General features: G+C 69.2%; 44 protein-coding genes. 24 read left to right on the top strand and 20 right to left on the bottom strand.

Translation table 11 applies throughout. From position 1 onward, the window contains the following. From aceK to bioB, 9 genes are all read left to right on the top strand, one after another. On the top strand, window positions 1-930 hold a 930-nt coding region (gene aceK / locus U4Z31_RS31295; protein WP_321812371.1), incomplete at its 5' end, for a bifunctional isocitrate dehydrogenase kinase/phosphatase. 62 nt (window positions 931-992) lie between these two features. Then, window positions 993-1760 carry a carbonate dehydratase gene (can, locus tag U4Z31_RS31290; RefSeq protein ID WP_321812370.1) on the top strand — a complete coding sequence of 256 codons (768 nt, stop codon included), beginning with the start codon at window positions 993-995 and terminating at the stop codon, window positions 1758-1760. A 243-nt stretch (window positions 1761-2003) separates the two neighbouring features. Then, window positions 2004-2681: an SDR family oxidoreductase gene (locus U4Z31_RS31285; protein ID WP_044846181.1), complete on the top strand. Its 678-nt coding sequence runs from the start codon at window positions 2004-2006 to the stop codon at window positions 2679-2681. A 39-nt stretch (window positions 2682-2720) separates the two neighbouring features. Further along, window positions 2721-3158, top strand: coding sequence for a YchJ family protein (locus U4Z31_RS31280; RefSeq protein ID WP_321812369.1), 438 nt, complete (start codon window positions 2721-2723; stop codon window positions 3156-3158). Between the two features lie 107 nt (window positions 3159-3265). Beyond that, a complete protein-coding gene (locus tag U4Z31_RS31275; protein ID WP_321812368.1) occupies window positions 3266-4525 on the top strand; it encodes a dienelactone hydrolase family protein in 1260 nt (419 codons plus the stop codon). Window positions 4526-5046: 521 nt separating this feature from the next. Continuing rightward, window positions 5047-6390, top strand: a complete 1344-nt coding sequence (gene bioA / locus U4Z31_RS31270) for an adenosylmethionine--8-amino-7-oxononanoate transaminase (RefSeq protein WP_321800624.1) — start codon at window positions 5047-5049, stop codon at window positions 6388-6390. Then, a complete protein-coding gene (bioF, locus tag U4Z31_RS31265) occupies window positions 6390-7601 on the top strand; it encodes an 8-amino-7-oxononanoate synthase (RefSeq protein WP_321812367.1) in 1212 nt (403 codons plus the stop codon). The genes bioA and bioF overlap by 1 nt, the downstream gene beginning before the upstream one ends. Beyond that, window positions 7598-8317, top strand: a complete 720-nt coding sequence (gene bioD / locus U4Z31_RS31260; protein WP_044846176.1) for a dethiobiotin synthase — start codon at window positions 7598-7600, stop codon at window positions 8315-8317. The genes bioF and bioD overlap by 4 nt, the downstream gene beginning before the upstream one ends. 36 nt (window positions 8318-8353) lie before the next feature. Then, window positions 8354-9373, top strand: coding sequence for a biotin synthase BioB (bioB, locus tag U4Z31_RS31255; protein WP_044846175.1), 1020 nt, complete (start codon window positions 8354-8356; stop codon window positions 9371-9373). A gap of 187 nt (window positions 9374-9560) precedes the next feature. Here bioB and U4Z31_RS31250 read toward each other — a convergent pair whose 3' ends face one another. Together U4Z31_RS31250 and U4Z31_RS31245 are read right to left on the bottom strand one after the other, a co-directional pair. Next, window positions 9561-10286 carry a copper homeostasis protein CutC gene (locus U4Z31_RS31250; protein WP_321812366.1) on the bottom strand — a complete coding sequence of 242 codons (726 nt, stop codon included), beginning with the start codon at window positions 10284-10286 and terminating at the stop codon, window positions 9561-9563. A gap of 77 nt (window positions 10287-10363) precedes the next feature. Further along, window positions 10364-11650: an EAL domain-containing protein gene (locus U4Z31_RS31245; RefSeq protein ID WP_044846173.1), complete on the bottom strand. Its 1287-nt coding sequence runs from the start codon at window positions 11648-11650 to the stop codon at window positions 10364-10366. Between the two features lie 291 nt (window positions 11651-11941). Between U4Z31_RS31245 and U4Z31_RS31240 the strand changes: the two genes are divergently transcribed. Beyond that, the gene (locus U4Z31_RS31240; protein ID WP_321812365.1) at window positions 11942-13609 is read left to right on the top strand and encodes a Na+/H+ antiporter; all 1668 of its coding nucleotides are present in this window, start codon (window positions 11942-11944) and stop codon (window positions 13607-13609) included. A gap of 88 nt (window positions 13610-13697) precedes the next feature. On the opposite strand, the gene U4Z31_RS31235 is transcribed toward U4Z31_RS31240, so the two are convergent. Together U4Z31_RS31235 and U4Z31_RS31230 are read right to left on the bottom strand one after the other, a co-directional pair. Next, window positions 13698-17270: an indolepyruvate ferredoxin oxidoreductase family protein gene (locus U4Z31_RS31235; protein ID WP_321812364.1), complete on the bottom strand. Its 3573-nt coding sequence runs from the start codon at window positions 17268-17270 to the stop codon at window positions 13698-13700. 2178 nt (window positions 17271-19448) lie between these two features. Continuing rightward, entirely contained in the window at window positions 19449-20006 is a 558-nt protein-coding gene (locus U4Z31_RS31230) for a sugar O-acetyltransferase (protein WP_321812373.1), read from the bottom strand. A gap of 464 nt (window positions 20007-20470) precedes the next feature. Here U4Z31_RS31230 and U4Z31_RS31225 point away from each other — a divergent pair, with 464 nt between their 5' ends. After that, window positions 20471-21085 (top strand): glutathione S-transferase family protein, encoded by a 615-nt coding sequence (locus U4Z31_RS31225; protein WP_044846169.1) that lies wholly within the window; start codon window positions 20471-20473, stop codon window positions 21083-21085. Between the two features lie 74 nt (window positions 21086-21159). On the opposite strand, the gene U4Z31_RS31220 is transcribed toward U4Z31_RS31225, so the two are convergent. Both U4Z31_RS31220 and U4Z31_RS31215 read right to left on the bottom strand, forming a co-directional pair. Continuing rightward, window positions 21160-22128: an ion channel gene (locus U4Z31_RS31220; RefSeq protein WP_321812363.1), complete on the bottom strand. Its 969-nt coding sequence runs from the start codon at window positions 22126-22128 to the stop codon at window positions 21160-21162. Window positions 22129-22334: 206 nt separating this feature from the next. Beyond that, window positions 22335-23354 (bottom strand): sulfate ABC transporter substrate-binding protein, encoded by a 1020-nt coding sequence (locus U4Z31_RS31215; protein WP_044846167.1) that lies wholly within the window; start codon window positions 23352-23354, stop codon window positions 22335-22337. Window positions 23355-23806: 452 nt separating this feature from the next. Here U4Z31_RS31215 and dapA point away from each other — a divergent pair, with 452 nt between their 5' ends. After that, complete coding sequence (dapA, locus tag U4Z31_RS31210) at window positions 23807-24700, top strand: 4-hydroxy-tetrahydrodipicolinate synthase (protein WP_321812362.1); 894 nt, start codon at window positions 23807-23809, stop codon at window positions 24698-24700. A 21-nt stretch (window positions 24701-24721) separates the two neighbouring features. Here the strand turns inward: dapA and U4Z31_RS31205 are convergent, their stop codons facing one another. The 3 genes from U4Z31_RS31205 to U4Z31_RS31195 form a co-directional block, all read right to left on the bottom strand. After that, window positions 24722-25102: a type II toxin-antitoxin system VapC family toxin gene (locus U4Z31_RS31205; protein ID WP_044846165.1), complete on the bottom strand. Its 381-nt coding sequence runs from the start codon at window positions 25100-25102 to the stop codon at window positions 24722-24724. Then, complete coding sequence (locus tag U4Z31_RS31200; protein WP_044846164.1) at window positions 25102-25329, bottom strand: type II toxin-antitoxin system Phd/YefM family antitoxin; 228 nt, start codon at window positions 25327-25329, stop codon at window positions 25102-25104. The genes U4Z31_RS31205 and U4Z31_RS31200 overlap by 1 nt, the downstream gene beginning before the upstream one ends. A gap of 96 nt (window positions 25330-25425) precedes the next feature. Beyond that, a complete protein-coding gene (locus U4Z31_RS31195) occupies window positions 25426-26472 on the bottom strand; it encodes a LysR substrate-binding domain-containing protein (RefSeq protein ID WP_321812361.1) in 1047 nt (348 codons plus the stop codon). A 107-nt stretch (window positions 26473-26579) separates the two neighbouring features. Between U4Z31_RS31195 and U4Z31_RS31190 the strand changes: the two genes are divergently transcribed. Further along, the gene (locus tag U4Z31_RS31190) at window positions 26580-27854 is read left to right on the top strand and encodes an MFS transporter (RefSeq protein ID WP_321812360.1); all 1275 of its coding nucleotides are present in this window, start codon (window positions 26580-26582) and stop codon (window positions 27852-27854) included. Window positions 27855-27909: 55 nt separating this feature from the next. On the opposite strand, the gene U4Z31_RS31185 is transcribed toward U4Z31_RS31190, so the two are convergent. Both U4Z31_RS31185 and U4Z31_RS31180 read right to left on the bottom strand, forming a co-directional pair. Then, entirely contained in the window at window positions 27910-30111 is a 2202-nt protein-coding gene (locus tag U4Z31_RS31185; RefSeq protein WP_321812359.1) for a TonB-dependent siderophore receptor, read from the bottom strand. A 305-nt stretch (window positions 30112-30416) separates the two neighbouring features. After that, window positions 30417-31055 carry a glutathione S-transferase family protein gene (locus U4Z31_RS31180; RefSeq protein WP_124571777.1) on the bottom strand — a complete coding sequence of 213 codons (639 nt, stop codon included), beginning with the start codon at window positions 31053-31055 and terminating at the stop codon, window positions 30417-30419. A gap of 111 nt (window positions 31056-31166) precedes the next feature. On the opposite strand from U4Z31_RS31180, the gene U4Z31_RS31175 reads away from it, so the two are divergent. Next, the gene (locus U4Z31_RS31175) at window positions 31167-32087 is read left to right on the top strand and encodes a LysR substrate-binding domain-containing protein (RefSeq protein WP_124486603.1); all 921 of its coding nucleotides are present in this window, start codon (window positions 31167-31169) and stop codon (window positions 32085-32087) included. Between the two features lie 15 nt (window positions 32088-32102). Here the strand turns inward: U4Z31_RS31175 and U4Z31_RS31170 are convergent, their stop codons facing one another. From U4Z31_RS31170 to U4Z31_RS31160, 3 genes are read right to left on the bottom strand one after another with little or no spacing between them, the layout of a single operon-like run. After that, a complete protein-coding gene (locus U4Z31_RS31170; protein ID WP_321812358.1) occupies window positions 32103-34328 on the bottom strand; it encodes a xanthine dehydrogenase family protein molybdopterin-binding subunit in 2226 nt (741 codons plus the stop codon). Further along, window positions 34325-35326 (bottom strand): FAD binding domain-containing protein, encoded by a 1002-nt coding sequence (locus tag U4Z31_RS31165; protein ID WP_124486605.1) that lies wholly within the window; start codon window positions 35324-35326, stop codon window positions 34325-34327. Before U4Z31_RS31165 ends, U4Z31_RS31170 begins: the two co-directional genes overlap by 4 nt. Before the next feature lie 17 nt (window positions 35327-35343). Further along, complete coding sequence (locus U4Z31_RS31160) at window positions 35344-36099, bottom strand: (2Fe-2S)-binding protein (RefSeq protein ID WP_321812357.1); 756 nt, start codon at window positions 36097-36099, stop codon at window positions 35344-35346. Between the two features lie 559 nt (window positions 36100-36658). Here U4Z31_RS31160 and U4Z31_RS31155 point away from each other — a divergent pair. Together U4Z31_RS31155 and U4Z31_RS31150 are read left to right on the top strand one after the other, a co-directional pair. Continuing rightward, window positions 36659-36943, top strand: a complete 285-nt coding sequence (locus U4Z31_RS31155) for a hypothetical protein (protein WP_321800580.1) — start codon at window positions 36659-36661, stop codon at window positions 36941-36943. Window positions 36944-37000: 57 nt separating this feature from the next. Then, window positions 37001-39121, top strand: a complete 2121-nt coding sequence (locus U4Z31_RS31150) for a phosphocholine-specific phospholipase C (RefSeq protein ID WP_321812356.1) — start codon at window positions 37001-37003, stop codon at window positions 39119-39121. Window positions 39122-39175: 54 nt separating this feature from the next. Here the strand turns inward: U4Z31_RS31150 and U4Z31_RS31145 are convergent, their stop codons facing one another. Then, window positions 39176-39799, bottom strand: coding sequence for an alpha/beta hydrolase (locus tag U4Z31_RS31145; protein WP_321812355.1), 624 nt, complete (start codon window positions 39797-39799; stop codon window positions 39176-39178). 257 nt (window positions 39800-40056) lie between these two features. On the opposite strand from U4Z31_RS31145, the gene U4Z31_RS31140 reads away from it, so the two are divergent. The 5 genes from U4Z31_RS31140 to U4Z31_RS31120 are packed head-to-tail and all read left to right on the top strand — an operon-like array spanning window position 40057 to window position 43135. After that, window positions 40057-40494 carry a VOC family protein gene (locus U4Z31_RS31140; RefSeq protein WP_044846155.1) on the top strand — a complete coding sequence of 146 codons (438 nt, stop codon included), beginning with the start codon at window positions 40057-40059 and terminating at the stop codon, window positions 40492-40494. A 4-nt stretch (window positions 40495-40498) separates the two neighbouring features. Then, window positions 40499-41440, top strand: coding sequence for a 2-hydroxyacid dehydrogenase (locus tag U4Z31_RS31135; protein WP_124666486.1), 942 nt, complete (start codon window positions 40499-40501; stop codon window positions 41438-41440). A 29-nt stretch (window positions 41441-41469) separates the two neighbouring features. Continuing rightward, window positions 41470-42402 (top strand): hydroxymethylglutaryl-CoA lyase, encoded by a 933-nt coding sequence (locus U4Z31_RS31130; RefSeq protein ID WP_321812354.1) that lies wholly within the window; start codon window positions 41470-41472, stop codon window positions 42400-42402. Between the two features lie 23 nt (window positions 42403-42425). Next, window positions 42426-42932 (top strand): YbaK/EbsC family protein, encoded by a 507-nt coding sequence (locus U4Z31_RS31125; RefSeq protein WP_044846152.1) that lies wholly within the window; start codon window positions 42426-42428, stop codon window positions 42930-42932. Continuing rightward, complete coding sequence (locus U4Z31_RS31120) at window positions 42929-43135, top strand: DUF1289 domain-containing protein (protein ID WP_044846151.1); 207 nt, start codon at window positions 42929-42931, stop codon at window positions 43133-43135. Before U4Z31_RS31125 ends, U4Z31_RS31120 begins: the two co-directional genes overlap by 4 nt. Window positions 43136-43352: 217 nt before the next feature. Here U4Z31_RS31120 and U4Z31_RS31115 read toward each other — a convergent pair whose 3' ends face one another. Next, window positions 43353-44255 (bottom strand): DMT family transporter, encoded by a 903-nt coding sequence (locus tag U4Z31_RS31115; protein ID WP_321812353.1) that lies wholly within the window; start codon window positions 44253-44255, stop codon window positions 43353-43355. 113 nt (window positions 44256-44368) lie between these two features. Here U4Z31_RS31115 and U4Z31_RS31110 point away from each other — a divergent pair, with 113 nt between their 5' ends. Then, on the top strand, window positions 44369-44860 hold the full coding sequence (locus U4Z31_RS31110) for an Lrp/AsnC family transcriptional regulator (RefSeq protein WP_321812352.1): 492 nt from the start codon (window positions 44369-44371) through the stop codon (window positions 44858-44860). A 57-nt stretch (window positions 44861-44917) separates the two neighbouring features. Here the strand turns inward: U4Z31_RS31110 and U4Z31_RS31105 are convergent, their stop codons facing one another. Next, a complete protein-coding gene (locus U4Z31_RS31105; protein ID WP_321812351.1) occupies window positions 44918-45814 on the bottom strand; it encodes an alpha/beta hydrolase in 897 nt (298 codons plus the stop codon). Window positions 45815-46093: 279 nt separating this feature from the next. Here U4Z31_RS31105 and U4Z31_RS31100 point away from each other — a divergent pair, with 279 nt between their 5' ends. Next, on the top strand, window positions 46094-47053 hold the full coding sequence (locus tag U4Z31_RS31100; protein ID WP_044846149.1) for an NAD(P)H-dependent flavin oxidoreductase: 960 nt from the start codon (window positions 46094-46096) through the stop codon (window positions 47051-47053). 112 nt (window positions 47054-47165) lie between these two features. Here the strand turns inward: U4Z31_RS31100 and U4Z31_RS31095 are convergent, their stop codons facing one another. The 3 genes from U4Z31_RS31095 to U4Z31_RS31085 all read right to left on the bottom strand — a co-directional run bounded on the left by U4Z31_RS31095 (window position 47166) and on the right by U4Z31_RS31085 (window position 50224). Further along, window positions 47166-48128, bottom strand: a complete 963-nt coding sequence (locus U4Z31_RS31095; protein WP_044846148.1) for a LysR family transcriptional regulator — start codon at window positions 48126-48128, stop codon at window positions 47166-47168. Window positions 48129-48302: 174 nt separating this feature from the next. Beyond that, the gene (locus U4Z31_RS31090; protein WP_321812350.1) at window positions 48303-49379 is read right to left on the bottom strand and encodes a porin; all 1077 of its coding nucleotides are present in this window, start codon (window positions 49377-49379) and stop codon (window positions 48303-48305) included. Between the two features lie 347 nt (window positions 49380-49726). Beyond that, window positions 49727-50224: a peptide-binding protein gene (locus U4Z31_RS31085; protein ID WP_321812372.1), complete on the bottom strand. Its 498-nt coding sequence runs from the start codon at window positions 50222-50224 to the stop codon at window positions 49727-49729. Between the two features lie 358 nt (window positions 50225-50582). Between U4Z31_RS31085 and U4Z31_RS31080 the strand changes: the two genes are divergently transcribed. Beyond that, window positions 50583-51626 carry a bile acid:sodium symporter family protein gene (locus U4Z31_RS31080; protein WP_044846146.1) on the top strand — a complete coding sequence of 348 codons (1044 nt, stop codon included), beginning with the start codon at window positions 50583-50585 and terminating at the stop codon, window positions 51624-51626. The last annotated feature ends 65 nt before the right edge of the window (window positions 51627-51691 follow it).

The following is a 51691-nucleotide window of genomic DNA, read 5'->3' as shown; positions in this document are numbered from 1 at the left end:
AAGCCGGTGCTCGCCGGGATGGGCAAGAACCTGTTCTACCGCGACCTGCTGCACCATCTGTCGCATTCGAGCGACCGCTTCATCATCGCGCCCGGGATCAAGGGCCTCGTGATGCTCGTGTTCACGCTGCCGTCGTTCCCCTACGTGTTCAAGATCATCAAGGATCAGTTCCCGCCGCCGAAGGAAACGACGCGCGCGCAGATCATGGAGAAGTACCAGCTCGTGAAGCGCCACGACCGTCTCGGGCGGATGGCCGATACGCTCGAGTATTCGAGCGTCGCGCTGCCGCTGTCGCGGCTCGACCATGCGCTCGTGCGCGAGCTGGAAAAGGAAGTGCCGTCGCTGCTCGAATACGAGGACGACAACCTCGTGATCAAGCACCTGTACATCGAGCGCCGCATGACGCCGCTCAACCTGTACCTGCAGAACGGCACCGACGCGGACGTCGAGCACGGCGTGAAGGAGTACGGCAACGCGGTGAAGGAGTTGATGAAGGCCAACATCTTCCCCGGCGACATGCTTTACAAGAACTTCGGCGTCACGCGCCACGGCCGCGTCGTGTTCTACGACTACGACGAGATCGAGTACCTGACCGACTGCAACGTGCGGCGCGTGCCGCCGCCGCGCAACGAGGAAGACGAGCTGTCCGGCGAACCGTGGTATACCGTCGGCCCGCACGACATCTTTCCGGAAACCTACGGACCGTTCCTGCTCGGCGACCCGCGCGTGCGGACGGTCTTCATGAAGCATCACGCGGACTTTTTCGAACCCGCGCTCTGGCAGGCCAGCAAGGACAAGCTGCTGCAGGGCGAGTTGCCCGATTTTTACCCGTACGACGTGTCGCTGCGCTTCAGCGTGCGCTACCCCGAGCGCTTCGACGCGACGCCGGACGCCGGCGACGACGCAAGCGACGCGCAGCGCGCCGCCTGACGCACCGCCCGATCGAACCAAACCCGTTATCGACCTGACTTCCGCCAACGGAATCCACACCGATGAATACCCAAGACAATCCGCTTTCACACCTGTTCGACAACAACGACGCCTGGGTCAAGCGCCAGCTCGCCGACGATCCCGATTTCTTCGCGCGTCTCGCCGACCAGCAGGCGCCGGAATATCTGTGGATCGGCTGCTCGGATTCGCGCGTGCCCGCGAACCAGATCATCGGCCTGCCGCCGGGCGAAGTGTTCGTGCACCGTAACATCGCGAACGTCGTCGTGCACAGCGACCTGAACTGCCTGTCGGTGATCCAGTTCGCGGTCGACATCCTGCGCGTGAAGCACATCATGGTCGTCGGCCACTACGGCTGCTCTGGCGTGAACGCGGCGCTGCACAACCGCCGCGTCGGCCTCGCGGACAACTGGCTGCATCACGTGCAGGACGTGCGCGAACGCCACGCCGCACTGCTCGACGAATGGCCGGTCGGCGAAGCGCGCTATCGCCGCCTGATCGAGCTGAACTCGATCGAGCAGGTCGTCAACGTATGCCGCACGACGATCGTCAACGACGCATGGGCGCGCGGCCAGTCGCTCACCGTGCACGGGCTCGTGTACGGCGTGCACGACGGGCGGATGCGCAACCTCGGGATGGCCGTGTCGAGGTTCGACGCGCTGGATGCAACCTACAAGCGCTGCGTCGCGGCGCTGACCGCGCGCGGCCAGCACGCGCCCGACAACGACATGGTCGCGGCGGACGCCGCGCGGCTCGACGACGTCGCGCAGGCGGTCGCCGACACGCTGAAGCCGTGCGACGACGCGAAGTAACCGACTCGAAGTAGCCGACGCGCGCGGCCACGCGGGCGCGGCACGCCAGCGCCCCGCCGCGCGCCATCCGGCTGAAGGCGCATCATGATCGCGGGGCCGCGCCCCCTGCATCCCGTCGCCCGACGGGTGCGCCGTGCGCACACGCCAGCCGGCGCAACGGCGGTCATGCGGCCGCGACGGCCGTCGAACTGATCTGACACCGACACTGCCGCGACGGCGGTGCAATGCAAAGGAGCGGCGAACATGAAAACCGTACTGATCGTCGGCGCATCGCGCGGCCTCGGACGCGAATTCGTCCGGCAATACCGGCGCGACGGCTGGAACGTGATCGCGACCGCGCGCGACGACGCATCGCTCGCCGCGCTGCGCGAACGCGGCGCGCACGCGCATGCGCTCGACATCGCGCAGCCCGAACAGATCGCGGCGCTCGGCTGGAAGCTCGACGGCGAACGGCTCGACGCGGCGGTGCTCGTGTCGGGCGTGTACGGGCCGCGCACCGAAGGGGTCGAAACGATCGGCGCCGAGGATTTCGACACGGTGATGCATACGAACGTGCGCGGGCCGATGCAACTGCTGCCGATCCTGCTGCCGCTCGTCGAGGACGCACGCGGGGTGCTGGCGGTGGTTTCGAGCCGGATGGGCAGCATCGCCGAGGCGACCGGCACGACCGGCTGGCTGTACCGCGCGAGCAAGGCCGCGCTGAACGACGTGCTGCGCATCGCATCGCTGCAGACGCGCCACGCCGCCTGCATCTCCCTCCATCCCGGCTGGGTGCGCACCGACATGGGCGGCGCGCAGGCCGCGATCGATCCGGAGACCAGCGTGACCGGCATGCGCCGCGTGATCGCGGAAGCCGGCGCGGACGTGTCGCAGGCCAACGGCCGTTTCTTCCAGTACGACGGCGTCGAGCTCAGCTGGTGAGCCGGCATGACAACCCGGCGTCGTTAATTCCCGAATCGCATGATTTTGAACCGACCTGACGCGTGCCCGTGCGGCGGCGCGTCCCCCGTCCCTGCCGGCAAAGCCCCGGCGCCACGCTATGCGGCCTGTTGCGGCCGCTTCATCGACGGCGGCGAAGCCGCGTCGACCGCGCTCGAATTGATGCGTTCGCGGTACAGCGCGTACGTGCTCGGCGCGACCGACTACCTGCGCGCGACCTGGGACGCGCGCACCTGCCCGGCCGATCTCGATGCGGACCCGAATGCGCCCGACGCGCCTCGCTGGCTCGGCCTCGCCGTCAAACGCCATGCCCGGCTCGACGAACGGCACGCGGAGGTCGAATTCGTGGCCCGCTACAAGGTCGGCGGCCGGGCGTACCGGCTCCACGAGACGAGTCGTTTCACCCGCGACGAGCACGGTTTCTGGCGCTATGTCGACGGCGAAGTAAGTGAACGCTGACAAATAGTTGCCATGTCAGACGCCGGGTAATTCCCGCATTGCACAACCTGAATTTGTCGGGCTAGGATGGCCGTCAGATTGGTCATGTTGCATGGCAGGGCTTACGAATGGCGTTCAGCAAGGTATTGGTGGGATGGATGGCGGCCTGCGCGCTGTCGGCCGCTCAGGCCGGTACGGCGCCGAGCGCCCCTGCGGGCGCGGCCACGGCCAGCGGCTCGCTCGCCCATGCCGAGCGCTTCGATTACGGCGATTCGGGCCTCCCGCAGGTCGCCGCGAACCTCAACGAACAAATCGTCAGCATTCCGGCCGATGCTTCGGGCGCCGTGATGCTCGAGGCCACGCTGTTCAAGCCGAACGGCCCCGGCCCGTTCCCGCTCGTCGTCTTCAACCACGGCAAGAACACCGGCGATCTTCACCAGCAGCCGCGCAGCCGGCCGCTCGCGTTCGCGCGTGAATTCGTGCGCCGCGGCTATGCGGTCATCGCGCCGAACCGCCAGGGCTTCGCCGGGTCGGGCGGCGCGTACCAGCAGGAAGGCTGCAACGTCGGCAAGAACGGCCTCGTGCAGGCCGCCGACGTCGACGCGACGGTCCGCTACATGTCGCGTCAGTCGTACATCGATGCGTCGCGCATCGTCGTCGCGGGCACGTCGCACGGCGGCCTCGTGTCGGTCGCATACGGCACCGAGGCGGCGCCCGGCGTGCGCGGCATCATCAACTTCTCCGGCGGGCTGCGCCAGGACCTCTGCGACGGCTGGCAGCGCAATCTCGTCGACGCGTTCGACCAGTACGGCGCGCATACGGCCGTGCGGTCGCTGTGGCTGTACGGCGACAACGATTCGGTGTGGACGCCCGCGCTCGTCGCGCAGATGCACGACGCCTACGTGTCGCACGGCACGCAGGCGCAGTTCATCGATTTCGGCCGCTACAAGGACGACGCGCACCGGCTGATCGTCGATCGCGACGGCGTGCCCGTGTGGTGGCCGGCCGTGCATGCGTTCCTCGCGGAACTGAACCTGCCGACCTCGGTGCGCTATGCGGTCGCGAACCCGCACGAGCCGAATGCGACCGGCTATGCGTCGATCGACGCGGTCGAGGCGGTGCCGTTCCTCGACGCAGCCGGCCGCGAAGGCTATCGCCGTTTCCTGAGCCAGCATCCGAGCCGTGCGTTCGCGGTGTCGGCTGAAGGCGCGTGGTCGTGGGCCGAAGGCGGCGACGATCCGATGGCGCTCGCGCTCGACAACTGCTCGAAGCAGGGCGCGGGCGCATGCAAGCTGTATGCGGTCAACGACCGCGTCGTGTGGAACGCGAACGCGACGCAGACGGCCGACAACGGCGACGCCGACGCGCGCGCATTGGCTTCGCGCTGACGCGCGTCGGGATCGCGTTCTCTCCGCGTCCCTTTTCCCCCTTCCGTTTCGTGAGCGCGCGGTCCGCGATGGCGTTCACACGCCCGTTCTCGCGCTCTTGTGAGTCAGCGGGCGAGCACCCCGCCCGTAATCCTTTTCCCGCCTCTTCCGAACGCCAGCGGCACCTGATTCGACGCGCCAGTCGCCAGTCGCCAGTCACCCCGCGCGCATTGCGTCACACTCCGCGCCCCTTTTCCCTTCCCGCCCCGATTTTTCACCCCTCGCGCGCCCGCCTGCCCGACGATTTTTTCTGTCGGGGGGTGTCACTCGAACGTCGTCATCTGCGGTCATTTTGGGGCATCTGGCGCGTACCGTCCCGAGCACCCCGGATCTGCGCCGAACTCCCGCCCGGCAAGGCTTTGCGGTGTTTGTAACCGGTAGTGCAACGCGCGGCGGAACACGCTAATCTCAGCGCGTTTTCCGTCTGTCGCCGCGCGGTGTCCCGTTCGATACCCGCCGCCGTTTTACTCCCCGGAGTCGCCTTGAGTACGCCAGCCACCGATGACTGGGTCGCGCGCAGCCTGCGCGCGGTCTGGCATCCCTGCACCCAGATGAAGCACCACGAGCGCCTGCCGCTCATTCCCGTCGCGCGCGGCGCGGGCCTGTGGCTGTACGACCGCGACGGCCGCCGTTACTTCGACGCGATCAGCTCGTGGTGGGTGAACCTGTTCGGCCACGCGAATCCGGACATCAACGCGGCGCTGAAGGACCAGCTCGACACGCTCGAGCACGCGATGCTCGCCGGCTGCACGCACGAGCCGGCGATCGAGCTCGCCGAGCGGCTGCACGCGCTCACCGCGCGCACGCTCGGCCATGCGTTCTTCGCGTCGGACGGCGCGTCGGCGGTCGAGATCGCGCTGAAGATGAGCTTCCACGCGTGGCGCAACCGCGGCCGCGCGGACAAGCGCGAGTTCGTGTGCGTCGCGAACAGCTATCACGGCGAGACCATCGGCGCGCTCGGCGTGACCGACGTCGCGCTGTTCAAGGACGCGTACGACCCGCTGATCCGCAACGCGCACGTGGTCGCGTCGCCCGACGCGCGCGGCGCGCTGCCGGGCGAGACGGCCGCCGACGTCGCGGGCCGCGCGCTCGACGACGTGCGGCGCCTGTTCGCCGAACGCGCCGACCGGATCGCCGCGCTGATCGTCGAGCCGCTCGTGCAATGCGCGGCCGGCATGGCGATGCACGATCCGTCGTACGTGCGCGGGCTGCGCGCGCTGTGCGACGAATTCGGCGTGCACCTGATCGCCGACGAGATCGCGGTCGGCTGCGGCCGCACCGGCACCTTCTTCGCGTGCGAGCAGGCCGGCGTGTGGCCCGATTTCCTGTGCCTGTCGAAAGGCATCAGCGGCGGCTACCTGCCGCTGTCGCTCGTGCTCACGCGCGACGACGTGTTCGCGGCGTTCTACGACGACGACACCACGCGCGGCTTCCTGCATTCGCATTCGTACACCGGCAACCCGCTCGCGTGCCGCGCGGCCGTCGCGACGCTCGACCTGTTCGCGCGCGACGACGTGCTCGCCGGCAACGCGCGCAAGTCGGCCGCGATGCGCGCCGCGCTCGCGCCGCTCGGCGCGCACCCGCAGGTGCGTCACCTGCGCGAGCGCGGCACGCTGTTCGCGTTCGACGTCGCGCTCGACGGCGACGCGGCACGCGGCTTCTCGCGGCGCTTCTTCGAACGCGCGCTCGAGCGCGAACTGCTGCTGCGCCCGATCGGCACGACCGTGTACCTGATGCCGCCGTACGTGATGAGCGACGACGACATCGCGTGGCTCGCGCAACGCACGCGCGATACGCTCGACGCGACACTCGCGGAGGCGGCGTGATGAAACAGCCGTCACCGAAAACGACCGCGCCGCTGCTCGACACGCTGCAGCGCGGCCTCGCCGAACTCGATGCGCAGGGCCTGCGCCGCGTGCGCCGCACCGCCGACACCGCGTGCGACGCGCACATGCGCGTCGACGGCCGCGACATCGTCGGCTTCGCGAGCAACGACTATCTCGGCCTCGCCGCACATCCGGCGCTCGTCGCCGCGTTCGCGGAAGGCGCGCGGCGCTACGGCTCCGGGAGCGGCGGCTCGCATCTGCTCGGCGGCCATTCGCGCGCGCACGCGACGCTCGAGGACGAACTCGCCGGCTTCGCGGGCGGCTTCTCCGATGCGCCGCGCGCGCTGTACTTCAGCACCGGCTACATGGCGAACCTCGCCGCGATGACGGCCCTCACCGGCAAACACGCGACGATCTTCTCCGACGCGCTGAACCACGCGTCGCTGATCGACGGGATCCGGCTGTCGCGCGCGAACGTGCAGGTCTATCCGCATGCGGACATGGTGGCGCTCGCCGCGCTGCTCGATGCGTCGGAGGCCGAAACGAAGCTGATCGTCAGCGACACCGTGTTCAGCATGGACGGCGACCTCGCGCCGCTCGCCGAACTCGTCGCGCTGGCCGAACGCCACGGCGCGTGGCTCGTCGTCGACGACGCGCACGGCTTCGGCGTGCTGGGCCCGCAGGGCCGCGGCGCGCTCGCGGCCGCCGCGCTGCGCTCGCCGAACCTCGTGTACGTCGGCACGCTCGGCAAGGCCGCCGGCGTCGCGGGCGCGTTCGTCATCGCGCACGAGACCGTGATCGAATGGATGATCCAGCGCGCGCGCAGCTACATCTTCACGACGGCGGCGCCGCCCGCGGTCGCGCATGCGGTATCGGCAAGCCTGAAGGTGATCGCCGGCGACGAAGGCGATGCGCGACGCGCGCACCTCGCCGCGCTGATCGAGCGCACGCGCGCGCTGCTGCGCATGACACGCTGGCAGCCGGTCGACTCGCACACGGCCGTGCAGCCGCTCGTGATCGGCAGCAACGACGCGACGCTCGCGGCGATGCGCTCGCTCGACGCGCATGGCCTGTGGGTGCCCGCGATCCGGCCGCCGACGGTGCCCGCCGGCACGTCGCGCCTGCGCATCTCGCTGTCGGCCGCGCATTCGTTCGACGATCTCGCGCGGCTGGAAACCGCACTCATCGAAGCCAGCGAGCAAACCGCATGAACGCACCGCTTTCCCTCTTCGTCACCGGCACCGACACCGAGATCGGCAAGACCTTCGTGTCGGCCGCGATGCTGCACGGCTTCGCACGTCACGGCCTGCGCGCGGCCGCGCTGAAGCCCGTGGCCGCCGGTGCGGTTGAACGCGACGGCGTCTGGCGCAACGAGGACGCCGACCAGCTCGACGCGGCCGCGAACGTCGTGCTGCCGCCCGAGCTGCGCACGCCGTTCCTGCTGAAGGCGCCGGCCGCCCCGCACATCGTCGCCGCGCAGGAAGGCGTGACGATCGACCTCGACACGATCGTCGCGAGCCACCGCGAGGCGCTCACGCGCGCGGACGTCGTCGTCGTCGAAGGCGTCGGCGGCTTCCGCGTGCCGCTGAACGACACGCAGGACACGGCCGATCTCGCGGTCGCGCTCGGCCTGCCGGTCGTGCTCGTGGTCGGCATGCGGCTCGGCTGCATCAGCCACGCGCTGCTGACGGCCGACGCGATTCGCCAGCGCGGCCTCACGCTCGCCGGCTGGGTCGCGAACCACGTCGACCCGGCGATGTCGTACGCCGACGAGAACGTCGCGACGATCCGCGACTGGCTCGCGCGCGAACATCGCGCGCCGCTGCTTGGCCGCATCGCGCACTTGGCGCCGGCCGCCCCCGAATCCGCCGCGGCGATGCTCGACATCGCCGCGCTCGTCGACACGCTGCGCCGCGCGCAGCATTGACGCCCCGATCCCCGCATTCACGACAGGAAAACCACCATGACCCAAGCCCAGACCGCCGCCGTGCAACCCGACGCGATCCCCGTGGCCGCTCCGGCGCCGCAGCGCTGGCGCGTCGCCGACGTCGTCGCGCTGTTCGAGCTGCCGTTCAACGACCTGATGTTCCGCGCGCAGCAGGTGCATCGCGAGCACTTCGACGCGAACGCGGTGCAGCTGTCGACGCTGCTGTCGATCAAGACGGGCGGTTGCGAGGAGGATTGCGGCTACTGCTCGCAGTCGTCGCACCACGAGACGGGCCTGAAGGCAGAGAAGCTGATGGACGTCGACGCGGTGCTGGACGCCGCGCGCGCGGCCAAGGCGAACGGCGCGAGCCGCTTCTGCATGGGCGCCGCATGGCGCAACCCGAAGGAGCGCCACATGCCGGCGCTGACCGAGATGGTGCGCGGCGTGAAGGAACTGGGCCTCGAGACCTGCATGACGCTCGGCATGCTGGAGGACGAGCAAGCCAGGGAACTCGCCGACGCGGGCCTCGATTACTACAACCACAATCTCGACACGTCGCCGGAGTTCTACGGCCAGGTGATCTCGACGCGCACCTACCAGGATCGTCTCGACACGCTCGACCGCGTGCGCGACGCGGGCATCAACGTGTGCTGCGGCGGCATCATCGGGATGGGCGAATCGCGCCGCGAACGCGCGGGCCTGATCTCGCAGCTCGCGAACCTGAACCCGTATCCGGAGTCGGTGCCGATCAACAACCTCGTCGCGATCGAGGGCACGCCGCTCGAAGGCACCGCACCGCTCGACCCGTTCGAATTCGTGCGCACGATCGCGGTCGCGCGCATCACGATGCCGAAGGCCGTCGTACGACTGTCGGCCGGCCGCGAGCAGCTCGACGACGCGATGCAGGCAATGTGCTTCCTCGCGGGCGCGAACTCGATGTTCTACGGCGACCAGCTGCTGACCACGAGCAACCCGCAGACGCAGCGCGACCGCGCGCTGTTCGAGCGCCTCGGCATCCGCGCGAGCCAGGCCGACGCGCTGGCGGAGAACGCGTAAGCGGCGGCCTCGCGTCGTTCTGCGAAGGTTGCAGACGAAAAAACCGGGGCATGCCCCGGTTTTTTTTCGTCCGATCGTCTGCGCCGGGCCGGCCTGCGCGTCGCGCATCGCGGTCTTACCCGCGTGCCGGATCGAAGCGTCGAGCCCGCCCGTCGGCGTGCGCGTCGGCGCAACTTCCGCCTGCGCGTCACACGTGTGCGGCCGCGCCGTCGAGCGCCGCGCGCACGCGCGCGACGCGCTGTTCGTCGACGGGTGCCAGCACCTCGCCGCGCGGCCGCACGCCCGAGCCGAAGTGCACCGCGCGCACGCCGGTCGAGCGAACGAAATCGCCGACCGCGTCGATCGTGAGGCCCGAGCCGGCCAGCACCGTGCAGGTCGAGCCTGCCGCCTGGCGCACCAGCCGCGTGATCGTCGCGACCGCGTCGAGCACCGACGGATGGCCGCCCGAGGTCAGCACCGACGTGACGGCCGGCACGCGCAGCAGCGCGTCGAACGCGGCATTGAGGTCGCGCGACACGTCGAACGCGCGATGGAACGTCAGGTCGCGCCCGTCCGCGGCCGCCGCGATGCGCTGGAGCGCATCGAGATCGACGTCGCCGCGCGCATCGAGCGCGCCGAACACGACGCCGTTCGCACCAGCCGCGACGGCCGCGCGCACGTCGCGCTCGATCACGCGCAGGTCGTCGGCGTCGTAGACGAACGCGCGGCTGTGCGGGCGCACGATCACGTTCACCGGGATCGCCACGGCGGCCACGACGGCCTCGATCAGGCCGACGCTCGGTGTGAGCCCGCCTTCGCTGATCGCGGTCACGAGCTCGAGCCGGTCGGCGCCCGCGCGGGCAGCGGCCTTCGCGTCGCCGACGGTGGTGGCGATCACTTCGAGGAGAACGGAGGAAGCGGCGGTGCGGTTCATCGGCGGCTCGCGAATCGTCAGGACAATTCGCGCATCCTAGCCGAGCGGCATGAACCGCGCCAGCATGCCGGCCGTCGCTATGCGCCGCCCGCTTCCTCGTCGATCCAGTCGATATCGCCGCACAGCACGTGCTGCGCGTCGCCGATGCGCACCGCCACCGACAGCGTCACGCACGGCTGCGCCTCGTTGATCGACAGGTACGGGCGCGTCACCTGCACGCGTCCGGGCTCGGCGATCGCCGTGCGGAAATACGGCCGGCGCAGCCAGTTCGCACCTTGCGCATCCGACAGCGGCGAGAAGCGCGCCTCGGCGAGCGCGCGGTCCGCGCGCAGCACGACGTTGCGGCCGGCCTGCCGGCCGCGCGCGTCGAGCAGGAAGCAGCGCGCGGCATCGTCGAGCGCGAGGAAGTTCCAGCACACCTCGTCGAGCGGCTCGCCGGCCGCCACCCGCTCGGCCGCGCGCTCGAACGCGCGCAGGTATGGCGCGAGCCGCTGCGCGTCGCGCCGCTCGCGCGCTTCGGTCTGCTGGCGAAAGCGCTCGGTCAGCTCGCCGATGCAACCGGTCGCGGCCGCGCTATCAGGTAGCCCGGGGGCCGGGCGGCCGAAGAAATAGCCCTGCACGAAATCGGCCTCGCACGACAGCGCGATCTGCGCGTCGTGCTCGGTCTCGATCCCCTCGACGAGCACCAGCTTGCCGGCCTCGTGCAGCAGCGTGACGAGCCCGTGCAGGATCGCGGTGAGCCCCGTGCGGTGCGCCGCGTGGGACAGCATGATCCGGTCGAGCTTCACGATGTCCGGGTTCAGTTGCCAGATCCGCTCGAGGTTCGAGTGTCCGGCGCCGAAATCGTCGAGCGCGATCAGGAAACCCTGCGCGCGGAATTCGCGCACGGCCTCGGCGAGCCGCTCGACGTCTTCCGCGCGCTGTTCGAGCACTTCGAGCACGACGCGGCGCGGCGGCATGCCGATCCGCTTCAGGTTCGCGAACAGCGCGGCGGCCTGGAACGGGTCGGTCAGCACGCCCGGATGCACGTTGAGGAACAGCCACTCGCGCTCGGCGCCGAGCAGCGCGAAGTTCTCGAGATGTAGCGCCTGCGCGAGCCGGTCGAGCTGCAGCAACTCGCCCTGGCGCGCGGCCTCGCCGAACACGTCGAGCGGCGACACCGCGCGGTCGAGCGCGTCATGCGCGCGCAGCAGCGCCTCGTAGCCCACCGCGCGCTGGTGCGACAGGCTGAAGATCGGCTGGAACACGGTCGTGAGCGACAAGTCGTGATGCTGCGTCGCCAGGCGCTCGAGGCCGGAGCTCATCTCCCGCTCGAAACGATACGGCGATGCGGTGGCCGGACGCTCCTGTTGCGCGATCGTCATGGCGCCCTCCTGGTGATGCAGCCGAACGCGGCGGTTGGTTGAGACGGCGCGCGCAATGTCATGGTGGAATCCTCGGTTGTCCGGCCGGTGCCGGACGGTAGGCAAGCATCAAGCAAGGTCCGTGCAAGGGCCGAACACGCGCGCCGCGCCTGCGTGCGGCGCCGCCGCACCAGCATGGCGCAGGCCGGATGCACCGTTCACGTGCATGCGCACCGGCGCACTCGAACGCACCCGCCGCATCGTCACGCTAAACTCCGTACGGTCGTTTCATTCTCCGCAATCGCCGTCTCGATGGAAATCGTCTTCACAGTCCTGATCCTGCTGCTGACCGTCGCGCTGTCCGGCGCGGTCACACGCATCCTGCCGTTGCAGCTTCCGCTGCCGCTGATGCAGATCGCGTTCGGCGCGATGCTCGCGTGGCCGAAGCTGAACCTGCACGTCACGTTCGATCCCGAAATCTTCATGCTGCTGTTCATTCCGCCGCTGCTGTTCGCGGACGGCTGGCGGATTCCGAAACGCGAGCTGTACCTGCAGCGCCGCGCGATCCTGATGCTCGCGTTCGGGCTCGTGTTCATGACGGTACTCGCAGTCGGCTACTTCGCGCACTGGCTGATACCCGAGTTGCCGCTGCCGATCGCGTTCGCGCTCGCGGCCGTGCTGTCGCCCACCGACGCGGTCGCGCTGTCGGGCATCGCCGGCAAGGGGCGGATCCCGCCGCAACTGATGCACATCCTCGAAGGCGAGGCGCTGATGAACGACGCGTCGGGCTTGGTCGCGCTGAAGTTCGCGGTCGCGGCCGCGCTCACCGGCGTGTTCTCGCTGCGCGATGCGTCGATCACGTTCGTGATCGTCGCCACCGGCGGGCTCGCGACGGGCGCGCTCGTGTCGTGGGGATTCAGCGCGCTGTCGACGCGCTTCCTGAACGCCGAGCAGGAAGGCGATCCGGCCCCCGGCATCGTGATGACGCTGCTCGTGCCATTCGCCGCCTATCTGTTCGCCGAGCATCTCGACCTGTCGGGCGTGCTCGCGGCCGTGTCGGCCGGGATGATGATGAACTACACGAGCTTCTCCCGCAAAAGCACCGTCGCGTCGCGCGTGCGGGCCGAAAGCACGTGGGCGATGATCGAGTTCGTGTTCAACGGCATGGTGTTCATCATGCTCGGGCTGCAGCTGCCGCACATCATCGGCCGCGCGCTCGTCGACGCGCACCACACGAGCGACGCGCTCGTCGGCCGGATGATCTTCAACGTGTGCGCGATGATGATCGCGCTGTATGCGATCCGCTTCCTGTGGGTCTGGCTGCTGCGCTGGATCGCGAGCCGCCGCGCCGCGCGCCAGGGCCTCGCGGGCACGATGGCCGGCGTGCGCACGATCGCGGTGATGACGGTCGGCGGCGTGCGCGGCGCAGTCACGCTCGCGGGCGTGCTGTCGATCCCCGTCGCGCTGTCCGACGGCGCGCCGCTGCCCGGCCGCGACACCGCGATCTTCGTCGCATCGGCGGTGATTCTCGGTTCGCTGATCGTCGCGGTGATCGGCCTGCCGCTGCTGCTGCGCGGCGTGCGCTCGACGCGCAACCCGCTCGCCGACGAGGAGCGCACCGCGCGCGCGGCCGCCGCGCAGGCCGCGATCCGCGCGATCGACTCGTCGCACGACGCGATCTCGGCCGATCTCGACGAATCGGGTGCCGCGCGCTGCGCGGACATCTCGGCGCGCGTGATGGACCAGTACCGCCGCCGCCTCGCCGCGCTCGCCGACGACGGCCCGACCCCGCGCGCGCAAGCCAAGCAGGCGGAGACGATGGAACTGCAGATGCGGATCGCGGCGGTGCGCGCGGAACGTTCGGTGCTGTACCGGATGCGCAGCGAAAGCAGGATTTCCGACGAGACGCTGACGAAGCTGATCCGCGAGATCGACCTGTCGGAAACGGCGCTGTCGACGCGCAAGAAAGGACTCGTCTGAGCGGCTGCGCCGCGGTGCGATTGCACGGCCGCTCAAAAAAAACGGCGACGCACGAGCGTCGCCGTTTTCACATCCGCCCGCCGCGGCGTTACTTCGCGACGACGACCGGAATCCCCTTCAGCATTCCCGCGCCCTTCATCTCGTCGAGCGCGTGCTGCACTGCCGCACTCGTCGCCGCGTCGATGCCGAGCTGCAGCGCGAGCTCGCGCTCCGCACGCTTCACGCCCGCGAGGTTGCGCACCTTCACGTGACCGAAGCCGCGCACGCGGGCATGAAGATCTGCCAGTTGCGTGACCTGCGCCGCATTGCCGGCGGTCGTCGCGGCGAGCGCGCGCGTGAGCGTCGTCTCGTAGTCGTCGGCGAGCGCGCGCTCCATCCGGCGCTCGGCCGTGCGGCCGAACGGATCGAGCCACGTGCCGCGCAGGCTGCGCACGCGCGCAAGCGTGCCGAGCACCGGCCACATCCACTGGCCGAACACGCGCTTCTTCGGCACGCTGCCGTCGCGGCCGGCCTTCGCGACCGTCGGCGGCGCCAGGTTGAACTTCACGCGATAGTCCTGCCCCGGCACGCCTTCGAACTGCGCTTCGAGCGCCGTGCGGAACGCGCCGTCCGCATACAGCCGGGCAACCTCGTATTCGTCCTTCACCGCGAGCAGCCGGTAGAACGTCGTCGCGACCGCGCGCGTCAGCGCATCGTCGCCCTTCGCGCGCGCCGCGTTCACCAGTGCGCGGTAGCGCTCGACGTAACGCACGCCGCCGTAGGCGTCGAGGCGCGCCTCGCGATCGGCGATCAGTTCGGCGAGTGTCTCCGGCACAACCTGCACGGCCACCGCGTGACGCGCGTTCCACAATGCGTCGAGGCCCGCCGCATCGCCGGCCGCCATCCGGCCGATCGCGAACGCGAGCTTGTTCATCGGCACCGCGACGTTGTTCAGCTCGATCGCGCGCATCATCGCGGCGAGCGACACCGGCACGAGGCCGAGCTGCCACGCGTAGCCGAGCATCAGGATGTTCGCGCCGATCGAGTCGCCGAGGAATTTCGCGGCGAGCGCCTGCGCGTCGCAGCTCGACAGGTAGCCGTCGCCGGCCGCGTGATGCATTTTTTCGAGCAGCGCATCCGCGTGCAGGTTCGCGTCGGGGTTCTGCACGAACGACGCGTTCGGAATCCGGTGTGTGTTGACCACGATCCGCGTGCGCTCGTGGCGCACCGTCTGCAGCGCCTCGGCGCTCGCGCCGACGACCATGTCGCACGCGAGCAGCACGTCGGCCTGCTGCGTGTCGATGCGCACCTGGTTCAGCCACCGGTCGCTCGACGCGATCCGCACGAACGACAGCACCGAGCCGCCCTTCTGCGCGAAGCCCATGAAGTCGAGCACCGACGCGCTCTTGCCTTCGAGGTGCGCGGCCATGCTGATCAGCGCGCCGACCGTCACGACGCCCGTGCCGCCCACGCCCGTGACCAGCATGTCGTACGGCGCCGCATCGAGATGGGTCGCGGGCACCGGCAGCGCGTCGACGCGCACGGCGAGCGCGGCTTCGTCGAACGCCGCGCCCGCGGCCTTCTTCAGCGCCGCACCTTCGACCGTCACGAAGCTCGGGCAGAAGCCGTTCACGCACGAGTAGTCCTTGTTGCACGACGACTGGTCGATGCGGCGCTTGCGGCCAAGCGGCGTCTCGAGCGGCTCGACCGACAGGCAGTTCGACTGCACGCCGCAGTCGCCGCAGCCTTCGCATACCGCGTCGTTGATGAACAGCCGCTTGTCCGGGTCGGGGAATTCGCCCTTCTTGCGGCGGCGGCGCTTCTCGGCCGCGCAGGTCTGGTCGTAGATCAGCACGGTGACGCCCGGCGTCTCGCGCAGCTCGCGCTGCACCGCGTCGAGTTCGCTGCGGTGATGGAACGTCGTGCCCTTCGGGAACAGCCCGTGATGACCGTCGTACTTCTCCGGTTCGTCGGACACCACGACGAAGCGCGACACGCCTTCCGCCTCGACCTGCCGCGCGATCTGCGGCACCGAGATGCTGCCGTCGACCGGCTGGCCGCCCGTCATCGCGACCGCGTCGTTGTAGAGGATCTTGTACGTGATGTTCGCTTTCGCGGCGACCGCCTGGCGGATCGCGAGAATGCCCGAATGGAAGTAGGTGCCGTCGCCGAGGTTCTGGAACACGTGCTTCGTGTTGGTGAACATCGCGTGCGCGGCCCAGTCGACGCCCTCGCCGCCCATCTGGATCAGGCCCGTCGTGTCGCGCTCCATCCACGACGCCATGAAGTGGCAGCCGATGCCGGCCTGCGCGATCGAGCCTTCCGGCACCTTCGTCGACGTGTTGTGCGGGCAGCCCGAGCAGAAGTACGGCGTGCGCTTCACCGCGTCCGCCTCGTTCGACAGGATCTGCGGCGCGACGAGATCGACGACGCGCTCGCGCCGGTCGAGCGCCGGCTTGTGCCGCGCGAGCCAGGTGGCGAACACCGGCAGGATCCGCGACGGGCGCAGCTCGCCGAGCTCGGACAGCAGGCACGCGCCTTCGGCATCGTGCTTGCCGAGCACGCGCGGGCGCGCACCGTCCGCGCGGTTGTACAGGTAGTCCTTGATCTGCTGCTCGATCACCGGGCCCTTCTCTTCGATGACGAGCACTTCCGACAGGCCGTCGACGAAGGTTTCGATCCGTGTCATCTCGAGCGGATACGACAGGCCGACCTTGTAGATCCGCACGCCGGCCGCTTCCAGGTCGGCGACGGTGAGGTCGAGCCGGCGCAGCGCCTCCATCAGGTCGAGGTGCGCCTTGCCGCACGTGACGATGCCGACATTCGCGTGCGCGCTCGGCGCGATCCATTTGTCGATGCTGTTGGTGCGCGCGAAGTGGCGCACCGCGTCGAGCTTCGCGGCGAGGCGCGCTTCGATCGTGAGGCTCGGCAGGTCGGGCCAGCGGTTGTGCAGGCCGCCCGCCGGCGGCGCGAAGCCCGCCGGCGCCGGCCATTGCGTCTGCAGCGCGTCGAGATCGACGGTCGAGCCCGACTCGACGGTCTCCGAGATCGCCTTGAAGCCGACCCAGGCGCCCGAGTAGCGCGACAGCGCCCAGCCGTACAGGCCGAACTCCAGCATGTCGGCGATGTTCGACGGGTTCACGACCGGCATGTGCCACGCGATCATCGCGAAGTCGCTCTGGTGCGGCATCGACGACGACACGCAGCCATGGTCGTCGCCGGCCACCACCAGCACGCCGCCGTGCGGCGACGAACCGTATGCGTTGCCGTGCTTCAGCGCGTCGCCGGCGCGGTCGACGCCGGGGCCCTTGCCGTACCACATCGCGTACACGCCATCGACGGTGCGCTCCGGGTCCGCCTCGACGCGCTGCGTGCCGAGCACGGCGGTGCCGCCGAGTTCCTCGTTGATCGCGGGCAGGAAGCGCACGCCGCTGCCGTCGAGCAGTTTCTTCGCCTTCCACAGCTGCTGGTCGACCATCCCGAGCGGCGAGCCGCGGTAGCCGCTGACGAAGCCGGCCGTGTTCAGGCCCTGCGCGGTATCGGCTGCGCGCTGCATCAGCAGCAGGCGGACCAGCGCCTGCGTGCCGGTCAGGAAGATCCGGCCGCGCGTGGCGGTCAGGTTGTCGGTCAGGCGGTAGTCGGATAGAGCGGGCGTGCCGTCGACGGGCAGGCGGGCGGTCATGGGGATATCTCCTGATTGTGTGTTCTGGGCCGCGCACGGGGCGTCGGGCGACGCCGGCCGGGGCTGCGGCTGGATGGCTCTATTTTTTCGCGGGGAGACGAGAAAGTTTTTTCTCATCTTGCTCGGATGACGCCGGAGCGAGAAAAACTGCGCAGGTTTCGGTCGGAAATCGAGAGATTTTTCGCGCGGGGTGGCGGGCGGCTGTTCGGGGCGTGTCGGGGTGGGCAGGCGGGTTGCCTCGAAAAGGCCGGAATGCGCGGGAGGCGGACCGCGGGCGCGGCGGCGGGCGCTCGCAGGCGGTGCGGCAAGGGCTCGGGTGGCGGAACGGGCGAGCCCTCACCCATCGAATGCACAGCGTTCGGATTGGTCGCGGGTGCGGGATGTCCACAATGCCGGGGCTGCGTTTCGGGCTGGCCCGCGCGCTCACCATTCGGTTGCACAGGGTTTCGAGTCGCGCCGGAGGCCGGATGTCCACACCTCGATCGGTCCGCGGTTCGAGCGGATGCCGACGCTCACCGTCGAAATTCACAGCGCGGCGAGTCGATGTTGGCGGGAGATATCCACACCGTCGGATTCCTGCCCCGACGACGCGGCGTTCGTCCTCACCTGTGGGATGCACAGGTTTGCGAGTCGATTCGGCAGCGCGATATCCACACGGCCGTCCGCCTTCGCGACGTTTCGGAGCGTCGGGGCGACGCGGGACAGCGCGCTTCAGTGTGGATGGGCCCGCCTCCGCAAGCGCCCGCACGGCCTTGGCGTTCGTCGGCGCATGCAGTCGCGTCGCCGGACGAGGTGCCGGCACGGGTTTGGATATCGCCCACACCAGGCACTGAAAATCCAGTGAATTTCGATGATGAGCATCGGCACGCAATCGAACAAGGATGCCGATCCGGGTGTGGACAGCCCAACCCGCGACGACTCGAAACGCTGTGCATTTCGACGGTGAGCGCCGATCCGGATGCGAACAGGCCGCCCCACGACAACGCCAAACGCCGTGATTTGCAACGGTGAGTGACGGCACGGCGATCGAACGAGGGTGCCGATTCGGGTGTGGATAGTTCGATCCGCGACCACTCGAGACGCTGTGACTTGCAACGGTGAGCGACGGCACGGCAGTCGAACGAGGGTGCCGATTCGGGTGTGGACAGCTCGATCCACGACCACTCGGAACACTGTGAAATTCGACGGTGAGCGACGACACGGCAGTCGAACGAGGACGCCGATTCGGGTGTGGATAGCTCGATCCGCGACCACTCGGAACCCTGTGAAATTCGACGGTGAGCGAAGGCACGGCAGTCGAACGAGGGTGCCGATTCGGGTGTGGATAGCTCGATCCTCGACCACTCGGAACACTGTGAAATTCGATGGTGAGCGAAGGCACGGTGTCGCACGAAAGCGCCGATTCAGGCGTGACCGGCAGCACATGCAAACCACGCCGAAGCCCACGCATCCGCAGTCGCACCGACGCGGCAGAGCAGCACGCGCGCGCCCTCTCCACCGAAAGACACAGCACGTCGACTGCTTTAGGCGACCGGATATCCACATCGCGGCAAGCACGCGAATGGCACGCGCGATCGCGTGTGCGGTTAGAATGCGCGACCCCGCAGCCGCGTCGAAGATCGGGAACGGGCACGCAAGGCGACACCTGGCCCGTCCGGGTACCGACGCTCACCATTGAAATACACAGCGCTTCGAGTGAATTCCACGGCAGGATATCCACACCGCGATGAGCGCGCGGCTCTATCGCCGCTCCGCACTCGCCGTTAGAATGCGCGGCGCTCCGGATTTCGTGCGACGCCCGAAAGTCCGCACCAGGCAAGTCTCACGCGCGATCGGTCCGCGGCGCTCACCGGTCAAAGGCACAGCATTTTTCGTCGTCGCGATTCCCGGTTGTCCACACCCCGCATCGCGCATCCGGCCGCACTCACCGGTGAAATGCACAGTCTGCCGAGTGGTTTCGAGGCCGGGATATCCACAACCGACGCGGCGAAAAAATTCATCGCGGGCGCTGCGGCAACGTCGGTTCACGCACCTGCCCGCGATCGGCGCCGGATGCCGGAAAGCCCCGCAAATTCGGCCTCCGGACGCACGCTCACCGTTCGAATCCACAGCATTTCGAGTGGGCGGAAACCCGGTTGTCCACATCCGCGCCGAAGCGGACGGCGCCCGCAAGCGCCGTCACTCGGCAATCGAACGGATGATCCGCGCCGGGTTTCCGCCAACCAGCGTATTCGGCGGGACGTCGCGCGTCACGACGGCACCCGCGCCGACAACCGAGTTCTCGCCGACCGTCACGCCGCCGATGATCGTCGCACCCGCGCCGATCCACACGTTGCTCCCGATCACGATCGGCCGGGCGACGACGGCGTCGCGCCGCCGGGACGGCTCGACCGGATGGCCCGACGTGATGAGACTGACGTTCGGCCCGATCATCACGTCGTCGCCGATGTCGAGGCCGCCGAGGTCATAGAACGTGCAGTTCTGGTTGATGAACACGTTGCGGCCGATCCGCGTATCGGCGCCGCCCGTCGCATAAAACGGCGGGATCAGCAGAAAACCGTCGTCCATCGCCCTTCCGATCAGTTCTCCGAACAATGTCCGGACGTCCTTCGCATCGTCGAACGTCAGACGGTTGAGCCGCGCGGTGATCGCCATCGTCCGCCCGAGCTCGGCGCGCATCGCGGCCGATTCCGGCGTGCGCCGGGGAATGATCGTGGTGCGATCGTCGTTCGCCATTCGTTGCCATTCTCCGTGCGCGCTCGAACCGGCACGCCGCGCATCACGCAGCGCCTGACTCGCCGAATACGATCGCATCGCCTTGAATTCAGTCATTCGGTCGCCCCGCGCAGGGTCACCCGGTTTCCACGTTTCGCGCCTCGCCGACGGCCATCGTCCGGGCTCGTGCGGGCAGCCGCCGACGCTGCTGCAAAGCCAGCGGAACAGCAGGGTCGTGACCGCTGCAGCCGAGCACACATACGTCAATCTCAAACTAGTCGTTTCATGACTAGTTAATTCATGAACTTCCGCCATGCAAGGCTTTGCGGGAAATTCCCTACCCGCCCGCATCCGCCCGGACACGCACGCCCCGCGCCCGCGCCAGGCTCCGCCATTCTCGCCGTCCGCCCCTGTCCGAACCTCTCCCGCTCGGGTACGCTTGAGCATCCACCGACCCGACACGCACACCCATACGCGGAGGCGCGATGAAGCTCTACTACTGGCCGAAGACCCGGGCATTCCGGGCGCTGTGGATGCTGGAGGAAATCGGCGCCGTCTACGAGCTCGTGCCGATCGACTTGCGATCGCACGAACAGGGCAGCGACGCGTTCGTCCAGGTCAATCCGATGGCCAAGCTGCCCGCGCTCGACGACGGCAGCGAACCGTTCGCCGAATCCGGCGCCGTGCTGCTCTATCTCGCCGATCGCTGTCCGGGCGCCGGGCTCGGCATTGCACCGGACGATCCGCTGCGCGGCCGCTTCCTGCAGTGGATGTTCTTCACGCCCACCTGCCTCGAGCCGGCGATGGCCGAGAAATTCACCGGCGCGTCGGGCAATCCGGTCGCCTTCGGCTGGGGCAACATCACGCGCGTGCAGCGTGCGCTCGCACAAACGCTCGCCCACAGCCGCTGGCTCGTCGGCGATCACTTCACCGCGGCCGACCTGCTGCTCGCCAGCACGCTGAAGATCGCGTTCGACGCGCACCTGCTGCCGCACGAAGGCGTGCTCGGCGACTACGTCGCGCGCGCCGAGGATCGCGACGGCCATCGCCGCGCGGTCGCGGTCGAACAGCGCGAAGCGGCGCGCCTGCTGCATGCGTGACGCGTGAACGGCCCGGCCTTCCGGCGCGGCAGCCGCGCCCGGAGGCCGGCGCCCGCTCGCGCCGCGCACGGCCTTCATGCAGCCGGCCCGGGCGTCTGCGCGGCCGTGCCGGCCTCGACCACCACGCCCGGCGAGCCGCGCTCGTCCGTATCGGTGTCGACCGGCACGACTTCGTGAAAATGCGTGTAGTCGATGTGCGTGATGCCGCCTTCGTCGTGCATCAGGTCGACATAGCGGTGACGCCAGCGGATCTCCGCATGCGTCCATGAGTAGCGCGCCTGCATGACTTGCGCGGTCGTCTCGTCGGAGCCCTCGATCGTGATCAGCAGCGACGCGTCGCGCGCGGCGAGCGACTCGGCCGTCTCGCCGAACAGCGGGCTCGTGTCGTCGATCACGTGCATCAGGTTCCAGCCGAGCAGGAAGATCGGATGCTCGTTGCGCACGAGCGGCAGGTCATGGATCTTGCGCAGCATATAACCCTCGTGCGTGCCTTCGACGCGCATCAGCCGCAGTTTCGCCTGCGCTTCGGCGATCACGTTCTGGCGCGCATTCGCGGCGCGCACCATCAGCGTCATCCGCCCGTTCAGCGGACGCACGATCGCGTAACGCGCGAACAGGATCTTCGCCTGCGGCCGCGAGAAGCGCGCGAACACGAGGCCGGTCGCGAGCGCGATGCCCGACATCCCGATGAAGATCTCGAAGGTCGAGACGACGTGCGCGTAGACGGTCTGCGGATGCATGTCGCCATAACCGACCGTTGCGAGTGTCTCGACGCTGAAGAAGAACGCGCCGGCGAACCCGGCCGGCGACTGGTTCGCGATCGGCGCGTGGCCGAGCAGGTAGAGCGTCGCGAAGCCGCCGTTGAGCAGCAGGAACAGCACCGCGAGCGACAGGAAGAATACGGGCCAGCTCACCGTCAGCGCGCGGTGATAGAGGTCGCGCCAGCCGAGCGGCGGCATCCCGTACGCGATCACGGGGCGGGTGCCCGACCAGATCTTGCGGCCGCGGCCGCGGGTGGCTGGGGAGGACGAATCGACGTTCATCGCGCAAGGGCCTGGAGCAAGGAGGCGATGAGCGTAGCACGCGCGGGCGGCGGCCGGGAATGCGCAGCGATGCGGAGCGGGCTCGCGCGTGCGGCGCGAAAAAAAGCCGGCCGCATGGGCGGCCGGCTTCGCGGTCGTTCGGCGTGCTCGCGGCGCGGCCTGGGGCTTTCGGCTTGCGGCCTGCCGCCTGCCGCCTGCCGCTGAACTTACTTGCGGTCGACGATCACGCGGTCGAACGTGCCGCCGTCGGCGAAGTGGGTCTTCTGCGCATTCGCCCAGCTGCCGAAAACCTGCTCGACGCTGAACGTCTTCAGCGGCTTGAACTCGGCCGCATGCTTCTTCAGCACGGTCGCGTCGCGCGGGCGCAGATGGTGCTGCGCGATGATCTCCTGCGCCTGCGGCGTGTACAGGTAGTCGAGATACGCCTGCGCGACCTTGCGCGTGCCCTTCTTGTCGACGACCTTGTCGACGACGGCGACGGGCGGCTCCGCGAGGATGCTCGCGGACGGGTACACGGCGTCGAATTCCGCTCCCGACGCACCGGTGTCCATCAGCGCGACTTCGTTCTCGAACGTGACGAGCACGTCGCCGATGCCGCGCTGCGTGAAGGTCGTCGTCGCGCCGCGGCCGCCCGAGTCCAGCACCGGCACGTTGCGGAAGATCGCCTTCTCGAAGTCGAGCGCCTGCTGGTCGGTCGCGCCCTTCTGCTTCTGGTAGCCCCACGCGGCGAGGTACGCGTAACGACCGTTGCCCGACGTCTTCGGGTTCGCGATGATCACCTGCACGCCCGGCTTCGCGAGATCGCTCCAGTCCTTGATCGCCTTCGGATTGCCCTTGCGCACGAGGAACACCATCGTCGTCGAGTACGGCGAGCTGCCGTCGGGGAAGCGCGCGCGCCAGTCCTTCGGCAGCAGCTGGCCGCGCTCGGCGAGCAGGTCGATGTCGTTCGGCTGGTTCATCGTCACGACGTCGGCCTGCAGCCCCTGCAACACCGACAGCGCCTGCGCGCTCGACGCGCCGTGCGACTGCTTGATCGTCACCGTTTCACCCGTCTGCTGCTTGTAGGCGGCGGCGAAGCTCGTGTTGATGTCCTTGTACAGCTCGCGCGTCACGTCGTACGACACGTTCAGGATCGACGTGTCCGCATGCGCGGCCGTGGCCGCCACGACCAGCGCCGCCGCGGCGCCCGTGTGCAGCCAGCGGCCGATCCCCTTGATGCTTGCCATCGTGATATGCCCCGTTTCCAGTGGTGGTGGATATGCGTGACGGCACGCGTACGCGCTGTCATCGAAACGTAAGCGGGCATTCTAACGGCCGGGCGCGACGCACTTTCCAATCTGTCGTGGAAAGCAAATCTCTAATTCTGCTAAGCGGCGCGCGTCGCTCGCGTACGCGCCGGATCCGGTGTTAAGATCGCCGTTCAGCCCCTTTCACGGTTCATCCATGTCCGTTGCCCCGCGTTCGCCGTCGATCCTTGCCGCCATCGCGGCAGGCGCGCGCGCGGCCGGGCTGAAACTGAAAAAACGACACCTCGACTGACGGGGGCGTCGCGTCCCGTCAGGCGAATGCCGGACGGGATGCCCGCAGGTCGTTTCTTTCTCCTTGCTCGCACGCCTCGCTCCGGCACCCCGCCGGCGGAACGGTTCCTTCCCACTCCGTTTCCACCATGAGGCTTTGCATGCACACACGTTTCGAAGGTATCTGGCTGCCGCTCGTCACGCCGTTCCACGACGGCGAGGTCGACCACGGCGCGCTCGCGCGGCTCGCGCGTCACTATGCGGCGGCGGGCGTCGCCGGGTTCGTCGCGGGCGCGACGACCGGTGAAGGCGTGCTGCTCGACGCGCGCGAACAGGACGCCGTGTTCGCGACGCTGCGCGATGCGGTGCCCGACCTGCCGATCGTCGTCGGGCTCACCGCGAGCGCGACGCACTTCGCGGCCGCCCGCGCACGCGAACTCGCCGCGCTGCGGCCCGACGGGCTGCTCGTCACGCCGCCCGTCTACGTTCGGCCGACGCAGGACGGGATCCGCCGCCACGTCGAGGCGATCGTCGAGGCGGCCGACCTGCCGGTCCTCGTCTACAACATCCCGTATCGCACCGGCGTGAACGTCGAACTGGAGACGCTGCAGGCGCTCGCGCGCGATCCGCGCGTCGCGGGCATCAAGGAATGCGGCGGGACGCTCGAACGGATGAGCCGGCTCGTGCACGAGACGCCGCTCGCGATCCTCTCCGGCGACGACAACCAGAACTTCGCCGCGCTGTGTGCCGGCGCGCATGGCGCGATCGCCAGCAGCGCGCACGTGCTGCCCGAATGGCACGTGCGCATCCACGCGCTGCTGCGCGACGGCCGGCTCGCCGACGCGCGACGGCTGTCGGTCGCGCTGCAGCCGCTCGTCGCGGCGCTGTTCGCCGAGCCGAATCCGGCGCCGGTGAAGGCGGTGCTGGCTGCGCAGGGGTGGTGCGAGGACGGGCTGCGGTTGCCGTTCGTGCCGGCGAGCGCGGGGTTGCGGGAGAGGCTCGGCAAGCTGTGCGCGGCGCTGGAGGCGTCGGCGCAGACGGTCGCGGCAGCGTAGGATTTCGCTCCGAAAACTGTTTCAGACCGTCAGAATCCGCGACGCGCCATACTGCGCAAGATGGCCGTCGGCGGTGATGAGCAGCATCGGTTCGGACCAGGCCTGTGCGACCAGCAAGCGGTCGAACGGATCGCCATGGTAATGGGGAAGATGACGTACGGCCGCACCGTGTGCGGCCCGAACCGGCAGTTCGCGATATTGGCTCGCGTTCAGTTTGTCGACCAACCGATCCACATCGACGTCCAGCTTCCCTTTCCCGGCCTTGATCGCGACTTCCCAGATGCTCGCGCTGCTGATGAACACTTCGTCGGCTGCGACGATCAGCTTGCGCGCCCGAGCGCTCAACTTCGGATCATTCGCCACCGCCCAGAGAAAGATGTGCGTATCGAACAGCAGCCGCATTACTCACCTTCGAACGCCGCGAGCTCCTCGGCGGAAAGCGGTGCATCGAAATCGTCCGCAATCCAGATCTCGCCCTCGAGGGCGCCGAACGGATGAATCGGCTTGAGCGGCACGAGCCGGACCGACTGCTTGCCGTCCTGCATGATCACGACGCGTTCGCCGGCGATCGCGGCATCGAGAAGCCGCTGAAGATCGAGCGCGGCTTCCGGGACAGTGGCAACTTGCATGATGGCCTCCGTTGAGTGATCCACCATTGTCACGACATTCGCCGCGTCCCTCCAATAGGCCGAACGCCCAGTCGGGCGCAGGCGTGTCGATCGCCATCACGCCGCCAGCGCCCCCGCCTCCCCTCGCGTCGCGTCCCGCACCGCCTGCGTGACGATCCGCGCGAGCCGCTCGACGGTCGGCGTCGCCGACGACGTCCGCCGCAGCAGCATCAGCGGCAGGCCCGGCAGTGCCGGCAGCCCGGACGACGCCGCGTCGAGCACACGCACCGACGCGGGCAGCCCGTAGTGCGAGCGCACGGTCAGCCCGAGGCCGGCCGCCGCCGCCGCCCACAGCCCGGCCAGGCTCGGCGTCGTGAACGCGACGCGCCACGGCACGCCCGCGCGGTCGAGCGCATCGGTCGCCGCGCCGAAGAAGCGGCACGGCCGGTCGAACACGACGAGCGGCAACGGCTCGCCCGATGCGCGCATCGCACGCAGACGCGCGGCGCCGTCGTCGACCGCATCCGCCGGTCCGTCGGCGTCCGGCACGCCGAAACCGCTCGCGCCGCCCGCCGCGATCCACTGCATCGGCACCTGCGCGATCGCGTCGCTGTCGATGCCCGCGCGCGACACCAGCGCCGCCGACGCCGGGTCGCCCCACACGAGCGCGAGATCGAGCTGGTTCGCGTCGAGCCGCTCGAGCAACTCGGCATTGCGCGCGACGCGCGCCTCGATCCTCACCTTCGGATGCGCACGCGCGAAACGCCCGAGCACGTCGGGCAGGATCGCTTCGCCGAAGTCCTCCTGAAGGCCGACCCGCACCCAGCCGTCGAGATTCACGCCGCGCACGGCCGCGGCCGCTTCGTCGTTCAGCTCGATCATCCGCCGCGCATAGCGCAGCATCGCGTCGCCGGCGTCGGTCAGCGCGAGCCCGCGGCCGGCCTTCACGAACAGCGGCGTGCCGGCCTGTTCCTCGAGCTTGCGGATCTGCGCGCTCACCGCCGACGACGAACGCGCGACGCGATCGGCGGCCTTCGCGAAGCTGCCGAGATCCACACCCGCGACCAGGCTGCGCAACGCCGCGACGTCGAAGTTCGGCCGGGCCAGCGTGGCGTCGGGTGCCACGAGCGACGCCTCGCCGTGGGCAGGGTCTTGTCCGGACATCTCAATCATCCCGTTTTATCGAACGATTCATCAAAAACTTTCCGATTTTCAGGATGAATGTAGGTCGCCACACTGGCGATGTCAATTTCCACACGGGCCCTGTCGCCATGGATACCTCCTGCCTAGCATCCCCGTCCCCGTCCTTGCCAGCGCGCGACGCGCGCGGCCCGGCCCATCGCTGGCGCGTGCTCGCGGCCGGCGTCGCCGCGAACATGAGCTTTTCCGCCGCCGCGGCGGGCATTCCGACCACCGCCGTGTGGATGCGCTCGGCCTATCACCTCGACAACGGCGCGCTGGGCCTCGTGCTCGGCGCGCTCGGCTTCGGCGTCGCGCTGTCCGAACTGCCGTGGGGGATCGCCGCCGACCGCTTCGGCGATCGCCGCGTACTGCTCACCGGCCTCGTCGCGACCGCCGCGATGCTGGCGCTGATGGTGGCCACGATCGTCCCGGCCGCGCACGCGGTGCCGCCGCTCATGCGCGTCGTCGCGGCGATGGGCTGCGTCGGCCTGCTCGGAGGCAGCGTGAACGGCTCGAGCGGACGCGCGGTGATGCGCTGGTTCGGCGAGCGCGAACGCGGGCTCGCGATGAGCATCCGCCAGACGGCCGTGCCGCTCGGTGGCGGCGTCGGCGCGGCGCTGCTGCCGTCGCTCGCATCGCATGCGGGCTTTGCCGCGGTGTACGGCGCGCTGATGCTGCTGTGTGCCGGATCGGCCGCGCTCACGTGGCGCTGGCTGCACGAACCGCCCGACACGGCGGCCACCGCGCCCGCCGCCGCGAACCGGGCCGTCGGGCAGCAACCGCCGGCCGCGCCCGCGCGCAGTCCGCTCGCGAGCGGCCGCGTCTGGCGCATCGTGCTCGGCATCGGCGCGCTGTGTGCACCGCAGTTCGCGGTACTCACGTTCGCGACCGTGTTCCTGCACGATTTCGGCCGGCTCGGCCTCGCCGGCATCAGCGCGGCGATGGTCGCGCTGCAGTTGGGCGCGATGGTGATGCGCGTGTGGAGCGGCCGCCATACCGACCGGCACGGCAACCGGCGTGCGTACCTGCGCGGGTCGGTCTGCGTCGCGTCCGGATCGTTCGCGCTGCTCGCGGCCGCGACCGCCGGCAGCCCGCACGTGCCGCTCGCCGCGATCGTCGCGATCCTCGTGTTCGCCGGCATCTGCGTGTCGGCCTGGCACGGCGTCGCATACACCGAACTCGCGACGCTCGCGGGCGCGAACCACGCAGGCACCGCCCTCGGGATGGCGAACACGGTCGTCTATCTCGGGCTGTTCGCGACGCCGCTCGCGATTCCGCCGCTGCTCGCCGTCAGCTCGTGGAGCGTGGTGTGGCTCGCGACCGCGCTGATCGCGGCGGCAACGTACCCGTTGTTTGCCCGCTAGCCAGCAAGCGGGCGCCAGCGGCGACGCCCGTCCTGCCGACCGCATGGCGCGACATTCAGAACTTGTACACGGCCGACAGCATCGCCGAGCGGCCGTCGCCGAACTCGACGGCCGACGATTGCGATGCGTTTCCCACCACCTGCCGCACGCGTTCAACATAGGCGCGATCGAACAGGTTGTCGACGTTCAGCTGGAAGCGCAGCCTGCGGCTCACGTCGTACGACGCCATCAGGTTGTGCACCCAGTACGCGCCGAGCTTGCCGTCGCCTTGCGACGTCACGTTGCGCCGGCCGACGAAGTGCGAACCGTAGCCGACCGTCCAGCCGGCCGGCAACCGATAGGTCGTCCACAGGTTGAACGCGTGCCGCGGCGTGTTGCCGAGCGCCTGTCCGTCGCGGCGCGGCGTGGCCGGTGAACTGAGCGTGACGCTCGCGAGATACGTGTAGTTGGCGAACACGTCCCACTGCGGCGTCACCTTGCCGGCGGCCCCGAGCTCGATGCCGCGAACGCGCTGCCGGCCCACGAGCGCGTAGCTGCCGTCGGCCATGCGTTCGCGTGCGTTGTTCTTTTCGGTCTGGAACAGCGCGCCGTTCAGCGCGACGCCCGCGAGCCCCTCCCATTTCGCACCGAGCTCGAAGCTCTCGTTCTTCTCGGGCGCGAGCGCACCGGTCGCCGCGCTGACGCCGGAGCCGGAGGTCACGAGAAATTCGGCGGACGGGTTGAACGACGTGCCGTACGCGAAATAGGCGCGACCGTTGTCGGTCGGCTTGAACACGAGCCCCGCGCGCGTGCTCAGGTGACGGTCGGAACTGTCCGCGCGCTCGGCGGGCTTGCCGGCCGCGGCCCCTTCCGCCCAGCCGTCGATCCAGTCGTGCCGCAGCCCGACGTCGATGTCCCAGTAGCGGCCGACCGAGATCGTGTCGAACGCGTACAGCGCCTTCACGACCAGCGCGGTGTCCTGGCGGGCACTGTCCTCGCGCTGCGCCGGGCCGCGCCACACGCCGGGCGGCGCCGCGAGCGCAAAGCCGTCGGCCGGGTAGAACCGGTTGAGCCCGTACGAATAGGTCGTGCGGCCGTACGTTTCGCGCGAGATCTCGAAGCCCGTGACGAGCGTATGCCCGACGCCGAACGTCGTGAACGTGCTCGTCACGTTCGTCTGGTTCGCCCACATCGCGGTCGACGCGTCGCGGCCGTAGCCTTGCGGCCCGGCCGGCTTGTAACGCCCGGGCGGCAGCCCTTCGAGGCTCACGCGCGCTCCCGAAATCACCGTATCGCGATTCAGGTGCGCGTAGCGGCTCAGGTTCTGCACCTTCAGGCTGGACGACACGTCGTGCTCGGCCTTCACGGTGACGGCATCCGCAGCGATCCGTTCGCGATCCAGATTGCGCCAGCCGAAATAGCGGTCGCGCGACATGCCGGCCAGCACCTGGCCGTTGTGCGCAGGCAGCCCGTAGTCGGGCAGGTTGTTGTCGTACTGGTGAAAATAGCCGAGCGTGACGCGCGTCGGCGTGCCGACGCCAAACGCGAGCGACGGCGCGACGCCCCAGCGGCGCTTGCGGATGTCGTTGCGGCCCGGCACGTCGTTCACATGCGCCATCGCGTTCAGGCGGAACGCGGCCCGGCCTTCGGTGCCGGGCACCGGCCGGTTCGCATCGAGCGTCACGCGGCGGTAGCCGGACGTACCGAGCATCGTGCCGGCCTCCGTGAGCATGCCGGCTTTCGGCGTCTTGCTGATCAGGTTCACCGAGCCGCCCGTCGTGCCCGCGCCGCCGAATACCGAGTTCGGCCCCTTGATCACCTCGACCGCCTCGATGTTGAACAGGTCGCTGCGATTGTTCTGCGCACTGTCGCGCAACCCGTCGAGCTGCATATTCGCGTTCGCGCCGAAGCCGCGGATATTGAACATGTCGCCCGACCCGCCGCCGCCTTCTCCCGCGTTGAACGTGATGCCCGCGACGTTCGACAGCGCGTCGCGCAGGCTCAGCGCCTGCTGTTCGTCGAGCACCGCGCGCGGCACGACGGTGATCGTCTGCGGCACGTCGAGCAACGGCGTCGCGTATTTGGCGGAACCCGACCGGTCGACGCGCGTACCGGCGTCGCGATTGCCGTGGACGAAGATCGGGCTCAGGTGCGGCGCGTGGCGCGGCTCGTCCTCTTCCGCGCACGCAGGCGCGGCGGCACAGGTCACCATCGCGAACGCAACGGACGCGGTCGCGCGACGCGGCGGCGTCGCGCTCGACAGAATGCAACGACTCATGTTCACTCCACCCCATTAACGAGAATAGTTCTCATTCAATAGAAATGGAGTCGACGTGGCAATTGGACACGTACGAACTTCGGGATCCGAATGAATCGTCGAACGACGCGGGCATGGTGCAGGCCAGCATGACGCAGTGTGGCGTCTCGATCATTCGCACGGAGCGTGCGACAGCTGGCTGCGTGCGGTCTTCGCGTTCAGGAGGCCGCCGACGCTGTACACGCCACCGATGCGCGGCACCGTGAAATGGCAGCCGTTCGTCACACGCGGGCGGCGCAGCACGCCCCACGGCGCCCGCGCATCCGTCAGGCCGCCTCGCGTGCCAGCGCGCGCCGCGCGGCCGGCCGCTCGGCCTCGCGCTGCGCGTGGGCTGTCCACGCCGCATGCTGCGTCATGTCGAGTCCGATCGCGACACCCCAGCGATACAGCACCAACAGGAACGGATCGACGATCGAATGCGCACCCGGTTCAGCCCACGTTCGGCCATCGGCGAGCGCGGCCTCGATCGAGGCGTTCGCGGCTTCGATCGTGCCGCGCCCGTGTGCGCTGACCGCGCCGTGCAGCGCCGGATCGCCGATGAAGCGGCCCGGCCGCCACAACGCGCCGTAGCCGACGCCGTGCACCCAGCCGACCAGCCAGGCGAGCCATTCATGACACCGCGCCTCGCGCAGCGGTTCGCCGAGCGGCAGCAATTGCGCATCCGGATAGCGGTGCGCGAGATACGTGAGGATCGCAGGCGTTTCGGTCAGCACGCTCGGCTCGCCCGGAATCGCGAGCACGGGCACGCGCGCCTTCGCGTTGATCGCCAGATAGGGCGCTGCGAGGTTCTGCTGCTTCTGCACCGAGACGATCTCGACGTCGAACGGCGCGCCGGTTTCCTCCAGCGCGATATGAGCGGCGAGCGAGCAGGCGCCCGGCGAAAGATAGAGACGATATGCGTTCATGGTGTGTGGCCCGACGGCGCTGTGGAAGACGGAACCGAGTGTAGGAACGCATCCCGATGCGCGGCAAACGAAGAATTGTCGTGCTTGAACATTAGTGTTACTAATACCCGCATGCGACGCATCCACCTCCCCCCGCTCCAGACGCTGCGTGCGTTCGAAGCCGCCGTGCGGCTGCAGAGCTTCACGCGCGCGGCCGATGCGCTTGCGCTCACGCAAGGCGCCGTCAGCCAGCACATCCGCGCGCTCGAGGCGCAGCTCGGCTACCCGCTCTTCACGCGCGAACGCAACGGCGCAACGCCAACGCATGCCGCGCATGCGCTCGCGCTACAGGTGCGCCAGGGCCTGAGCGTGCTCGAACGCGCGTTCGAGCCGGCGCTCGCCGTACGCAGCCGCCCGCGTACCTGCGACGTGACGCTGAACGTCAGCGTGCTGCCGAGTGTCGCCGAGCGCTGGCTCGCACCACGCCTGCCGCGCTTCACGGCCGCGCATCCGCACATCGCGATCGCGCTGCACCCGGACGTGGCGCTCGCGCCGCTGCGCAAGCGCGACCGCATCGACGTCGCGCTGCGCTACGGGCCCGGCAGCTGGCCGGGCGTCGTCGCCGAAAAGCTGATGAACGAGACGATCTTCCCGGTCGCGAGCCCCGCGTACCGCAATCGCGACGGCATTGCGCCGCGCGTGCCGGCCGATCTCGTGCGCGCGACGTTGCTGCGCCATCCCGCGCAGCCATGGGAACCGTGGCTCCAGGCTGCGCGGCTCGACCTCACCGAATCCGCTCGCGCGCCGCGTTTCACCGATGCGAATGCGCTGATCGACGCGACGCTGAAAGGGCGCGGCGTCGCACTCGCGCGCCGCTCGCTGATCGAGCCCGAACTCGCGGACGGCACGCTCGTGCGCGTATCGACGGTGCGCGTGACCGACGTGTATGCGCACTACGTCGTATGGCGCCCCGGCCATCCGCAGGAAGCGGCGATCCGCACGTGGCTCGACTGGCTGCGCAGCGAAGCGCGGCGCAGAACGCCGCGCCGCTGACGCTGCGGCTGACGCTCACGCGCGCGTCGGCATCGCCACCTTGTCGAGCGTGATCGGCAGATCGCGCACGCGCACGCCCGTCGCGTGATAGATCGCATTCGCGATCGCCGCCGGCACGCCCGTGATCCCTATTTCGCCGATGCCGCGGATGCCGAGCGGGTTGAAATGCGTGTCGCGTTCGTCGACGAAGCTCACGTCGAGATCGCCGATATCCGCATTCACGGGTACGTGATATTCGGCGAGGTTCGCATTCGTGAAGCGGCCATGCCGCACGTCGAGGAACGAGCCTTCCTCGAGCGCGGTGCCGAGCCCCCACACCATCCCGCCGATCAACTGGCTGCGTGCGGTCTTCGCATTCAGCAGGCTGCCGACGCTGTACACGCCGACGATGCGCGGCACCCGGATCGTGCCGAGTTCGGCATCGACGTGTACTTCGGCGAACACCGCGCCGAACGAATGAGATGCATAGCGCGACTTCTCGTCGCCCGGCTTCGCGGTCGCCTGCGCTTCGAGCGGCCGTCCGCCCGCGCGCGCGATCACCGCGGCGGCCGGATCGCGCCGCGACGGCTCGCCGCGATGCACGAGCCAGCCGTCGTCGACCGTCACGTCGTCCGCCGCGACGCCGTGCAGCGGCGAGCCCGAATCGGCGATCGCCAGCGCGATCAGCATCGCGCGCGCCCGCAGCGCGGCGTCGCGCACGGCCGGCGCGACGCTCGCCGCCGATTGCGAGCCGCCCGACACCGGCGCGCGCGGCAGGCTCGAATCGCCGAGCACGAAGCGCACGTTCTGCGGCGCGAAGCCGAGCGCGTCGGCGGCGACCTGCGTCATGACCGTGTAGGTGCCGGTGCCGATGTCCTGCGTGCCCGACGCGACTTCGGCCGTGCCGTCCGGCAGGATGCGCGCACGCGCAGACGCCTCGCTGCGATTCGCCGGATACGTCGCGGCGGCCATCCCGAGACCGACCAGCGTGTCGCCGTCGCGCATCGTGCGCGGCCCGCCGGTGCGCCGCGACCAGCCGAAGCGTTGCGCGCCGGCCTGGTAGCACTCGCGCAGCTTGTTGCTCGACCACGGCTTGCCGTCCTCCGGATCGACTTCCGCGTAATTCGCGAGCCGCAGCGCGACCGGATCCATGCCGAGCCGCCACGCGAGCTCGTCCATCGCCGATTCCAGCGCGAACGAACCGGACGCCTCGCCGGGCGCGCGCATGAACGTCGGCGTGCCGACGTTCAGCGACACGATCCGGTGCGTGGTCGCGTGGTTCGGCACCGCATACATGATCCGCGACGGCATCCCGCACATCTCCGTCCAGTCCTCGAACGTCGACGTGGTGACGATCGAGTCGTGGCGCAGCGCGGTCAGCGTGCCGTCGGCGCGCGCGGCCAGCACGACGCGCTGCTCGGTGAACGGGCGGCCGCCGACCGGGCCGAACATCTGCGGCCGCGTCAGCGCAAGGCGCACCGGGCGGCCCACCTGGCGCGCGGCCATCGCGCACAACGACACGTGCGACCACGACGATCCCTTGCAGCCGAAGCCGCCGCCGAGGAACGGCGAGATCACGCGCACCTGCTCCGGCGCGATGCCGAACACCGCGGCCACCGCCGTGCTGGCGCCCGACACGCCCTGCGTCGCGTCGTGCAGCGTGAGCGTCGGGCCGTCCCAGTGCGCCATCGTCGCGTGCGGCTCGAGCGGATTGTGATGCTGCATCGGCGTCGTGTAGGTGGCGTCGATGCGCACCGCGCCCTCGCGCAGGCCCGCATCGAGGTCGCCGCGCTGCGTGTCCATCGCGCGCCCCTGCTGCTTCGGCGGCACGCGCGCGCCGCGCTTCGCGCGCGCGAAATCGAGCGTGGCAACGCTCGCGCGATAGCGCACCTGCACGGCATTCGCGGCGTCGGTCGCCTGCTCGAGCGTTTCGGCGACGACGACCGCGACAGGTTCGTTGCTGTAGCGCACCGTGTCGTCCTGCAACAGCGTGAGCCGGCGCCCGGCCGGCGGCGACAGCGGCGTGCGGCCGCCGTTGGGCAACCGCATCGCGTTCTCGTGCGTCATCACGAGCAGCACGCCGGGCATCGCGCGTGCGCGTGCCGCGTCAATCGATTCGATGCGCCCCGCTGCGATCGTGCTCGTCACGAGCACCGCGTGCGCGAGGCGCGTATCGGCGAATTCGGCCGCATAGCGCGCGCCGCCCGTCACTTTGAGTACGCCGTCGACACGGTCGAGCGGCTGTCCGGTCACCGTGTTCATGCCGCATCTCCCGTCGTGCCAGCGGCCGCATGCACCGCACGGACGATCGCGCGCTGCGCGAGCGCGACCTTGAATCGATTGCCGTCGAGCGGCCGCGCGTCGCGCAACGCGAGCGCAGCCGCCTCGCGCAGCGCCGCATCCGTCGGCGCGCGGCCGACGAGATGCCGTTCCGCGGCCGTCGCGCGCAGCGGCTTGTGCGCCACGCCGCCGAGCGCGATGCGCGCCTCCGTCACCTGCGCACCGTCCAGCCGCAACGCGGCGGCCACCGCGACCAGCGCGAACGCGTAACTCGCGCGGTCGCGCACCTTCAGGTAGTGCGCATGGTCCGCAAAGCGCGGCGGCGGCAGATCCACCGACGTAATCAGTTCGCCCGGTTCGAGCGTCGTGTCGAGGTCGGGCCGATCGCCGGGCAACCGGTGAAACGACGCGAACGGAATCTGCCGCGCGCCGCGTGGGCCGCTCACCTGTACGACCGCGTCGAGCGCCGCGAGCGCGACGCTCATGTCCGACGGGTTCACCGCGACGCACTGCTGGCTGGCGCCGAGAATCGCGTGCATCCGGTTGTGCCCGCCGATCGCCGCGCAGCCGCTGCCCGGCTCGCGCTTGTTGCATTGCGCGAACGCGGGATCGTAGAAATACGGGCAGCGCGTGCGCTGCATCAGGTTGCCGCCGACGGTCGCCATGTTGCGCAATTGCGCGGACGCGCCGGCGAGCAGCGCCTGCGACAGCAGCGGATAGTCCGCGCGGATACGCGGATGAGCGGCCGCATCGCTGTTGCGCACGAGCGCACCGATACGCAGTCCGCCATCCGGCAACGCGTCGACCGTATCGAGGCCCGCGATGCGCGTGATGTCGATGAGCGTGACGGGCCGCGCGACGCCGCCCTTCATCAGGTCCAGCAGGTTCGTGCCGCCGCCGATGAAGGCCGCGCCCGGCCGCTGCGCCGCCCGCACGGCGCCCGCGACGTCGGTTGCCCGTTCGTAGGAGATCGCTTCCATGGCCGGGTCCTCCCGCGCTAGCCGTTCGCCGCGTGCGCGGCGCGCACGGCGGCGACGATGTTCGGGTACGCACCGCAGCGGCACAGATTGCCGCTCATGCGCTCGCGGATCTCGGCGTCCGACAGTTGTGCGGGCCGGCGTCGCACGTCGTCGGTGACGGCGCTCGCCGCGCCCGCCGAAAACTCGTCGAGCAGCGCGGTCGCAGAACACAGCTGGCCGGGCGTGCAGTAGCCGCACTGGAATGCATCGTGATCGACGAACGCACGCTGCATCGGGCTCAGCACGCCGCCGCGCGCGAGCCCCTCGACGGTCGTGATCCGCTCGCCTTCGTGCATCACCGCGAGCGTCAGGCACGCGTTGATGCGCCGCCCGTCGACGAGCACCGTGCACGCGCCGCATTGCCCGCGGTCGCAGCCTTTCTTGGTGCCGGTGAGGCCCGCGTATTCGCGCAGCGCGTCGAGCAGCGTGACGCGCGGTTCGAGCTGCAGCGTGTATTCGCGCCCGTTGATGTCGAGCCGCACGGGCCGCGCCGGGACCGTATCGCGATGCGTCGCCGCAGGCGTGGATGTCATGTGCGGCGGCTGCGGATGAACGTGCGATGCGGCGCCGACGGTCGCGGCCGCCGCCGCCGATTGCAGAAAGCGGCGCCGTGCGGCGCTGGACGGCGTATCGTGCGGCAACGGCGGCGACGCCGCATGGCCGGCCGCGAGCGGCGACGGGGCAGCATCGCTCGCGGGTCCGGTGGACGGGGGGATGGGTCGATCGCTGGACATGGCTTCTGCTCGCTCCCTGGTTGATGGATGCGGATACGCCGCCCGTGCCCGGTTGGCCGCGCGGGACAGCGCGTGCATCGGCGCTGCGAGCAATTCCGGTGCCGCAAGCCGACACGGGTCTTCGCCTGCGCCGGGCAGATTGCGTTCATGCGTTGCGAACGGACCGCACGCAGGTATCGGTTACCGCTCCTGTCACGTGCGTGCCGCTACGCTGGCGCGTGGCTGACCGCCGGCTGTCGATGCGGTAAAAAACACGCATTCGGCAGTGGCGCTGGCGACACATCGACCGACGCTGGCCAAAGGCGTCCGCACCGCCGTGCACGACACGTCGCATCGCGTACATGGTTCGTCGCGTTGCACGCGCGTGTAAATGCGCGCGGCCACTACATCCGCCATGAAAATTCGGCGGGTCGACCCGGCTCCGCCGCCGTGAAAGCATATGGTCAGCATCACGAAAGCCGTTCGCGATCACGCGCCGGTCGCAAACGATTCACCGAATCGTCGCATCGCACGGGCATACTCGAAAACGTTTCCCGATCCGCCTGCCAGGAGAGAAGTGATGCGTCGTGTTGCCCTCGTCGTCGTTCTATGTGCCGCCGCCTTCGCCGCCGCCTGCAGCGACGACGCGCCGCACGACGCGCACGCAACCGACGCCTCGCAACAGGCCGGCGCATCGTCCGGCGCCGCGAGCGCGTTCAACAGCGCTGCCGGTGCGAGCACCGCCGCGTCCGATGCCGCGCCGCTCGCGCCGCCCGTCGTCCACTACCCGCCCGACGATGACGACGACGCGAAGCCCGCGACGAACGCGGGCGCGTCCGCCATCGCCGCGTCGTCGCCGCACTGATCCCGCCGTTCCTGTTGGTGTCCCCAGTCCCCGATCGCAGAACCGAGGTGAAATAACATGACGTCATCCAGCCGCCGCCGTTTCCTGCATACCGTCGCACAGTCGGCGGGCGCGGCCGTCGCGCTCAACGCGTTCCCCGAATCGATCCGCCGCGCGCTCGCGATTCCGGCCGCGCGCGGCACCGGCACGATCCGCGATGTCCAGCACATCGTCGTGTTCATGCAGGAGAACCGCTCGTTCGACCATTACTTCGGACACCTGCGCGGCGTGCGCGGCTACAACGACCGCTTCCCGATTCCGCTGCCGAACGGCAAGCCGGTGTGGTACCAGCCGTCGAAGGAAGACCCGGCGAAGCCCGTGCTGCCGTTCCGGCTCGACACGAAGACGACCAGCGCGCAGTGCCTGGGCGCGCTCGACCACTCGTGGGCGAAGACCCACGCGGCGATCGACGGCGGCCGCTACGACCAGTGGCCCGCGAACAAGACCGACATGACGATGGGCTATCACGTGCGCGAGGACATCCCGTTCCATTACGCGCTCGCCGATGCGTTCACCGTGTGCGACAACTACTTCTGCTCGCTGCCGGGGCCGACCCACCCGAACCGTTCGTACCTGATGACGGGCACGGTCGACCCGACCGGCAAGTTCGGCGGCCCGCTGCTCGACAACGCCGACTACGTCGACGGCGACCTGCCGCCCGCGTACCAGCTGCTGTCGTGGACGACCTTCCCCGAACGGCTCGAGGCGCGCGGCGTGTCGTGGCAGATCTACCAGCAGGGGCTCACGTGGGCCGACCCGTACAACGGCAACTACGGCACGAACATCCTGCAGAACTTCACGAACTTCATCAACGCGAAGCCGGGCTCGTCGCTGTACCAGCGCGCGCAGACGGTGCGCACGCTCGACAACCTGAAGGACGACGTGATCAACGACCGGCTGCCGCAGGTGTCGTGGCTGCTGCCGCCCGCCGTGTTCTCCGAGCATCCGAAATACACGCCCGCGTACGGCGCGAACTACACGTCGCAGATCCTCGACGCGCTGACGTCGAACCCGGACGTGTGGGCGAAGACGGTGCTGTTCATCATGTACGACGAAAACGACGGCTTCTTCGATCACGTCGTGCCGCCGCAGCCGCCGACCTCGGCCGCGCAGGGCGCATCGACCGTGACCACCGACGGCGAGCTGCATACGGTCGTGAATCCCGGCCGCGGCGGCAGCTACACGGCCGACGGGCTGCCGTACGGCCTCGGGCCGCGCGTGCCGATGACGGTCGTGTCGCCGTGGTCGAAGGGCGGCTTCGTGTGCTCGCAGGTATTCGACCACACGTCGGTGATCCGCTTCATCGGCGAGCGCTTCGGCGTCGACGAGCCGAACATCACGCCGTGGCGCCGGACCGTCTGCGGCGACCTCACCGCCGCGTTCGACTTCCGCTCGTCCGACGCGACGTTCCCGACGCTGCCCGATACGAGCCAGTACCGCTCGATCGCCGACCAGCAATGCACGTCGCAACCCGCGCCGAGCGTGCCCGCGACGCCGTCGCCGATCGACCCGCAGGAACCGGGCGTGCGCCCGGCGCGTGCGCTGCCGTACGAACTGCACGTGAACGCGAGCCTCTACGGCGGCAACACGCTGCGCATCGAGTTCGCGAACCGCGGCAACCAGGGCGCGCACTTCCAGGTGTACGCGACCAACCGCACCGACGGCCCGTGGCGCTACACGGTCGGCGCGCGCCGCGTGCTGCACGCGGACTTCGACCTGACGGAGACGAACGGCGCGTATGCGTTCTCGGTGTACGGGCCGAACGGCTTCGTGCGGATGTTCGCGGGCAACGTGTCGGCCGCGACGGCGCGCCGGCGCAACCAGGCGCAGCCGGAGGTGAAAGCCGGCTACGACATCGCGAACGGCAACCTGTACCTGAAGCTGCGCAACCACGGCAGCGGTCACGTGACGCTGACGCTGACCGACAACGCGTACGGCACGCCCGCGCGCCAGGTGACCCTGCACGGCGGCGACGAACGCGTCGAGCAATGGGCGCTCGCGTCGAGCCACCACTGGTATGACGTGACGGTGAGCGACGGCGTGAACGGCACGTTCTTGCGCCGCTTCGCGGGCCACGTCGAGAACGGCCGGTCGAGCTACTCGGATCCGGCCGCGGTGCGCCCGGTCTCCGCGTCGTAAGCGCGGCGGCACGACGGTGCGCGGCGTCCGCCGCGCGGCGCGTGCCGTCGAATCTCAGATCGCGTGCGCGAGCGCGCGCTCGACGGGTGCGACGTCGAAGCCGTCGTCCGCGTCGCGAAAGCGCAGCGGCGCCGCGCAGTGCACCAGCGTGTCGATGAAGTACTTCGCGCGCGGCCACGGCCCGAAGCCGGCCGCGGTGTTGATGTGGCCCGCGTCGCCGAGGTTCACGAATGCGCTGCCGAGCCGCTGCGCGAGCGTGCGCGCATCGGCGAGCGGCATCCACGGGTCGGTTTCGCTGCCGATCACGATCGACGGCACCGCGAGCCGGCGCGCGTCGAACGGCCCGGCGAACGTGAATTTCTTCGGACTGGCGGGCGCGACGAGCAGCACGCCCGCGACGTCGGCCGCCTGCGGCCATTGCACGAGCGCATGCGCGGCCGCGAGGCAGCCGAAGCTGTGCGCGGCCAGCACGAACGGGCCGCGCTCGCGTTCGAGCAGCACGCGCACGGACTGCGCCCAGCGCGCGAGATCGGGGGCGTCCCAGTCGGCCTGCTCGACCCGCAGCGAACGCGGGAACTGCCGCTCCAGCCAGGTCTGCCAGTGGGCGCCTTCGCTGCCGTGCAGGCCCGGAACGGTCACGAGCCGCGGCGGCCACGCCGATTTGCTGCATGCGCGCATGATTGCCCTCGCTTGCTTTGCTTGGAGACGAGGTTCGATTGTGGCGTGGCGTGCGCGGCGGCCGAACCAATATTTTGTGCTTTGCTTTTGCGCGGGACGGTAGCCGGGCGACCGCCGGCGCGGGCCCCGCGGTGCGGGCCGGCAGCCTCGCGGCGGCGCAATGCGCCGCGAAACCGTAGAATGTGGGCTTCCCGCTTGCCTTGCATCGGATCGAACCGGGGCGCCCCGCGCCGGTTCCGATCGACAGGAGACGCCCGATGTCCGCTACGCCCGCCGGCGCGCTGCGCCCGTTCCATCTCGCCTTCCCCGTGTCGAGCCTCGCCGGCGCGCGCGCGTTCTACGGCGGCCTGCTCGGCTGCCCCGAGGGCCGCAGCTCCGAGCACTGGGTCGATTTCGACTTCTTCGGCCATCAGCTCGTCGCGCACCTCGCGCCGGACGAAACCGGCAAAAGCGCGGTGAACCCGGTCGACGGCGACGACGTGCCCGTGCGCCATTTCGGCGTCGTGCTGTCGATGGACGAATGGCATGCGCTCGCCGACAAACTGAAGGCCGCGCATACGCGCTTCGTGATCGAGCCGCATATCCGCTTCAAGGGCGAGGTCGGCGAGCAGGCGACGATGTTCTTCCTCGATCCGTGCGGCAACGCGCTCGAGTTCAAGGCGTTCGCCGACATCGGCCAGTTGTTCGCGAAGTAAGCGCATGAAGATCCTGTTCTACTCGCCGCACCAGGAAGCCGGCGCCTGGCGCGACGCGATCGCGCAGGCGCTGCCCGAGGCCGAGCTGCGCGCGTGGCAGCCGGGCGACACGGCTGCCGCCGACTACGCGCTCGTGTGGCGCGCGCCGCGCGAGCTGTTCGCGCCGCGCGACGGCCTGCGCGCGATCTTCAACCTCGGCGCGGGTGTCGATGCGCTGCTCGCGCTCGATCGCGCGCATCCCGGCACGCTGCCGCGCGACGTGCCGCTGGTGCGCCTCGAGGATTCGGGCATGGCGCGGCAGATGATCGAATACGTGACGCACGCGGTGCTGCGCTACCTGCGCCGCTTCGACGAATACGACGCGTTGCAGCGCGAGCGCCGCTGGCAGGTGCTGGAGCCGCATCCGCGCGCGAGCTTCACCGTCGCAGTGCTGGGCCTCGGCGTGCTCGGCGCGCAGGTCGCGCAGGCGCTCGCGGCGCTCGGCCTGCCGGTGCGCGGCTACAGCCGCAGCCCGAAACGGCTCGACGGCGTCGCGACCTTCGCGGGCGACGACGCGTTCGACGCGTGCGTCGACGGCGCGAAGGTGCTCGTCAACCTGCTGCCGAGCACGCACGATACCGACGGGATCCTGTCGGCGCGGACCTTCGCGAAGCTGGCGCCGGGCGCATACCTGGTGAACGTCGCACGCGGCGCGCATCTCGTCGAAGCCGACCTGCTCGACGCGCTCGCGAGCGGCCAGGTCGCCGCCGCGACGCTCGACGTGTTCCAGCACGAGCCGCTGCCGGTCGACCACCCGTTCTGGCACGCGCCGCGCATCACGATCACGCCGCACAGCTCGGCCGAAACGCTGCGCGACGAAGCCGTCGAGCAGATCGCCGGCAAGATCCGCGCGCTCGAGCGCGGCGAGCGCGTCGGCGGCATCGTCGACTACGCGCGCGGCTACTGAATTCCACCTACACGAGACCGGAGACAACCATGACGTTCCCCACCGCCGTCAAGATCGTCGAAGTCGGCCCGCGCGACGGGCTGCAGAACGAAAAGACCTTCGTACCGACCGACGTGAAGATCGCGCTCGTCGACCGGCTGTCGCGCGCCGGCTTCCGCAATGTCGAGGCCGCATCGTTCGTGTCGCCGAAATGGGTGCCGCAGATGGCCGACGGCGCCGACGTGATGGCCGGCATCGAGCGCCGCCCGGGCACCGTGTATTCGGTGCTCACGCCGAACCTGAAAGGCTTCGAGAACGCGCTCGCCGCACGCGCCGACGAAGTGGTGATCTTCGGCGCGGCGAGCGAGGCGTTCTCGCAGCGCAACATCAACTGCAGCATCGCGGAGAGCATCGCGCGCTTCGAGCCGGTTGCGAAGGCCGCGAAGGATGCCGGCCTGCGGCTGCGCGGCAGCGTGTCGTGCACGCTCGGCTGCCCGTACCAGGGCGAGGTGCCGGTCGCGTCGGTCGTCGACGTCGTCGAACGCTTCGCCGCGCTCGGCTGCGACGAGATCGACATCGCCGACACCATCGGCGTCGGCACGCCGACGCGCACGCGCGAAGTGCTGGCGGCCGTCACGCGCGTGTTCCCGCGCGAACGGCTGTCGGGCCACTTCCACGACACCTACGGCCAGGCGCTCGCGAACATCTACGCGGCGCTGTTCGAAGGGATCGAGATCTTCCACGCGTCGGTCGCCGGCCTCGGCGGCTGCCCGTACGCGAAGGGCGCGACCGGCAACGTCGCGACCGAGGACGTGCTGTACCTGATGCAGGGCCTCGGCATCGACACCGGCATCGATCTCGCGCAGGTGGTCGCCGCCGGCGACTTCATCTCGAACGCGATCGGCCGCGCGAACGTGTCGCGCGCCGGTCGCGCGCTGCTCGCCAAGGCGCAGAGCGCGGCCGACGCGCCGAGCTGCGCGTGACCCCGACACTCACCGGACTCCCCATGACGACACCCGCTTCATTCGACTCTCTCCCCGATTCCGCGCGACGCGTCGCGCTGCTGCTGCGCGAACGCGGGCATGCGAAAGGGATCGTGATGCTCGCCGAAACCGGCAAGACCTCCGCCGAAGCCGCGGCCGGGCTCGGCTGCTCGGTCGCGCAGATCGCGAAGTCGATCCTGTTTCGCCGCGAATCCGACGGCCTGCCGGTGCTCGTCGTCGCGAGCGGCGTGAATCGCGTCGACGAGAAGAAGGTCGCCGCCCAGGTCGGCGCGGTCGGCCGCGCCGATGCGAAGTTCGTGCGCGACCATACCGGCTACGCGATCGGCGGCGTGTGCCCGATCGGCCATCTCGTCGAACCGGTCACGCTGATCGACGCCGACCTGCTCGAGCTCGACAGCCTGTGGGCGGCCGCCGGCCATCCGCACGCGGTGTTCAACCTGTCGCCGCAGGAACTCGTCGCGCTGACGGGTGCGCCGGTCGCCGACGTCGCATTGCGTAACGACGCATGAGCGACGTGCCGGTACCGGTCGGCACGGTCGCCTCGCCGTGCACCGACGTCTGCAGGATCGATCCGCGCACCGACTGGTGCGCGGGCTGCCTGCGCACGCGTGACGAGATCAAGGGATGGCGCGCGTCGGACGACGACGCGAGACGCGAGTTGCTCGCGCGGCTCGACGCGCGGCGGCGCCTGCTCGCGCGGAGCGGCGCATAAAAAAATGCCGTTCGGCCTGCTTGGCGAACGGCATGAGATCGGAATCCTGTGAACGTGATCAACGTCACAGCCGCATCATACGAGCGACGCTGCAGCGTCGCATCGGGTGTTTCCCTACAACTCCTTACGGCCTGTCTGGCGCGCAATCCGGGTGCCCGGAGGCGACGCCCACGGGCTTGGCGGCAAGCGCAGCGGCAAGCCGAATCGCACAACCGTTTCAGTTGCCGACCGCCGCGCGACGCGCGGGCACGATGCGCCAGCCGAGGTTCACGCCGGCCGCCGCGAGCAGGATCAGCAACGCGCCGAGCACCTGCGTCCACGCGAGCGTCTGCCCGAACGCGACGCGATCGACGATGATCGCGACGACCGGATAGACGAACGACAGCGCGCCCGTCATCGCGACCGGCAGCTTCTGGATCGCGCCGTACAGCAGCACGTACATCAGGCCGGTGTTGACGACGCCGAGCACGACGAGATCGAGCCACTGCGCGGCCGTCGCCGGCAGCGTGTCGAAGTGCGCGAACGGTGCGAGCAGCACGATGCCGAGGCCGGCCTGCAGCAGCGCGAGCAGATGCGGCGGCGTGCCCTTCAGGTGCTTCGTGACGATCGACGACACCGCGTACAGGAACGCCGCGCCGAGCGACAGCGCGACGCCTTCGAGATATTCGCCGGGCACCGCGAGCACGGCCGGCTCGACCCGCACCACGCAGACGAGCCCGATGAACGCGAGCGCGAGCCACGCGATCGTCGACGCGCTGATCCGTTCGCGGAACACGAGCGCGCCGAGCGCGACGAGCATGAACGGCTGCGTGTTGTAGACGGCGGTCGCCATCGAGATCGACGCGCGCGAATACGCGGCGAACAGCAGCAGCCAGTTCGCGACGATCGCGACGCTGCCAAGCGTCGCGAGCGCGAGCATGCGTGGCGAGAACAGCGCGCGGCGCAGCAAGCCGAGCGCCGCGCAGACGATCGCGAGCGTCGCGGCGCCGAACAGGCAGCGGAAGAACACGACATTGGCGAGCGGTTGCTGCGACGACATCACGAGCCAGCCGATCGTGCCGGACATCAGCATCGCGACGACCATCTCGGCGGCACCGCGGCGGATTTCGTTCGAGGCCATCATGGACTCCGTTTGGCGAGAGAAGATGACTTCGATTCTAGAAACTTGCTTTCCGTGCATCCACGGCTAAACTGAAGCGAAACGACCGATTCACCTTCGAAAGCAAAGCGATCATGTCGAAACGCCTTTCCCCGCCCGCCGTCGCGTCGCTGGACGCGACCGACCGCGCGATCCTCGCGGCGCTCGCCGAGGATGCGCGCATCGCCACCAGCGAGCTGGCGCGGCAGATCGGGCTGTCGGCGCCCGCGACCGCCGATCGCGTGCGGCGGCTCGAGGCGCAGGGCGTGATCGCGGGCTTCACCGTCGAGCTCGACCCGCGCGCGCTCGGCTACACGCTGCAGGCGATCGTCCGCGTGAAGCCGCTGCCGGGGCAGCTGCATCTGGTCGAGGAGGTGCTGCGGCGGATTCCGGAATTCGTCGAATGCGACAAGGTGACCGGCGAGGACTGCTTCATCTGCCGGCTCTACCTGCGCACGATCGAGCACCTCGACGACATCCTGTCGAAGGTGACGGAGCGCGCGGAAACGAGCACGGCGATCGTGAAATCGACGCCCGTGCCGCGCCGCCTGCCGCCGCTGGTCGAAGACGACACCGCGCGCCGCTGATCCTCGAACGCTGGCGGTCGACGCACAGCAAACGCCGCGAGCCGCGGCCGGCACCGCTCACGCGGCCGCGTCGCGCGCTTCGAAGAACGCGAGCAGCTCGTCGATCAGCGCGACGGGCGCCTCTTCCGGAATGTAGTGCCCGCAATCGAGCGCGCGGCCGCTGACGTCGCGCGCGACGCGCCGCCATTCGTCGAGCGGATCGAAGCAGCGGCCGACGATCCCGTGCTCGCCCCACAGCACGCGCAGCGGGCACGCGACCTTGTTGCCGCGCTCGAGATCCGCGCGGTCGTGTTCGAGATCGATCGTCGCCGACGCGCGGTAGTCCTCGCACATCGCATGCACGGCGCCCGGCTGCGCGAGCGCGGCGCGATACGCGGCGAGCGCCTCCGGCGCGAACGGCGCGAGCCCGGCCGAGCGGTTGCCCATCACGCGCTCGATGTACGCATCGGTGCGGCCTTCGATCAGCGTTTCGGGCAGCGGCGCCGGCTGGATCAGGAAGAACCAGTGGAAATACGCGGTCGCGAACGCACGGTCGGTCTGCTCGTACATCGCGAGCGTCGGCGCGATGTCGAGCAGCATCATCCGCTCGACGGCCGCCGGATGATCGAGCGCGAGGCGGTGCGCGACGCGCGCGCCGCGATCGTGCGCGCACACATGGAATTGCTCGAAACCGAAATGGCGCATCACGGCGACCTGGTCGGCCGCCATCGCGCGTTTCGAATACGGCGCATGCCGCGCGTCGCTCGGCGGCTTGCCCGACGCGCCGTAGCCGCGCAGGTCGGTCGCGATCACCGTGAAGTGATTCGCCAGCGTCGCGGCGACGCGATGCCAGATCATGTGGGTCTGCGGGTGGCCGTGCAGCAGCAGAAGCGGCGGCCCCGCGCCTCCTTTGACACCGAAGATGTCGGTGTCCTGCACCGTCACGTGAAACGGAGCAAACGCCTCAAACGACATGGTTTGTTTCTCGTAGGTTTGTTATGGCGGATATTGTAGGAGCGCCCGGCCGGCTGCTGCGCGCGCCAGATGCCCGAATACGTAGAAAGAGAACACTCACTCGATTGTCGCCACGCCGCGCGGTTTGTTAAGCTCGCGCAGAATCGCACGACCGTTCGTATTAATATGAACGCGCGGCTGTACCGCTACACTCGAAGCACCGTTCGACCGCCAAGCATGCATGCCGGCGTCGGCGCGCCCGCGCCGGGCCCGGCCGCCCCTCGAGACTGGAGACATCACATGGCATTGCCCGCCGTCCTGCAGAACCTGACGCTGCCCGTCATCGCGTCGCCGATGTTCATCGTCAGCTACCCCGAACTCGTGCTCGCGCAATGCAAGGCGGGTATCGTCGGATCATTTCCCGCGCTCAACGCCCGTCCGGCCGAACTGCTCGACGAATGGCTCACGCAGATCCAGTCCGAACTCGCCGACCACAAGGCGAAGCACCCGGACGCGGTGATCGGCCCGATCGCGGTCAACCAGATCGTCCACCAGTCGAACGTCCGGCTCGAGCACGACGTGCGCGTGTGCGTCGAGCACAAGGTGCCGATCTTCATCACGAGCCTGCGCGCGCCGGCGCGCGAGATCGTCGACGCGGTGCACAGCTACGGTGGCATCGTGCTGCACGACGTGATCAACCTGCGCCACGCGCAGAAGGCGCTCGAAGCGGGCGTCGACGGGCTGATCCTCGTCGCGGCCGGCGCCGGCGGCCACGCGGGCACGACGTCGCCGTTCGCGCTCGTGGGCGAAGTGCGCAAGATGTTCGACGGCCCGATCGTGCTGTCCGGCGCGATCGCCAACGGCGGCTCGATCCTCGCCGCGCAGGCGATGGGCGCCGACTTCGCGTACATGGGCACGCGCTTCATCGCGACGCAGGAAGCGCACGCGGTCGAGGACTACAAGCACGCGATCCTCAACGCGAAATCGTCCGACATCGTCTACACGAACCTCTTCACCGGCGTGCACGGCAACTACATCCGCGAGAGCATCGAGAAGGCCGGCCTCGATCCGGACGCACTGCCGGAATCGGACAAGTCGAAGATGAATTTCGGCGGCGACAAGGCGAAGGCGTGGAAGGACATCTGGGGTGCCGGCCAGGGTGTCGGCCTGATGGACGACCTGCCGAGCGTCGGCGCGCTCGTCGAGCGCCTGAAGCGCGAGTACGACGACGCGAAGGCACGACTCGGCATCGCGCGCTGACGCGGGCGGCGGGTTGCGCCACCGGCGCGCACGACGTCGGACCAAACAAAAAAGCGCGAACCGCAACGGCTCGCGCTTTTTTCATGTCCGCCACGCGGGCGGCCGGCGCCGGTCAGCCCGCGCGCTTGATCCGCGTGATCGGCAGCACGCGCAGGCGCGACTCGATCGACGGGCACAGCGACTGCCCTTCGAATCGTGCCGCGAGGAAGTCGACGAACGAGCGCACCTTCGCGGACACGTGGCGACGGCTCGCGTACACCGCATAGATCGGCGCCTCGTGCGGCGGAACGGCGTCGAGCAACACCGGCACGAGCCGGCCGGATTCGATGTCGTCGCCGACCACCTCGGTGCCGAGCAGCGCGATGCCCGCGCCCGCGAGCACGGCCGCGCGCAGCCCCTCGAGATGGTTCACGATCAGGTTGCCGTTCAGGTTCACGCGCGACGCGGCGGCCGCGTCGATCACCAGCGAATCGAGCATCGTCGAATTCGAATCGCGACGCAGGTAGTTGTGATGCGCGAGATCGGCAATCGTCTGGGGCGTGCCGTGCTTGTCGAGATACTCGGGCGACGCGACCAGCAGGATGTGCGCGGTCGCGATCTGCCGCGCGACCAGCGACGACGATTTCAGCCCGTTCGGCGCCGCGCGCACCGCGACGTCGTAGCCTTCCTCGATCAGGTCGACCACGCGATCGGACAGCGTCACGTCGACGGTTACGTCCGGGAACCGACCCGCATAATCGGTGACGGCCTGCATCACGTGCCGCAATCCGAACGCGGACAGCGACGTCACGCGCAGGCGGCCCTGCGGCACCACGCTCGCGGCGCCGACCGCCTGTCCGGCTTCGTCGAGTTCCGACAGCGCCTGCACGAGGCGCTCATAGTATTCGCGTCCCGCCTCGGTCGGCGCGACACGTCGTGTCGTGCGATGCAGCAGCCGCGCGCCGAGCTGCTGCTCGAGATGCATCACGTGCTTGCTCGCCATCGCGGCCGACATCTGCATGCGCTCGGCCGCGCCGACGAAGCTGCCCACTTCGACGACGTAGCGAAACACATTCATGCTGACGAGGGTATCCATCGAACTAGCTCGCAATTCCTGGGAATTATGCAATTACGAGATAGGGTAACAAAGGCGAGGAAACAAAAAGGTCAACAAAGGCAAAACGGCGCCGCGAATAGCGGCGCCGTTTTTTCGGGGCGCAATGCCGGCACATGCGACGCGCGTTGTGTGCGCGTCCGAACCGACGAATCGTCAGAACTTCGCGCGGATGCCTGCGCCGAACGTATTGCCGCTCGACAGGCCGCTGATGTGGTCGTTCATGTACGCAACGTAGACGTCGGTGCGCTTGGACAACGGATAGTCGTAGCCGACGGCCCAGGTCTGGCGCGTCTGGTCGAGGCCGCCGCCGTCGCGCGAGTACGCGTACGACGCCATCGCGTTGCCGACGCCGAGCGGCACCGACACGCCGCCCTGCGCGGTGTTCACGTGCCAGCTGCCGGCGACCTGGTCGTTCTTCGTATACATGTACTGGCCGAACAGCTTCACGTATTTCAGGTCGTAGGTCGCGCCGACCAGCCCGATGCCCTGGCTCTTCATGCCGGTCACGAGCGAGCTCAGGTCCTGCGGGCCGTTGTTGAAGTTCACGTACTGGTAGACGGCGGTCGCCGCGAACGGGCCGTTCGCGTAGTTGAACTGCGCGCTCCACTTCTTCGAGCGGTTGTCGCCGGCCGTGTTGCCGAGCGCGTACATCGCCGCGAAATTCAGGCCCCCGAACGAAGGCGACGTGTAGGACAGCGCGTTGTTCCAGCCCGAATCGCCGACCGCGCCCTGGTCGCTCGGATAGGTCGGGAACGTGCCGAGGCCCAGGAACACGTGGTACACCATCGGCGAGAAGGTGTACGAATCGTAGAACGGGTTGAACAGGATCGTCGACAGGAACAGGTGCGTCGTCAGGCGGCCCGCCGTCACCGTGCCGTACGGCGAGCTGACGCCGACGTATGCGTTGCGCGCGAAGAACGTGTCGCCCTGGAAGCGGCCGAACTGGCCGTTCTGCGCACGGAAGAAGCTCTCCAGCGTGAAGATCGCCTTGTAGCCGTCACCGAGATCCTCGGCCCCGTGCAGGCCCCAGTAGGACGTCGACATCCCGCCGCCCGACACGTTCCATGCGCGATCGCCGCCCGGGAACTTGGTGGCGCCGACCCATTCGTCGACCTGACCGTAGAGCGAGACGCTCGACTGCGCGTGAACGGGTGCGGTTGCGGCCACGCAGGCGGCCGCGGCGATCAGCTTGACGGACGTGCGCGACGCACGGCGAGCGAATGCTTTCATGGGATCTCCAGGGTTTTGTCGAATGTCGATAAGTGGCGCGAGCGTTGTTGTTTGGAGCCGATTGCTTGCGTCGTATGGGGCGCAGCCATCTTTACGGAACCTGCGTCCCGTCAAAATTGCGCACACTTATTGCGGGTATAGCGGCAGCACTAACTTCGCGGAATCGGCACATGGCCAGGCGCGCCGCAGCGGCCCCGCGCGGTGCGGGCACGCGACGGGACGGCCGCGAGGGGCGCGCGTGCCGGGCGCGAAAGATAGCGCAATGCGACGGGAAAATCAGCGGAAATCTATGCGCGACTGTGGCGAATTCGCATCACAGCCGGCGGGGGAACGAACGCGCGGGGCGCTCAGTTTCGGTAGAACGGGGAGAAAAACGGCGAGTGGGAAGGCTCTTCCTGCGCGCGGGGCGGCGGCATCGGACGGCCGCCACGCTCTTCGTTGTAGCGCGCGACGTCGGCGCGGATCGAGCCGGCCCGCAACGGAACGTTGCCGCCGCCCGGCGGGCGCGGCATCTGGCGGGACTCGGCGCTGATCGGACGATACGGGCTCTGCGCGGCGTAATGACCGTAAGACGGCGTCGGACGCAGGCCCCAGCGGGAACCATAGCCGCTCACGCCGCCGGCGCGCGCGCCGCCCGGCGGCAGCGCCCGGCGCCATACCTGCGCGTTGCCGGCCGGCTGGCCGTACATGCGGATGTCGCCGCCACCGAAACCGTGACCGAAGCCATGACCGCCGCCGAACGCCTGACCGCCATGCGGCGGTTGCGCGAGCGCGAGCGGCATCAGCAGCGCGCCGAGCACGCCTGCCACCCATCGTCCGACCTTCAGTTTCACCCGTTCCGTCATCATTCAGTGCCTGTTGCCGCTCGCCGCCGGCTGTTTCCGGCCGACGCAAGCCTTTCAGCAGTAATTTATGAGCGGTCCCAAACGGTGTCGAGCCAAAAAGTGTTATGTCGCGGGCATCGGTGTAACACCATGTTACTGCTAGGTTTTTTCACTTCAGGGTGGGATCGCGACAGAACATTCTTCTGCCGCTTCGCGCGTCGCCGGGCCGCCGCGGGCGTGCCGTGTTGCGCAGCCGCATCATGCAATCGATTCATCAATGGATTCGTACAATGAATTTGTTTATTGAATGACCAACCGGGACAATACCGGCTTCGCGCGCGCGACATGTGCGCCCGCCGTTTCCGAATCGAGTTCCCCGATGGCCCGTCCCCGTTTCCTTCCCGACAACTTCACGCTCGCGCTCGTCGGCACCGTCGTGCTCGCGAGCCTGCTGCCGTGCCGCGGCCCGGCCGCCCATGCGTTCAACTGGGCGACCAACATCGCGGTCGGCCTGCTGTTCTTCCTGCACGGCGCGAAGCTGTCGCGCGAAGCCGTCGTCGCGGGCGCGACCCACTGGCGGCTGCATGCGGTCGTGCTGCTCAGCACGTTCGCGCTGTTCCCGCTGCTCGGCCTCGCGCTGAAGCCCGTGCTGCAGCCGCTCGTCACGCCGACGCTGTATGCCGGCGTGCTGTTCCTGTGCACGCTGCCGTCGACCGTCCAGTCGTCGATCGCGTTCACGTCGATCGCGAAGGGCAACGTGCCGGCCGCCGTGTGCGCGGCATCGGCGTCGAGCCTGCTCGGGATCTTCGTGACGCCGGCGCTCGTCGGGCTGATGATCACGTCGCAGTCGGCCGCGGCCGCGTCGCCGTGGAGCACCATCGGCAGCATCGTGATGCAGCTGCTCGTGCCGTTCATCGCCGGCCAGCTGCTGCGGCCCGTGATCGGCGGCTGGATCGAACGCAACCGCGGCGTGCTGCGCTTCGTCGACCAGGGCTCGATCCTGCTCGTCGTCTACGTCGCGTTCAGCGAGGCCGTGAACCAGGGGCTGTGGCACCAGATTCCGGCGCGCGCGCTCGGCGGCCTGCTGGTCGTCAACGTCGTGCTGCTCGTGATCGCGCTGGGGCTGACCGCGTTCGTCAGCAAGCGGCTCGGCTTCAACCGGGCCGACCAGATCACGATCATCTTCTGCGGGTCGAAGAAGAGCCTCGCGGCCGGCGTGCCGATGGCGAAGGTGATCTTCTCCGCGCAGGCGGTCGGCGCGATCGTGCTGCCGCTGATGCTGTTCCACCAGATCCAGCTGATGGCCTGCGCGGCGCTCGCGCAACGCTGGGGCGCGCGCGACACGAGCGGCGAGCGCGACGGCGACGCGGGTGCGGCCGGTGCCGCACGCGGGCGCGGTGCGCTGAGCGCGGGCAAGCGCTGACGCGGGAGGCTGCGCGGCCGGCATGGCTGGCCGCGCTGGGGTGTTCGTCTTGTTCCTTTCGTCCC

The sequence above is a fragment of the Burkholderia sp. BCC1985 genome (assembly GCF_905339915.1).
GTDB lineage: Bacteria > Pseudomonadota > Gammaproteobacteria > Burkholderiales > Burkholderiaceae > Burkholderia.
Note: the sequence above shows the minus strand (reverse complement) of the source record. Positions and strands in the feature narration are given on the sequence as shown.

Excerpts from the sequence above, each read along its gene's own strand:
- U4Z31_RS31225 (WP_044846169.1), top strand. The coding sequence starts at position 20,471 with ATGAAGCTCTACTACTGGCCGAAGACCCGGGCATTCCGGGCGCTGTGG.
- U4Z31_RS31170 (WP_321812358.1), bottom strand. The coding sequence starts at position 34,328 with ATGAACACGGTGACCGGACAGCCGCTCGACCGTGTCGACGGCGTACTC.
- U4Z31_RS31180 (WP_124571777.1), bottom strand. The coding sequence starts at position 31,055 with ATGAACGCATATCGTCTCTATCTTTCGCCGGGCGCCTGCTCGCTCGCC.
- bioF (WP_321812367.1), top strand. The coding sequence starts at position 6,390 with ATGAAACAGCCGTCACCGAAAACGACCGCGCCGCTGCTCGACACGCTG.
- U4Z31_RS31200 (WP_044846164.1), bottom strand. The coding sequence starts at position 25,329 with ATGCAAGTTGCCACTGTCCCGGAAGCCGCGCTCGATCTTCAGCGGCTT.
- U4Z31_RS31100 (WP_044846149.1), top strand. The coding sequence starts at position 46,094 with ATGGCATTGCCCGCCGTCCTGCAGAACCTGACGCTGCCCGTCATCGCG.
- U4Z31_RS31105 (WP_321812351.1), bottom strand. The coding sequence starts at position 45,814 with ATGTCGTTTGAGGCGTTTGCTCCGTTTCACGTGACGGTGCAGGACACC.
- U4Z31_RS31250 (WP_321812366.1), bottom strand. The coding sequence starts at position 10,286 with ATGAACCGCACCGCCGCTTCCTCCGTTCTCCTCGAAGTGATCGCCACC.
- U4Z31_RS31115 (WP_321812353.1), bottom strand. The coding sequence starts at position 44,255 with ATGGCCTCGAACGAAATCCGCCGCGGTGCCGCCGAGATGGTCGTCGCG.
- U4Z31_RS31135 (WP_124666486.1), top strand. The coding sequence starts at position 40,499 with ATGAAGATCCTGTTCTACTCGCCGCACCAGGAAGCCGGCGCCTGGCGC.
- U4Z31_RS31125 (WP_044846152.1), top strand. The coding sequence starts at position 42,426 with ATGACGACACCCGCTTCATTCGACTCTCTCCCCGATTCCGCGCGACGC.
- U4Z31_RS31275 (WP_321812368.1), top strand. The coding sequence starts at position 3,266 with ATGGCGTTCAGCAAGGTATTGGTGGGATGGATGGCGGCCTGCGCGCTG.
- U4Z31_RS31215 (WP_044846167.1), bottom strand. The coding sequence starts at position 23,354 with ATGGCAAGCATCAAGGGGATCGGCCGCTGGCTGCACACGGGCGCCGCG.
- can (WP_321812370.1), top strand. The coding sequence starts at position 993 with ATGAATACCCAAGACAATCCGCTTTCACACCTGTTCGACAACAACGAC.
- U4Z31_RS31235 (WP_321812364.1), bottom strand. The coding sequence starts at position 17,270 with ATGACCGCCCGCCTGCCCGTCGACGGCACGCCCGCTCTATCCGACTAC.
- dapA (WP_321812362.1), top strand. The coding sequence starts at position 23,807 with ATGCACACACGTTTCGAAGGTATCTGGCTGCCGCTCGTCACGCCGTTC.
- U4Z31_RS31145 (WP_321812355.1), bottom strand. The coding sequence starts at position 39,799 with ATGCGCGCATGCAGCAAATCGGCGTGGCCGCCGCGGCTCGTGACCGTT.
- U4Z31_RS31280 (WP_321812369.1), top strand. The coding sequence starts at position 2,721 with ATGATTTTGAACCGACCTGACGCGTGCCCGTGCGGCGGCGCGTCCCCC.
- U4Z31_RS31165 (WP_124486605.1), bottom strand. The coding sequence starts at position 35,326 with ATGGAAGCGATCTCCTACGAACGGGCAACCGACGTCGCGGGCGCCGTG.
- bioD (WP_044846176.1), top strand. The coding sequence starts at position 7,598 with ATGAACGCACCGCTTTCCCTCTTCGTCACCGGCACCGACACCGAGATC.
- U4Z31_RS31185 (WP_321812359.1), bottom strand. The coding sequence starts at position 30,111 with ATGAGTCGTTGCATTCTGTCGAGCGCGACGCCGCCGCGTCGCGCGACC.
- U4Z31_RS31140 (WP_044846155.1), top strand. The coding sequence starts at position 40,057 with ATGTCCGCTACGCCCGCCGGCGCGCTGCGCCCGTTCCATCTCGCCTTC.
- U4Z31_RS31175 (WP_124486603.1), top strand. The coding sequence starts at position 31,167 with ATGCGACGCATCCACCTCCCCCCGCTCCAGACGCTGCGTGCGTTCGAA.
- U4Z31_RS31230 (WP_321812373.1), bottom strand. The coding sequence starts at position 20,006 with ATGGCGAACGACGATCGCACCACGATCATTCCCCGGCGCACGCCGGAA.
- U4Z31_RS31195 (WP_321812361.1), bottom strand. The coding sequence starts at position 26,472 with ATGTCCGGACAAGACCCTGCCCACGGCGAGGCGTCGCTCGTGGCACCC.
- U4Z31_RS31150 (WP_321812356.1), top strand. The coding sequence starts at position 37,001 with ATGACGTCATCCAGCCGCCGCCGTTTCCTGCATACCGTCGCACAGTCG.
- U4Z31_RS31155 (WP_321800580.1), top strand. The coding sequence starts at position 36,659 with ATGCGTCGTGTTGCCCTCGTCGTCGTTCTATGTGCCGCCGCCTTCGCC.
- U4Z31_RS31220 (WP_321812363.1), bottom strand. The coding sequence starts at position 22,128 with ATGAACGTCGATTCGTCCTCCCCAGCCACCCGCGGCCGCGGCCGCAAG.
- bioB (WP_044846175.1), top strand. The coding sequence starts at position 8,354 with ATGACCCAAGCCCAGACCGCCGCCGTGCAACCCGACGCGATCCCCGTG.
- U4Z31_RS31205 (WP_044846165.1), bottom strand. The coding sequence starts at position 25,102 with ATGCGGCTGCTGTTCGATACGCACATCTTTCTCTGGGCGGTGGCGAAT.
- U4Z31_RS31110 (WP_321812352.1), top strand. The coding sequence starts at position 44,369 with ATGTCGAAACGCCTTTCCCCGCCCGCCGTCGCGTCGCTGGACGCGACC.
- U4Z31_RS31285 (WP_044846181.1), top strand. The coding sequence starts at position 2,004 with ATGAAAACCGTACTGATCGTCGGCGCATCGCGCGGCCTCGGACGCGAA.
- U4Z31_RS31120 (WP_044846151.1), top strand. The coding sequence starts at position 42,929 with ATGAGCGACGTGCCGGTACCGGTCGGCACGGTCGCCTCGCCGTGCACC.
- U4Z31_RS31245 (WP_044846173.1), bottom strand. The coding sequence starts at position 11,650 with ATGACGATCGCGCAACAGGAGCGTCCGGCCACCGCATCGCCGTATCGT.
- U4Z31_RS31160 (WP_321812357.1), bottom strand. The coding sequence starts at position 36,099 with ATGTCCAGCGATCGACCCATCCCCCCGTCCACCGGACCCGCGAGCGAT.
- U4Z31_RS31090 (WP_321812350.1), bottom strand. The coding sequence starts at position 49,379 with ATGAAAGCATTCGCTCGCCGTGCGTCGCGCACGTCCGTCAAGCTGATC.
- U4Z31_RS31130 (WP_321812354.1), top strand. The coding sequence starts at position 41,470 with ATGACGTTCCCCACCGCCGTCAAGATCGTCGAAGTCGGCCCGCGCGAC.
- U4Z31_RS31095 (WP_044846148.1), bottom strand. The coding sequence starts at position 48,128 with ATGGATACCCTCGTCAGCATGAATGTGTTTCGCTACGTCGTCGAAGTG.
- U4Z31_RS31190 (WP_321812360.1), top strand. The coding sequence starts at position 26,580 with ATGGATACCTCCTGCCTAGCATCCCCGTCCCCGTCCTTGCCAGCGCGC.
- U4Z31_RS31240 (WP_321812365.1), top strand. The coding sequence starts at position 11,942 with ATGGAAATCGTCTTCACAGTCCTGATCCTGCTGCTGACCGTCGCGCTG.
- U4Z31_RS31085 (WP_321812372.1), bottom strand. The coding sequence starts at position 50,224 with ATGACGGAACGGGTGAAACTGAAGGTCGGACGATGGGTGGCAGGCGTG.
- U4Z31_RS31080 (WP_044846146.1), top strand. The coding sequence starts at position 50,583 with ATGGCCCGTCCCCGTTTCCTTCCCGACAACTTCACGCTCGCGCTCGTC.